We start from the raw sequence: 42,828 nt of genomic DNA, 5'->3' as shown, positions 1-42,828 counted from the left end.
CATCTGCGCTTCTTCGCGTCGGCACATGTAGTTGCGCGAGTCGCTGAAGATGACCATTTGTCCCGGTTTGACCTGTTCGCCGAGATGGCGGTTTAGGGAGCGGAATTCGCGGCGCAGGGCATCGCTGAGCGTGGTTTCGTAGAGCGCACGCTCGAGCGCTTCGCGGCTCATGGGTTTCTGGACGATGTGAAAACCCGACTCAGCCGGTTGCGGCAGGGTGTAGGTGTGCTCTTCCACCAGATGCTGGGCGGGTGGTGGTTCGGGTTTGAAGGCGTTCCAGGAGGCGCCGCCGCTATCGGCAACAACGCGTGGTTTCACCACGACCCAGTCGCCGTTGCGAATGGCTTCGACAAGTTTTCGCTGGTTGGCGCCTTGCAGGTAGTTGGATTGATTGAGGCCCATTGCATTGAGCATGTCATCGAAACCCGGCAGTTCATCCGGGCGGTTGAGTGCCTGTCGAAAGGTGTCCATGGCTTGGTGGGTGTCGAGTAGCTGTTGGCCGTGGAGTTCGCGTTGAGGGATGAGTCTGGTCACATCCGTGTCCCGTTCTGCAAAACGGGGGACTTTGGCGAGCGACCTCAAGCTTTGATGCCGGGTGATTCTCTTTTGCGTGTAGGGCGATTCCGATTTTGGCCAAAGCAATTTGCGCGCACCTGCACCCGGCTAGGTTTGGTGAGTGTTCTTATTACCTTAAACAGCAATGTTTAACAGACATGTCCAGACATGGACTCAGGCTACGCAATCTTGCGTCACGGCCTACAGTTTGCCGGGCACACCGCACCGCCCCCCCTGCTCGGTGAACCGACCGTCAATCGCGCGCGGGATAACCTCGATCCACCAGCCTGAACAGGATGAAACAGTGACGGGTCAGAGTTCACGCCACATGTGGATCTTGTCGAAATAGTCTTCACCGACCCGCACGGCCAGCGGCTCGAGGCCGAACTGGATAAAGCCGCAGCGTTGATACAGCTTGAACGCCGCATCGTTGCCGGCGGTGACGGTGAGCTGGATGAGTTTCAGCTCGGGATGGTTTTGGCCTTCGCTCAGCGCGGCTTGCACCAGTTCATAACCCAAGCCGTGCTGGCGAAAATCCGCCGACACGTACATGCCGAATAACGTGGCCTTGTGTCGGGCCTTCTCACGAGGCTCGAACGCCAGACCGACGATGCCCGCCAATACGCCGGCCTCGAACGCACCGAGCACCACATCGAGCTTGCTGGTCAGCCGCGTTTCCCACCAACTCAGCGGCATCACTGCCCGTTCGCGCACGCTGGAGGTGAAGGCGTGTGGATGGCGGTCGTAGGCCTGGAGCATCAACTCGCGATAGGCCAGGGCATGGCTGGCGTCCAGCCGTTCGATCCACATCTCAAGCCCCTCGCCGTTGTTCAATCATCAGCCGCACGGCCAGACCGCCGAGCACCAGGCCCATGAAATAACGCTGCACCGCCAGCCACGTCGGGTTACGCACGAACCATGATGCAATGCCCGCCGCGAACAGTGCGATCAACAGATTGACGGAAAAACTGACGCTGATCTGGGTCAGGCCAAGAATGATGCTCTGGGTGAACACCGAGCCATGTTCAGGCGTGATGAACTGCGGAAATACCGAGAGGTAGAACACCGCAATTTTCGGATTCAGGGCGCTGGTGAGAAAGCCCATGGTGATCAACTTTCGCGACGAATCCGCCGGCAACGGCTGCGTTTCGAACGGCGAGCGTGCGCCGGGTTTCACCGCTTGCCAGGCCAGCCACAGCAGATACAGCGCGCCAGCCCACTTCAACACCTCATAAGCCATCGGCACCGCGAGAAACACCGCGGTCAAACCGGCGGCCGCTGCAAACATGTGCACAAAAAAACCGGCCACCACGCCCAGCAACGAGGTCACACCGGCCTTGCGTCCCTGGCAGATCGAACGCGAGATCAGGTAGATCATGTTCGGCCCCGGCGTCAGTACCATCAGCAACGCGGCGGCGGCGAAAATCAGCAGGTCTTGAAGCGGGATCATGGCAAAGTCCTTTGCGTGGATGATCAGGCAATGGCGGTGAGCGAGGCTCGATAAAACGGCAGGATCAGGTCGCGTGTCAATGGCGCCAGTTCAACATCGCCGTCGGTGGCCGGGTCGATCCAGACCACCTCTTCGATTTCGGCGGCAGGGGTGACTTCGGTGTCGATGGTCAGTTGAAAGATTTCAGCCTGTACGACAAATCCTGGCTCATTGGCGGCGGGGGCGCAGAACTGGCCGAGGAATGTCGCCTGCGAAGGGTCAATACGCAATCCCAACTCTTCCTCCAGCTCACGGGCCAGTGCATGCAGGGGCCGTTCGTGGGGCTCGATCTTGCCGCCCGGTTGCATGAACGCCGTGGTACCACGCTTGCGTACCAGCAGGGTGCGACCGTCAGCGCCGAGCAGTAGCGCGGCGGCGATGCGAATGATGCGTGGGGAGACAACGGGTGCAGAGGTCATGGGGCAGCCACCGGCCTGAAAAAATCGCAAGGATCCCATGCCTGCCCAATGACGTCACCTTACAGATCGCTAACCCTGAGCCTTGAGTTGCTCGTCGACCTCCTCAGGCACCTTGACGAAAATCTTGTATTTGCCGCCTTCCATGGCTTCGAAAGCAATCAGCTTTTCCACCAACAGGCCGCTGAGGGTTTTGCCGGCATTGAGCAGCAACATGCCGTTATCAGCGTTGAGATTGCGCGCCAGAATCATTCCCGGCGCCAGATCCCGAGTGGTCAGTACCTTGACCGTCGGATCGGCCAGCGTGACATCGCTGAGGAAGGCCGCACACACGTGAATGAAATCTTCGACCAGTTCCGGATCGTACAGGCGTGCGGCGTACTGGCGCAGGTACAGCAACGCTTCGTCGCTGTTCATCTGCCGCTCAAGAATCAGGCCGCGTTGCAACTCGACGAAGTCCACCGCCAGTTTCAGTAACCGCGAGCCGAAGGGAATCGCCTCGCCCTTGAGGCGGTCGGGAAAACCGCTGCCGTCCCATCGCTCCTGGTGATGCAGGATCAGGCGTGCGGCATCTTTCATCGGGTCCAGCGTCATCAGCAAGGACTCGCTCTGCTTCGGATACCCGCGATAACGCTCTTGATCGGTATGACGCAGCAAATCCGAAGGCGTAATCATCATGCCGTCGGTCCAGCTCAGTTTGCCGACATTGTAGAGCGCCGCCGCCATGGTCAGGTCACGGCTGGTGGCTTCGTCCAGGTCATGGTGTTTGCAGTAGCTGCGCACCAGTTCGATGATTTGCCGGTTGGTCTGTTTGGCCGGGGGCAAGCGCAGATTGGCCAGCAACGAGAACACTTCGGTGCCGGTGACATAGCTGCGTTTGAGCTCTTCGTAAGCCAGATCAAGCATGTCGGCGGTCTGTTGCAGCTCGGCGGTGCGCGCCGCGACATGCTTTTCCAGGGTGCTGTTGAGCAGTTTGAGCTGATCGTTTTGCACCCGGGCCAACTGTTCCAGGCGCTGACGTTCTCGCTCGGAATGCTGATGCTCCAGGGACTGACGCAGGATCAGCAGCAACTCTTCGTCATTCCACGGTTTGCTGATGTAACGGTGAATCTGCCCGTCATTGATCGCCTTTATGATCGCGGACGGGTCGGCGTAGCCCGTGAGCATGATGCGCACGGTCGCCGGATGACGTTGGCGAACATGAGCCAGCAACGAGGCGCCGTCCATATTGGGCATACGCGCATCGCTCATGACCAGGTCAACCGTCTGCTGTTCGAGCATCTCCAGTGCCTGGGCGCCGCTCGTGGCCAGCAGGACATCGTAGGGTTGGCCCCGCAACAGGCGGCGCAAGCTGTTGAGGATCGACTCCTCGTCATCGACCAGCAGCACTGTGGGGCGGTGAGGCAGAGTCGGGGCGGATTGCTCTTCCATGGCGTGACCTCAAGCAAAACAGTGGACGAAAACGACGCGCCAGCCTACCGCCTCGCTTGCCTGCGCCTGACTGAAGGCTAGATGATTTTCTGCAGTGTTCACGCAAATCTTCAGCCCGAGTGCACAGGCAAATTGCCGAGGGCGCGACTATGCTCAACTCGCAGGCGGACTCCATCGGCCTTCGAACAGGCACGTAATGAGGGAAAGGATGCTCCCGATGACAACAGCATGTGACCCCGTGGACCGCGCGGTATGACGGCGCCCCCCGTATACATCAATCGCCGCGTGCTCATCGTCGACGACAGCCCGGCGATTCATGACGATTTCGCCAAGATTCTCTGCCCTGTCATCCCCCAGGACGACGGCCTCGGCGAGACCGAGAGTCTATTGTTCGGCACCCCGACTGCGACACAGACACTGCACTTCGAACTTGACTCGGCATTTCAGGGCAGGGAAGCACTCGATAAACTCGAAGCTGCGCTGGCCGATGAGCGCCCCTATGCCATGGCATTCATTGACATGCGCATGCCACCGGGATGGGACGGGCTGGAAACCATCGAACGGCTGTGGCAAGTCGACCCCAAGTTGCAGGTCGCCCTGTGCACGGCCTATTCCGATTATTCGTGGGAAGACATCGACCGGCGCCTGGCGCTGAACGACCGTTTGCTGATTCTGAAAAAGCCCTTCGACGCAATCGAGATCCGCCAGATGGCCAGCGCCCTTACGGTCAAATGGCAAATGACCGAAGACGCCGCGCTGAAGCTCAACGAGCTGGAACAAGCGGTTGAGGAACGCACCCGGGAATTGTCCGACGCCAATATCATCGTGCAGAACAGCCCGACCATCCTTTATCGGCTGCGCGGCGATCCCTCGTTTGCACTGATGTACATCTCCCACAACATCACTCGCTATGGTCATGTCGCCGCGGATCTGGTGCGCTCGCCGAACTGGGCTCAGGAGCTGATTCACCCGGACGATCAGGCGAACGTCGATGCGGCCATGGTCAGGGTGCTGGATCGGCATGCGTCGGGCGCTTCGATCGAATTTCGCCTGCGCACCGGCCAGGGCACTTGGCGCTGGGTGGAAAACCGCTATATACCAGTGCGCGATCATGACGGACGGCTGCAGGAAGTCGAAGGCATCATCCTGGACATCACCGAACGTCGTCTGGTCGAGGAGAAATTGGCGTTGATGGCCCGTTCCGACAGCCTGACGGGGCTGGCCAACCGCGCCACATTGATCGAGCGTCTGCACCAGGCGTTTGCGGCCGCGCGTCGTGGCGCCATGCCGTTCGCGGTGTTTTACCTCGACCTGGATCACTTCAAGCGAATCAATGACACCCTCGGGCATCCGGTCGGCGACCTGCTGTTACAGGAAGTCGCCCATCGCATCAAGGCCTGCGTGCGAGAAAACGATGTGGTGGCGCGCCTGGGCGGCGACGAGTTCGCGATCCTGCAACTGGACGTCAGCGACCCGACCCAATCGGCCGCGATGGCGTCTCATATCCGCGACGCACTGATGGCGCCCTACAACCTGTCCGGTAATGCGCTGCATATTTCGGTCAGTATCGGCATCAGCAGCTACAGCGCGACCAGTCTCGACGCCGACAGCCTGCTGGGGCAAGCCGACATGGCGCTGTACCGCGCCAAGGAAACGGGGCGCAACCAGTATCACTTCCACTCGGAGGAGATCTCTCGGGAAGTCGCCGAACGCATGACCCTCGTCAGCGAGTTGATGGCCGCGCTGGAGGGCGATGAGCTGAGACTGCATTACGCACCGGAGATGGATCTGCACAACGACCGGATTCTGGGCATGGAGGCGAAAATCCTCTGGCAGCACCCGCGGCGCGGTCTGCTGCCGGCATCCGCCTTCGTCCCGGCGGCGGAAAGAACCGGCGCGATCATTCCTCTGGGGCGCTGGGTGCTGGATCGCGCCTGCCGCCAGATGCAACTCTGGCGTGAGGAAGGCGTGGCACCGCCGTTGATGGCAATCAAGCTCTCTCTGGCGCAACTCAAGAGTGGCCCCGAACTGATCTACGACGTTCTGCGCACCACCGCACGCTGGCAGCTTGCGCCCTGGGATTTGCGTTTCGATGTCACCGAGGCGACGCTGGCCCAGACCAAGTGGACCCACAACGATGTATTGCCACGCCTGCGTGAACTGGGCGTGACCATCGCCATCGATGATTTCGGCACCGAGTATTCATCGTTCGATTACCTGAAAACCTACCGCGTCAATCATCTCAAGCTTGCTCAGAGCGTCATCGATAGCGCGACTCAAGATGCAGCCGGTGCCAGCGCACTGCGGGCGATCGTCAATTTCGCCCGGGATCTGGACATCGGCATCATTGCCGAAGGCCAGCCGACACCGGGACAGCATCCCGCGCCGCCCACCGCGGCCGCATTACCCAGTGCACAGGGGCTCTATTTCAGTGAGGCGGTCAGCGCCGAGCAGGCAGGCCAACTGCTGAGGGACGGACACAAGGTGGTCCAGTCCCGGGGGGAGGATGAGGAATGAAAACCCCATTCCCGCAATCCAACCGGCGCATCCTGATCATCGATGACACACCGGCGATTCACGACGACTTCCGCAAGATCCTTGCCCCGAAGGCGCCCGAAGAGGCTGACTTGAATCACCTCGAACAGACGCTGTTCGGTACCCGTCAGTCGCCACACCTGAACTTCCAGCTAGACTCCGCCTACCAGGGCCAGGAAGCCTTGGCTCTGGTCCTGCGCGCGCTGGCCGATGGCAACCCTTATGCCCTTGCCTTCATCGACATGCGCATGCCGCCGGGATGGGATGGTCTGGAAACCATCGAGCAACTGTGGCAGGCCGATCCGAACCTGCAAATTGCCTTGTGCACCGCCTATAGCGATTACAGCTGGGAGGCGATGGCCGAGCGGCTGGAGTTCGGCGACCAGTTACTGATTCTCAAAAAGCCGTTCGACAGCCTGGAAATCCGCCAGATGGCCAGTGCCCTGACCTGGAAATGGCAACTGGCCCAGGACGCGGCACTGAAGATGCTCAGCCTTGAGCGAACCATCGAGGCGCGGGTTCACGAACTGCTGAAGGTGTCGCGCCTGCTGCAATACGACACCCTCACCGGTTTACCCAACAGCACCCTGCTCGGTGATCGCCTGAGCCAGGCCCTGGCCGTCTGCCGGCGCCATGACAAGCAACTGGTGGTGATGTTCCTCGGTCTGGACCGGTTCAAGCGCATCAATAATGCGTTGGGCCATCCGGCGGGCGACGAAATGCTCAAGCGTGTCGGACAGCAACTGTTGCTGTGCATACGCGGATCAGACTCGGTCTTTCGCTACGGTTCAGACGAGTTCGTGGTGATCCTCACCGACATCAGCCATCCACAGCAGACCCACGCCATCGCCGAAAAAGTGCTCGCGGCCATTCGCCTGCCGCAGACGATTGCCGGCCATGACGTCAGCGTCACCGCCAGTCTGGGCATCAGCGTCTATCCCGAAGACGGACTGGATGCCATCGAGTTGATCAAGAAGGCCGAAACCGCGATGCGTAACGTCAAGGAAAACGGCCCCAACGACATCGGTTTCTTCATCGACGCGATGAACCAGCGCGCACGCGAACAGCAAAGCATCGAATCGGGCATTCGTCTGGCGCTGAAACGGCAAGAGTTCGTCCTGCACTACCAACCGAAAATCGACCTGCGCAGCGCCAGGGTGGTCGGTGCCGAGGCGCTGGTGCGCTGGCAGAAACCGGGGCACGGCACGGTCTATCCCTCGGACTTCATTCCGGTGGCCGAGGACAGCGGACTGATCGTGCCACTGACCCAATGGGTGCTGGCCGAGGCCTGTCGTCAGACTCGGGCCTGGCAAGTGGCGGGACTGCCGCCGATCCGCATGTCGGTGAACATCTCGCCCATCGATATTCGCCAGCGCGACTTCGTCGAAGGCGTCGAGCACGTGCTCAGGCAGTCGGGGCTGGACGCCGGCTGGCTGGAACTGGAAATCACTGAAGGCGTACTGATGCAAAACGTCGAAGCGACAATGACCGCACTCAATCGCCTGCAGGCACTGGGCACACGACTGTCCATCGACGACTTCGGCACCGGCTATTCAAGCCTGAGCTACCTGCGCCGGTTTCCCATTGATGTGCTGAAGATCGATCAATCGTTCATTCGCGGTCTGAGCCACGACAGCAATGATGCCGCCCTCGTCAGCGCCATCATCAGCCTGGGAAAAAGTCTGGGATTGAACGTCATCGCCGAAGGCATCGAAACCGCAGAACAACTGGCCTTTCTCAAGGCCCACCACTGCGAAGAAGGCCAAGGCTACTACTTCAGCAAAGCCCTGCCTGCCGACGCTTTTGCGCACTTGCTGGCCGCCACGTCCCCACCGCCCTGGACAGTTTGATGCACGCCCCGAAACCGGCCACGAGAGTCAAGGAGACGATTGCCGATGAGCCTTTACCCCCCTTTCATGGCGTTGCTGCTTTGTGGACTCTGTATCGGTGCCCACGCCGAGCCGCTGGACGAACCGCTCATCCCCCTGCCCGCCGCACCGGCGCAGGATGCCCGGCGCGTTGAACTCGGCCGCCGGTTATTCCACGAGCCAAGGTTATCGATCAACAACAGCCTGTCCTGCACCAGTTGCCACCAACTGGACAAGAACGGTGCCGACAGCCGAGCCTTGTCACTGGGGTTCGACGGCAAACCGGTGGCCGTCAACACACCGACGGTGTTCAACGCCAGCCTGAACTTCCGCCAGTTCTGGGACGGCCGCGTCGAGACACTGGAGCAGCAGAGCGACGTGGTCATTACCAGCCCCCATGAAATGGGCAACGACTGGAGCACCGTCGTCGAACGCATCGCCAACGACGCCGACTACCGCCGGGACTTCGCCGCCACCTACCCGGACGGTGTGACCAAGGCCAATATCCAGCAAGCACTGTCCACCTATGAACGCACCTTGCTAACCCACAATTCCCGTTTCGATCAATACCTGCTGGGCAACACGGACATCCTGACTCTCGAGGAGAAGTACGGCTACCAGCGCTTCAAGGAATACGGCTGCATTGCCTGCCACCAAGGGGTGAACATCGGCGGCAACATGTTCCAGAAATTCGGCGTGTTCGGCGACTACATTGCCGATCGCGGCAACCCGACAGTGGCCGACCAGGGACGTTTCAATGTCACCGGCGACGAAGCGGATCGTGCCGTGTTCAAAGTGCCGAGCCTGCGCAATGTCGCAATGACCGCGCCGTACTTTCACGACGGCTCGGCGCCCACCCTCGAACGGGCGGTGGACGTGATGTTCCAGTACCAGTTGGGGCGCATGCCGAGCGAAGAAGACAAGCACCTGATCATCCTGTTTCTCAAGACCCTGACCGGCCAATGGGAGGGCAAGCCATGAAGAACATCTCACGCCACACCAGCCTGCTGTTGCTCACGCTGGTCGCGGTGGTGCTGGCCTCGATCCTGCTGTTTCTCTATTTCAAGTCAAGCTCCGAACAAACCATGACGTACACCGAGTCAAGGGACCTGGTCCGGCAGATCAAACAGCAGAACGCTCTGTGGGAAAACGAGATTCTCAAAGCCAGGGTGGCGATCTCCCACAACTACGACCCCCTGGTATCGCCAATGAACGAGATGACCCGGCTCTGGGAGCGCTTCGACTCCCTGGAGTCCGGGCATGGTCGCAACGACTCCGTCCTATGGAACGACGCCCACGAGGGGTTCCTGCACGCGATGCAGGAAAAAACCCGTCTGGTCGAACAGTTCAAGTCGCACAACGCCCTGTTGCGTAACTCTCTGGCCTTTTTGCCAACCGCCGAAGACGACATCCAGGCGCAACTGGCCAATCTGCCTGATTTCGACAAGTTGCAGTTGCAGAACATCACCACCGATACCTACGACCTGCTACTCAGTGCCCTGGAGTTCGCCCAGGTCACCTCCGCCGACAAAGCTGCCGACATCGAGTTAGGGTTGAACAAACTGGCAGTGAATGCACAACGCCTGCCCGCGGAGTTTCAAAGCCCGATCAGGATCATGAGCAATCACATCGCCCTGATTGCGCGCGAGCAACCACGGGTCAATCAGTTGCTCGAAAACATCGAAGCCATTCCAGTGGCCGAACGTCTGGACAACATCACCACCATGCTTGACATGGATCAGCAACGCGTCGAAGTCATCGAAAGGAAATACCACTTCTACCTGCTGCTGTTTTCCGTGCTGTTGATGATGTCACTGATATGGCTGGCCGTTCGCCTGATCCGCAGTTTCGCCGAAATCAATCGGGTCAATAGCGCCTTGCAGACCGCCAACGATGCGCTGGAGCAACGGGTCGAGGAGCGCACCCGCGAGCTCAAGAACGCCCAGAGCGAATTGCTCGACGCCGCGCGCCAGGCCGGTATGGCGGAAATCGCGACCAACGTGCTGCACAACGTCGGCAATGTGCTCAACAGTGTGAACATCTCTTGCGACCTGATCGCACGAAAGCTGCGCGCCAGCAAATCACTGGGATTGGGCAAGGCCATGCAATTGATCAACGAACATCCGCACGACCTTGGCCATTTCCTCAGCGAGGACGCCAAGGGCAAATTGCTGCCCGGTTACCTCAATCAACTGGTCGGCGCGATCTCTCAGGAACAGCAGGAAATGGCCGACGAATTGAACCAGATGAACAAAAGCGTCGACCACATCAAGGACATCGTCGCCACCCAGCAGTCCTATGCCGGGGCCAACAGCATGACCGAGCCGCTGTTCATCAACGAACTGCTCGAAGACGCCCTGCGCATGAACGCCGGGGCCCTGACCCGGCATCACGTCACGGTGGTCAAGGAGTACGCCGATGTGCCGCAAGTGATGGGCGACAAACACCGCTTGCTACTGATCCTGATCAACCTCATCAGCAATGCCAAATACGCGATGTCGGACCTCAGCAACCGCCCACGCACCATGACTCTGGGGGTCAGAATCGCGGATGAAAACTTCCTCGAAATCAGCGTCCGGGACGATGGCGAGGGCATAGAGCCGCAGAACATGACGCGCATTTTTGCCCATGGTTTCACCACCCGCAAGGAAGGCCACGGGTTTGGCCTGCACAGCTGCGCCCTGGCGGCCATCGAGATGAACGGCCATCTCACCGCCCACAGCGACGGGCCGGGCAAGGGTGCGTTATTCACCCTGCAGATCCCCCTGATCAGCGTAACGGAGAACGCATGAGTGAGCTTTCGAATCGCCGCATTCTACTGATCGACGACATGCCGTCGATTCATGAAGACTTTCGCAAGATCCTCGCTCCGGCGGCACAGTCGGTGGAACTGGACGAAATGGAGGCAGCACTGTTCGGCACCCAGGCCCGAATCGAGCGTCCTCGGTTCGAGCTGGATTCGGCCTATGGCGGCGAGGAAGGTCTGGGCAAACTGGTTCAGGCCATGCAGGAGCAGCGCCCCTATGCGCTGGCTTTCGTCGATATGCGCATGCCCGATGGCTGGGACGGTGCGAAAACCATCGAACACCTGTGGAAAGAGGATCCGCAGTTGCAGGTAGTGGTGTGTACCGCGTACTCGGATTACTCCTGGGACGAACTGCTGGAACGCCTGCACGCTCATGATCGACTGCTGATCCTGAAAAAACCGTTCGACAACATCGAAGTGCAACAGATGGCCAACACACTGCTCACCAAATGGCAGATGACTGAACGGGCCTCCCTGCAAATGCACAATCTGGAACATCTGGTGGATCAGCGCACCGCCCAGTTCAAGCAGGCCAGCGAAGAACTGCAGAGAGAAGTCGACGAGCGCAAGCAATTGGAAGGACAACTGGTGCAATCGGAAAAACTCGCGTCACTGGGGCAACTGGCGGCGGGCGTGGCCCATGAAATCAATAACCCGATCGGCTTCATTTCCTCCAACCTCGGCACACTGGACGGCTACTTCAAACAACTGCTGACCATGCTCGACGCCTACCAGACGCTCGGGCACGCCCCGGACAGCGAATCGGCGTCACGGCTGGAGCAATTGCGCCAGGACGTCGAACTGGATTTTCTGCTCGAAGACATTCCCGTGCTGATCCGCGAATCCAAGGACGGCATCGGCCGGGTCGGGCAGATCGTCAAGGACCTGAAAGATTTTTCCCGGGTCGATTCCAACCAGCAATGGCAGTGGGCCAATCTGCAACAAGGCATCGAGTCGACCCTGAACATCGTCGCCAGCGAACTCAAATACAAGGCCGACGTGATCAAGGAGTATCAGCCGTTGCCGGACATCGAGTGCCTGCCGTCGCAAATCAATCAGGTCATCATGAACCTGGTGGTCAACGCGGCTCAGGCCATGGGGCAGGAACGCGGCATCATCACCCTGCGCACCGGGCAGCAGGCCGACATCGCCTGGGTTGAAGTGGCCGATACCGGATCAGGTATCGCACCGGACACCCTGCAAAAAATCTTCGACCCCTTCTTCACCACCAAACCGGTCGGCCAGGGGACTGGTCTCGGTTTGTCCCTGTCCTACGGCATTGTGAAAAAGCATGGTGGAGACATTTCGGTGAGCAGCGAGTTGGGCGTAGGCACGACCTTTCGCGTCGAACTGCCGATGCGCCAGACACCGTCAGCCGCTTGATCCCTGCGGGAAGGGGTCGAGGCGTGACACTCTCGTCTGACACCATCGCCTGGCACCGCGCCGTCAGGCGTTTGATGCTCAGCGGTTGCTCCAGCAAAGAATTCGCCCGTAAGCTGGAAATCGCCGTATAAACCGTTAATGCCCATAAGAAACACCGGTACAGCAAACCTGGGATCACCTCCCGGGCCGAGCTGTTTTCGATTGTTCTTCAGGCGCAGAACGCCTGATTGCAGCGTTTGCGCGAGCAAGCCCGCAGCCACAGAGAATCTGCGGCGGCCACACCCATTGAGTCCGAACCAAGGAAACCGTATGAGCCTGTCCCTCCTGAGCCGCTACGCCTTCTTTGCCGTCTGCGTGATATTCACCCTCGCCAGCCTGCCCTTTCTCGAACACGACTGGCTCTGGCCGATCACTGCCGTCACCGGTGTATTGAGCCTGGTCGGCCTGTTCGACTTGATGCAGAGCCCGCACGCGGTACGCCGCAATTACCCGATCCTGGGCAACATTCGATACCTGGTCGAAGGCATCCGCCCGGAAATCCGCCAATACCTGCTGGAGTCCGACAGCGACGCCCTGCCCTTCTCCCGCGCCCAGCGTTCGCTGGTGTACTCACGGGCGAAAAATGAAAGCGCCGACAAACCGTTCGGCACGCTGATCGATGTCTATCAATCGGGCTTCGAATTCATCGGTCATTCGATGCGCCCGGCGCCGTTGAGCGACCCCAGCAGTTTCCGCGTCACCGTCGGCGGCCCGCAGTGCACTCAACCGTACTCGGCGTCGGTGTTCAACATCTCGGCGATGAGCTTCGGTTCACTCAGCGCCAACGCGATTCGCGCGCTCAACCAGGGCGCCAAACTCGGTAACTTCGCCCACGACACCGGCGAAGGCAGCATCAGCCCGTATCACCGCGAAAACGGCGGCGACCTGACCTGGGAGCTGGGCAGCGGCTACTTCGGTTGCCGCACCAGCGACGGCCGTTTCGACCCGGAACGCTTCGCCACGCAAGCGCAAAACCCGCAAGTGCGGATGATCGAAATCAAGATGAGCCAAGGCGCCAAACCCGGCCACGGCGGGATTCTGCCGAAACACAAAGTCACCCGGGAAATCGCCGACACCCGCGGCATCATGATGGGCGAAGACTGCGTCTCGCCGTCACGCCACAGTGCGTTTTCCACGCCAATCGAAATGATGCATTTCATCCAGCAACTGCGTGAACTGTCCGGCGGCAAACCGGTGGGCTTCAAGTTCTGCCTCGGCCACCCGTGGGAATTCATGGGCATCGCCAAAGCCATGCTCGAAACCGGCATCCTCCCCGACTTCATCGTCGTCGACGGCAAGGAAGGCGGCACCGGCGCGGCCCCCGTGGAATTCACCGACCACATCGGCGTGCCGATGCGCGAAGGTCTACTGTTCGTGCACAACACCCTGGTCGGCCTGAACCTGCGCGACAAGATCAAACTCGGCGCCAGCGGCAAGATCGTCAGCGCCTTCGACATTGCCAGCGTGCTGGCCATCGGCGCTGACTGGGCCAACTCGGCACGCGGCTTCATGTTCGCCATCGGTTGCATCCAGTCGCAAAGCTGCCACACCAACAAATGCCCGACCGGCGTCGCCACTCAGGACGCCTTGCGCCAACGCGCACTGGTCGTGCCGGACAAGGCCCAGCGCGTGTTCAATTTCCATCGCAACACGTTGAAGGCTTTGGCGGAAATGCTCGCAGCGGCCGGACTGGAACATCCTTCGCAACTGTCGGCCAAGCACCTGGTTCGACGCATGTCGGCGACCGAGATCAAACTGTTCTCGCAACTGCATGTGTTTTTGAAGCCAGGGGAATTGCTCACCGGGGAAGTGAACGGCGAGTTTTACTCGCGGATGTGGCAGATGGCGCGGACAGACAGTTTTGAGCCGATGGAAGTGGCAGTGCCGTAATTGCAATTTGGCGTACCTACGCTATTGAGTAGGTACGCCCCTCTCCGAGCCTATGGCTTCAGTGAGCGAAACTCCAACAAGCGCACCTCATTCAGTTCTTCCTTGCTGATAAGTACAACCTTGAACTGCTTTAAAAAAACCTCATCCGACTCCAGGCTTGGAGTATATGTTGTTTCCAGAACATAAAATTTTTCCGGCGACCGCATAGCGTTCAGGTCGGACGCAAGTTTTTTGAAATTTTCAACATGCACAGGGGACCCTAGCAACTTGAAATACACTCCAAACTGAATATCATCAATCGAATAAACCGGAACACCATGACCTTTACTGATAGCCGATTCGACAATTTCACGCATCTGCATACTATTAAAAGCCGGGTTCTGCCCCTGCACAAATTTACTGCTGCCCTCAAACACCGGTGTTGCAGAAAAGCATAAAAACACCACAAGCACTAACATCCTGACTGCTTTATCTTTGACTCCCTCGATAGCAAAAGCAATCAACAACAATACAACCGGCAGTAAAACAATAAAATTTCGAACGGTTGTCACAGGCGTAAAATAAACAGAGCATACATACGGTACCACCACACCTAACATCAACCAGAACACCAGCAGCCGAAAAGATTCTTTTTTTCGATCACTTACTGTCAGCGACACGAATCCGGCAATGAACATTATTGCCGCCATGAATGCCAAAAACGCATTGCCAAAATATTCAGAAAAAACAACAAAGAAAAAATTTTCGCCCGGGGGGGGAATCCAGAAGTCTTGGCGACCGAAGGCCACTTTCGTATACGAAAGGCCCGGAAGGACGGTTAAAACGGTAAAAAAACCTGCGCCCAAAAACCTATAAAAAACATTGAGGGCAAGGTCTTTTTTCAGCAATATGTAGAGTGCAAGACACGCCTGAGAAATCACCGCCAGATAACCAAAATAATGGGTATTTATCAACATGGCAGAAACAACAAAATAACCCAAAAAATCAATAAATCCGGACTGCCTGACACAACGTATAAATAGCCAAAAGGACACAACCGTTAAAAACACCAAAAGCGCATAAGAGCGAGTTTCATTAGAGTATCGAATCAGGAAATAATTAACCGCCACAAGCCAGGCAAACAGAACACCTACCTGTTGATCAAACAGTTTGCGTCCCAAAAAAAACGCGCCCGGAATCAATAATACACCGAGGGCAGCTGACAGATATCGCCCTGTAAACTCCCCAAAGCCAAAGCAATGATAATAGACCCATAGCAAAATCTGATAAAACGGGGGATGAACGTCACTTAAAGTCGCGCGATAAACATCAACAAAATGATGAACAGGATCACTGACCGAAACGCTAAAGGCCTCATCAAGCCAGAGGCCTCTGGAATCGATATGACGCAATCGCAAATAAACACCCACCAACATGGCTGCTACCAGCGACACATAAACCGCTAGCGACCTGCTCTCAAGTTTAAACTTCATTTCTTAATTGCTCCTGATTAGTCACGCGACTTGATCATTCCCTATATCTCGACCTTGATTCTCGACAACGCCACAGCGCCTACCCCAACCGCCAGCCACAACGTCGCCAACCGCAACAACCCCGTTGCCGCAATCGCATCCGGCACCCCCACGCCGCCCGACACCAGTAACGTCACCATCACCGCTTCGGCACTGCCCAACCCGCCGGGCATAAAACTTAATGCCCCGGCCAACATGGAAACGGCATAAATGAACATCGCGAATGTCAGAGGTATACCCGCGCCCATGGCATTGAGAATCCAGTAAAACGCCAGCGCTTCCAGCCCCCAGGCCAGAAGACTCAACAACGTCGCGCCGATCTGGCGACGTGGGGTGTGGCAACTGTGGGACTGGTGCAACACTTGAACGACATGACGCAACAGGCGGGGAAACCAGCCGCGCCTTTGTTCGACCCGCCGATCAATGGCACTGACAAGTTCTGGCCGTGACACCAGCAAGACGCAGCACGCCAATAGCACCAGACAAACGCCGATCATCGACAACCATTCGGGGTGCGCGCTCAGGCCGAACAAGGCCAACACCACCATCGCCAGCAAATCCGAGAGGCGCTCACTGAACAGCGCGGCAAAACTGTGTGGATAAGGCACGTCCCAGCGCTTGAGCAAAACCCCGCGCAACGCCTCGCCAGCCTTGCCGGGGGTGGTGGTCAAGGCGAACCCTGCCAGATAGATTTTCAGACTCGGCCGCCAAGACAGCGGATGGCGCAGGGCATTGAGATAGATCTGCCACCGCAAAAATCGCAAACCGTAACCAAGCAGCACCAGTCCGACGATTTGCCCGCCCTGCCACCACCCCACTCGACTGACGGCCGCGCTCACGGCCGACCACCCACCCCACAGGGAAACGGCCAGGTACGCGAGGGCGGAGCAGACCACCGAACCGATCAGCACCCGATAGCGCCACCCGGAGAGCATCAGCGCCTGGTTCATAGGTTCAGCCTCTTGAAAACCGGTTGCGGTATGGCCCGAATCAACCACATGATCCACGCCCAGAATCCGGGTACGTAAAGCACCGTCCTCTTGCGTTCAATACCTGAAACGATTCGTCGGGCAACGGCATCCGGTTGCGCAATCAGCAGCGCCGGTATCGCCAGCCCTTGAGTCATCGGTGTATCGACAAAACCGGGTTTGATGGTGATTACATGCACACCCGACTTGTACAAGCGTGGGCGCAACCCTTCGCAAAACGCGGTAACCGCCGCTTTGGCTGCGCCATACACATAATTGGAAGGGCGTCCGCGATCGCCGGCAACGGAGGAAATGACGGCTAACGTGCCATGGTGCTGAACGGCCATGCCATTAGCCAACAGCGTCAGCAGGGTAATCACTGAAGTGGCGTTATTGGCAAATGCCTTCGCGGTCATCTCAACGGATTGTTCGCACTCACGTTGATTCGGCAAGGTGCCGTAGGCAATCAGGCAGATATCCACTGTCTGCAACGTCGTCAGGCAGCGCTCGAACATGACGGCGTGTTCGGCGGTATCGCTGACGTCCATCACATACGGTGTCACCGCTCGCGCACCTCGGGCCTGCAGATCGGCGCAGGTTTGCTGCAGCTTTTGCCCATCCCTGGCGACGAGAAAAAACTCGCTCCGTTCAGCCGCCCACCGTCGCGCGCAGGCGCTGGCAATGGCCGATGTGGCGCCCACTATCAATATTTTTTTCATCGCAGAACTCGCTGCCAGAAACGGGAAATCAGGGCCGGGTCGCGCATGGCTTCCACTTGCTCCCAGGCGGGATAGGCTTGGCGAAAATCACTGCCGCTCATGTGGGCGTCTTTCGCCGGGTACAAACGGCCCCCCGCTTCGCGGACGATGGCATCCAGACGCGGCAAGAGTTTTTTCGTCAGGGCATTGTTCTGCGCAAAATCCAATGCCAGTGAAGTGCCCGGCATTGGAAAGGACAGCAGCCCAGGGGAAGCCATATCGCCGCAGCGCTTGAGTACAGCGAGAAAGGAGCCGGAACCGCTGCGGGCGATGGAATTGAGTAGCTCGGACAAGGCTGCTTGCGCCACCTTGCTTGGCAAAACACACTGAAACTGCTGGAAGCCCTTGCGTCCGTAGATGCGGTTCCAGTGTTCGATGCCATCCAGTGGATAGAAAAACGGACTGTAGGCGACCGTCCGGCATTGTCTGCTGGCTGGTTGTCGCTGCCAGTAATGACGGTTGAACAGCTTCAAAGTGAGCGGATTGATCAGCGACACCGGTGGCCATATCGGCATGTGCAGCGAACGCTGTACTGCGGCCTCAAGCGCACCCGTTTCGCGATGATCGCCAGCGGTAAAAACACCGCGCCCTCGCGCATTGCCGCTGGCCAGACAGTCGATCCATGCAACGCTGTACTCGTGGCGGGCATCCATTTCGGCGGATAAGGCGAAGAAGTCATTCAGCCCTTCAAAACGAACCCGCGTGGTGTCGATCAGACTGGACTGGATCTTGCGCAGACGGATCTTCACCCACGTGATGACGCCCGTCAGGCCCAGGCCACCCAGGGTGGCGGCAAACCACTGGGGATTCTCTGTCGGGGAACAGACCATCGGCGGTTGCATGGATCGGTGTAAACCAAAACTCACCACCGAATGGGCAAACGTACCGCACCGGTGATGGTTCTTGCCGTGTACATCATTGGCCACGGCTCCGCCCAGCGTGACATGCCGCGTCCCGGGTGTGACCTGCAAAAACCAGCCATGGGGGATAGACAGCAGCAAAATCTCGCCCAAGGTCACTCCGGCCTCGGCGCAAATCTCACCGTTCTCCCAGTCAGCCTCGATGAAACGATTCAAGGGACGTAACTGCAACACATGATCACTGACGGCCAGACAGCTGTCGCCATAGCTGCGGCCATTGCCGAACGGCAACGTTGTGCCGTGGGTTTGGATCAACCGCTGCCACTGCGATCCGACGTCAGTTTGCCAGTGGCAGGGGTGGCCGGTTTGCGGGGTACGGGGATAGGCTCCCCATGAGGCCAGCAAAGACTTCATGCCGCCGCCCAGAAAATCAGGCAGAACACCGCCCCCATCGCCAGACTCAAGTGATCGCGCAGTGCGAACACTACCGGGTCGTCATTCATGCGACCGCGATGGGTCAGCAGCCAGATCCGGGTGATCCACAGCAGCAACACAGGGCAGGCAAGCCAGATCCATCGTGGATGCGCATAGAGCGCGATGGTCTCGCTGTCATGGATGTACAGCGCCAGCACCATGACGGTGAGATAACCGGACGCAGCGCCCAATGATGAAAGCATGGCCAGATCGGCGGGAAAGTAATCCCGGCCACCGGTTTTACCGGTGATGCCACTGTGCAGGGCGACCAACAGTTCGGCATAGCGCTTGACCAGCGCCAGACTCAAAAACATGAACATGGAGAAGGCGAGCATCCAGCCAGTCAATTCCAGTTCAAAAGCGGCGCCGCCGGCAATGATGCGCAGGGTGTACAGCAGCGCCAGGGTAATCACGTCGAGTGCCATCAGCCGCTTCAACACCAGTGAATAAATCAGTGTCAGCACGTAATAGCAGGCGAGCACCGCCACGAATGAGCGAGGCAGCCAAACCCAGGCGCCCGTGAAGGACACCAACAAGAGCAAAGGAAAAACCATCAACCCGGACTTGATCGACAAAGATCCACTGGCGAAGGGTCGATGGCGCTTGGTTGGATGCTTGCGATCATCGGCAAGATCGAGCAGGTCATTGAGGACGTAGACACCCGATGCACACAATCCGAAAAACACGAAAGCCAGCACACCGTGCCAAAGCGGCAGTGGATTGGCCAGTTGATGGGCGGCGAGCAGAGGAACAAAAATCAGCGCGTTCTTCACCCATTGATGAATGCGCAAGGCTTTATACCAACGCCTGAATGTCGTCGCGTCAGAGCGAATCACCTGAACAATCTTGCCCTGGTGCCGAATGGCACGCTCGACGCCCGGGAACGGATTGACGACATAGGCTTGCCTGGCCGAGCGCCATATCGGCAGATCGTCAAATGAATTACCGACGTAGTCGAACCCTTCCTCACCGTACAACGTCACCAGCACATCACGTTTATGCGCCCCTGACAGGTTGCGCTCAAGGGTCGTCCCCAACACCTCATCAAACACCTGAAGGTGCTCGGCAATGCGCACTGCCAATGAGTAGTGGCTGGCCGTGGCGAGGACTATTTTTCGGCCGCTGTTGCGTTGCGCCTCAATCATCCAGAGCACGTCGGGATCGTAGGGCAAGGTCGCGACATCGATGTCCGTTGATTGTGCCAACTGCTCTTTCAAATACGCTTTGCCATGCGTGAGCCAGGCCAACGGTTTCAGACATTGCAAAGGATTGCTGCGCACAAAGGCCATTGCGCATTCGAACAGCAAATCGGACTTGAGGAGAGTGCCGTCCAGGTCGACCACGAAAGGTTGTGAAGTCACACGATTCTCGGACGCTGGAGGGCAATCAGTCACCGATACGTTCATATCCGACGCTCCCGAAAGAGCACAAACCGGAAAAAGCAGTACCCCAATAAAATGTTGATCAGTGAAAAAGAAGCCACCGTCACCAGGCCGGGAAGATGACAGGCATCGGCAATCACGCCCACGCCGAAACTCACCGCGCCCATTGCGCCGACAAACATCAGGTAAGCGAACACCGAGGTTTCTCTCTCGAACGTGTAAAGCGCGTTCACGTAAAACGTGAACGCAGCGGCCACGCAAAACGCCGCAAAATTGCTCGATGCCTGATCGAGGCCGACCGCGGTGCAGAGCACGAAAAATATTTGCCAGTGGATCAGCGCATCTGCAAAGCCGATCACGCCGATTGCGGTGATTCCTTTCATGTCCGTTCCTTGCTGACTCCGACTTGTCGGGTCTTCAAGCTAGGCCATGGCGCAGGGGCGGTCTACTGTCAGAAATTACAGGTACGAGGGTTATTCCGACCAACGGTCATACGTATTTCATCCGTGCAGCGACCGCGCCGCCCTAATAAAAAAGCCCCGATCTCTCGACCGGGGCTTCGCCGTTTCAACGTCCTTCACTTACGAAGCCGAACGCACCGCGCCTTGCGACACCTGGGTCGGTTGCAGCTTGAACACGTAGAACAACACCGTCAGCACCACCAGGAATGCTGGGCCCACATAGAGCGCCACGCGGGTGTCGGGGAAGTACGCCATCAGGCCGACCACCAGCACCAGGAACGCCAACGCAAAGTACGAACTGACCGGGTACAGCCACATCTTGTATTTGAGGGCGGCACGTTCGCTGGCGCTCAGGCCTTTGCGGAATTTGAGCTGGGCCAGCAGGATCATCACCCAGGTCCAGATTGCGCCGAAAGTGGCAATCGACGTCACCCAGACGAAGACTTTTTCCGGCACCAGATAGTTGAGCAATACGCCCAGCAGCAGTGCGCCAATCGACAGCAGCAATGCGCGACGCGGCACGCCGTTACTGGACGTCTTGGCAAAACCGGCCGGGGCCTGCCCATTCTGCGCCAGGCTATAGAGCATGCGCCCGGTGCTGAAGATACCGCCGTTGCACGACGACAATGCCGCCGTGATCACCACGAAGTTGATGATGCCTGCTGCGGTCTTGATGCCCAGACGCTCGAACGTCATCACGAACGGACTGCCCTGAGTGCCGATTTCGTTCCATGGGTAAATCGACAGGATCACGAACAGCGCGCCGACGTAGAACAGCAGAATCCGCCAGAACACCGAGCCGATCGCATCGGGGATGGTCTTCTGCGGGTTCTTCGCTTCGCCTGCGGTCAGGCCGATCATCTCGACGCCGAGGTAGGCGAACATCACCATTTGCAGGGACATCAGCACACCCTGCACACCGTTTGGCATAAAGCCGCCATGGCTCCACAGGTTGGAAATCCCCAGCGCAACGCCGTCGTTGCCGAAACCGAAGGCGATAACGCCGATGCCGCCAATCACCATGGCGATGATGGTGACGATCTTGATCAGGGCGAACCAGAATTCGAACTCACCGAAGGCTTTGACCGCGATCAGGTTGACCGAGCCCATGCTGATCAGCGCTGCGAGGGCCCAGATCCAGCGCGGCACATCGGGGAACCAGATGCCCATGTACACGGCGACGGCAGTGATTTCCGCGACACACGTCACCAACCACAGAAACCAGTAGTTCCAGCCCGTGAGAAAGCCTGCCAACGGGCCGAGGTAGTCTTGCGCGTAGCGGCTGAACGAACCGGCCACCGGGTTATGCACGGCCATTTCGCCAAGGGCGCGCATGATCACCAGGATCGCCAGACCGCCAAGAATGTAGGAGAGCATGATCGCCGGGCCGGCCATTTCAATGGCCTTGGCCGAACCGAGAAACAGACCGACGCCGATACAGGCTCCGAGGGCCATCAGGCGAATATGCCGTTCGCCGAGTTCGCGTTTAAGCGGACCGCCCTGAGCGGTTTCGCCGTGAGGCAGGTGATTGCCAACTGGCATAGGGGTGCAACCTCGTCTTGTTATTGGATATGGCCACCGAGTGTTCAAGCGTCGGCCGATTAGCCTTGGCTCGTTGAAAACCGCGTCTGCTTCGTGGGCAAACGCGTCTTGCAGGACAGCCTGCAAGATCAGCGGGGCGTCAGTATAAAAACCTTGTCGCAGGTCTTTTCACTCTATAAACCACAAGATTCAGTGGGAGTTGTCGCAAGAATGCCAGTAGACCCGGCGGATCAACTGGCAAATGTAGGAAAACTCGCCACTGAAAACGGCGGCGAGTATTGCACAACCTTGGTGCATCGTCTTTTCGTCTGGCGTTTTTATCCAGCTCCGGGAACCTTGGCAAACGCTTTAATGGAGAGTCTGAACCGCGACCAGTTCTTCTGGATCAGGCAATTCAACAGACGAAAGATGCTCGACGCGGTGGCGGCTAATGTAACCGCCATCAATATCGGCGGGATCAAATTCACTGACGTTGAAGTCACGACCACCACGCCTTCTTCCATAGGTGTTTAACGTCGCGGCCAGCGCTCCGCTTTCCAGTACCTTATGCATGCCCTGTCTCATGGCGTCGGGGCTGGCAAACTTCGCAAATCCAGAGTTAGGCTCGTAAAAGAACCACTCTGGTCTACCGTTCCTGACTCTTATACCTGCAAGCATTGCATGATCTTTGGAGGCCAGCCTGAGTGTTTTCGAATCAGGAGAACTTTCCAGTGCATCGATAATTTCGTCGGCGTCCATTTTCGTCTTGGCTGCGCCCATATGAAAAGACTCCTTATTGTTCACCGTATTGTGAAACTCCGTCATGTCGGAGATAAATTTGGTGGATTCAGGCGCCTCTTTCGCCAGCGCAGCTCTGGGAATATTTTTAAGCAGTATGTCTTCGTTTCCGTGATGAATAGCGTAGGCCATGGCATTTGAGAGTCCTGCGCACTCACCTCTGGAGACCATATTGACGTGAGCCAGATACAGCCCCTGCGAAACAGGAACCACCTCGACAGCCAAACCTTTCAAATCCATGGCAAGAAGGTTTGAACTATAACGAGCGTCGCTGAGAATTTTTGTTTTTATTTCTTTTGTCAAAGCCCCTATTTCTTCAGGCTTGAGACCAGGCTCTGATACCAACTCAATCAATTCATCAAATTTCATTCCAGGAGTGTAGCCATCGATTGCGATTACATTCCCTTGCGTATAACCACGTTCAAAAGCTCGAAGATTATTCTTGTTCCGTGCAAATTCGACATTGTTATGAAAATTCAAATAGACACGGGATTTTGCCTCACTGCCCAAGGTTCCACCCCAGCAGAAACGTTGAGGCGTGAAATTGCCCGGCGGACCATAAAGCCTGCGGGTGTCCAGGTTGTACTGGTGCCAATTGTCATTTTTCAATACCCCCACGCCCTCGATACTTTGCTCACCCACTTTGAAGGTGCCCAGCACTGTCGGCCCGTGCGCCTTACTGACTCCGAGCAGCACGTCATACCCGCTCGCAGACGCCCGAAGTCTGTTCAATTGGTGCAGCCCTTTAACGCCCACGAACTTGATCCCCCGACCCAGTAGCTGCACACCTGCCGCTATGCCACTCACCGGATTAAGTTCGCTGATGACAACGGCCCCTATTATTTTCGCTATCCTGAGCGCTTTGCTGATTGCCGAAGCCGTCCTGCCCCCCACTTGTGCCAACTTGGCTGCGGCACCCAGGCCAGCAGTGACGAATCCCAATACGTCGAGGAACAGATCAATGGCTCCGTCTAGATGTTTGCCTTCTACAAAATGGGTAACGGCAGATTTGAAGGGAATCAGGTTGAGCAAAAACTCCACGCGGGATTTCATGGCCGCCCATTCCTTGTCATACGTCGTCTGACCTTCAGCAGCGTTCAGAATCTTCTCGCTGTCGTAATCAAGATGCTCAACGAAGGCATTGGCAATCGTCAGGGTTCTCTCGCTGGAGTAGCTTTTCGGAGGCAAGGCCTGCGTCGCGCTTACTTGCTTGAGCTTCGCAGCGACCGATTTGTCAGCGACATAAAAGGGTTCGGTGGTGTACACGGTGCTCGGAATATTCACGTTGGTTCGTTCTGCCACTTGAGCAGGGTCAGAACCACTTTTTGTGATCGAGTCGGCCCCTAAATCAATGTGATACACGCTTACTTTTTTTTCCGTTCCGCGCTCGACTCTCAATGTCAGTGTCGGACTGGTGTAGGTCAGGCTCCTGCCAAAAAAGCTCGTACTCAGCTTGTAGGTCTTGTGTTGATAGAAATCGATCTTTCCATATTCGAGGTTTTCTCGGTCATCCAGCGACAACTCGGATATCAGGTGTTTTACGGTTAACCGGGCGCCTTCCTTGAGGTTGCTCAGCGTCGTTGCAAACTGCTTCCTGAAAGTCTCCCGCACGCGAAGGTTCAGTTCGTTGATGTCGTGAATGACAGCGTTCAGAAGTTTGTCGCTGGATTTCCATCGATAATTGCCATCCATCATTGCAACGTCCAGCAACGAGTACTTGCCCTGCGGCCCTAGCACATCGCTCGGCACGGGCGCGAGATGACTTAACACTTTTACCGAGCTGTCCCATTCAAGCGCGGCTTTTTCAAACGGAAAGTCTTTGTTAAATTCCTTTTCCAGCCCGGCCAACGCAATGCTTTTGCGACTTTGAAACACGCTCTTCAATAACACCGGCGTATTGAGCCGGTCGATCATTTGAGCATTGAACTGTTCTTTTATTTCGCCAAGTTCTACTTCGGTGTAGCGTTCATCGTCTTTCTTTTCCAAGGCGACATGGACAACGCCCCAATCGATCAGAGCAATTGTCTGGGCATACCGGGTAACGGTCGGATCGGTCATGGCAGCATGTTCAGCACAGATCATGACCTGGGCAAAGGTCATATTGGCGAGCTTGCCCGGACATTGAGCTTGGATCGTCGCAGCGGCAACGGCCAGGTTGAACCACGCCGGACCGCCATACTTGACGCCGTCCGGGATGTCTTTGATCAGGAACAGAGGGGCATTCCTTGCCAACAAGGCGTACGCGCCTAACCCGGCCATTTCAGGGCTGCTGATGAGTTCTTTGATCAAGTGTTCACGTAGTTTGTTGAACACCGCCGAAACCGGTTTCCCCCAATGTTGACGACTGGCCAGATCGAACCCCGCGACGCTGTTGCGTTGAGTGTTTTCAATAGACAGCGGGTCAAGATTCAACTGAATGGCGGCCAGTGCGTATTCATTGATGCTGACGTCCGTGGAAATGCCTTTCAAACGGGTTTGTACCGCCAGCCCAAGCGCCTGGCCGCAAGCGCTGGCAATGAGTGTTTCCAGTGCCTTGGCAGGATTGCCTAATGTTTCACTGTCAAGCGGATGGTTCAGGTACAAATGCTCCAGCAGTTGCTGGCCTGGTTTCCATAGTTCATCAAGTCCTTCGATATAAAGCTGAACGGCATTCAGCACTTCGTGCTGCTGATCAGTACTCAATGGAATCGGCCAGGACAAGGCTCCGCCAAAGTCGCCAAGTGCGGACGGCGAGATATCTTCAGCTTCCTGCCTTGCAGACTCAAGTTCATATTCATAACTGTCAGACACCGGAACAGCATCCACGACGACATCATTTGCTTCGATCATACAATCTTCCTTGATAAATAAACGAAGCAAAAGTAAACAACAGGCACCTTTAAATAAAAAACCGAAAACCGTTACTAATCGTATGCATGACCAAACAAAAGAACCATCTACTTACACACTTCAGCTTACTTGAATAACCTTTTAACAATCAGCAACTTCCTCCTGCACTCACGCACCACAAAAAGTCGCAAGCGCCCGCCTGAAGTCCGGCACCTTCATCGAGCCTCTTGGTCCGTGTCGCTGCACAATTTCCCTCCTGTCGCCCACCACCGTCTAAGCTTCAGACAAGTCCGATCAATCTGCGTGAATGGATCAATCGACTATGGGCGCTTTGTGGCAAACCGATTCGAGTAAAGCCGTGGTTCCGACTGACCGTGTGGATGACGAAGCGCCTGTCCCTGAAAAAAACCGCCGCAACCGGCATGGGTGGAAGGCTTTCTGGCTGTTGCTGCTGATTATCCTGATCGTGGTCGGGCTGGCGGCGGCCAGGGAAATGCGCACCTCGCGTTTCCAGGCCCGTGAACTCAGCCGCTACGCAGCCTCACTGACCTACAAGCTTGAACCAGGCCCCAGCGAAGCGATTCGCTACCCCGGCAATGGGCCCTTCGATTTGCGTCTGGGTTACAGCTCGCTCGATGAACTCCTGCCGCGCCTGCTCAAACGCGATTACGTGATCACCGAGCAGACCCGTTTCTCGCCGGCGCTGCTCAGCTATACCGGCAAGGGCATGTTCGTGCCCTATGCGGAAAAGACTCAGGCCGGCCTCTCGATCACCGACTGCCGCGCCGCGCCGCTGTATCAGTACAACTATCCGCAGCAACTGTATTCGAGTTTCGCGGCGATTCCGCCGGCGGTGGTCAACAGCCTGCTGTTCATTGAAAACCGTTTTCTGCTTGACCCCAGGCAACCGATGACCAACCCGGCGGTGGACTGGCCCAGGTTCGGCATGGCCGCGTGGTCGCAAGTGGCGAAGTTGCTGCACTTGCCCGGGCAATCGGCGGGTGGCAGCACGCTGGCGACGCAACTTGAAAAATACCGGCACTCACCCGATGGCCTGACGGTGTCCGGCGCCGAGAAGATTCGCCAGATGATCTCCGCCAGCGTGCGCGCCTATCAGGACGGCCCGCAAACCTTGACCGCGCGGCAGAACATCGTTCGTGACTACCTCAACAGCGTGCCGCTGTCGGCTGTGCCGGGCCACGGTGAAGTGCATGGCATGGCCGAAGGGTTGCGGGTCTGGTACGGCAGCGACTTCAACAAGGCCAACGAACAGTTGAACAGCCCGGCGACCGACCCGAAAACCATGGCTGATAAAGGCCTGGCCTTGCGTGAAATGCTGTCATTGATGATCGCCCAGCGTCGTCCCACCCATTACCTGAACAAGGGCCACGAAGAACTCGCCGATCTCACCGACAGCCATTTGCGCCTGCTCAAGCAGAACGGCGTGATCGACAGCGCACTCGCCGATGCCGCACTGGCCAGCCAGGTCAGCTATCGTGACTGGCAGACCCAGCCGACTCTTCAGCCGATTGAAACCAACAAAGGTATCAACGCTGCTCGTAGCCGCCTGGCCGCGATGCTCAATCGTTCGCTGTACGACCTTGACCGCCTCGACCTCTCGGCCACCAGCACGCTGCAAGGCGACCTGCAAACCCAGGTCACCGCTTACCTGAAAAAACTCGCCGACCCGGCCTACGCCGCTGAAATCGGCCTGCTCGGTGAACGGCTGCTGACGCCTGTCAGCACTGCTCAGGTGCGCTACAGCTTCACCTTGCTCGAACTCACCCCCGACGGCTCGCGAGTGCGGGTGCAGACCGACAGCACCGACCAGCCCTTCGACATCAACGAAGGCAGCAAACTCGAATTGGGCTCGACGGCGAAGATGCGTGTGCTCACCACGTACCTGCAAATCATCGCCGAGTTGCACGACAAGTACGGTGCGCTGAGCGTGCCGGAACTGAAAAAGGTCGACGTCCCCGACCAGGATCGCCTCAGCCAATGGGCCATCGATTACCTGATCCAGAACAAGGACCACGACCTCTCGAAAATGCTTGGTGCAGCGCTGGATCGCAAATACTCGGCCAGCCCCGGCGAGGCGTTTTTCACCGGTGGCGGGTTGCACGTTTTTCATAACTTTCGCAAGGAAGACAACGGCCGCATGCCGACCCTGCGCGACGCCCTGCGCGAGTCGATCAACCTGCCGTTCATTCGTCTGATGCGCGATGTGGTGCGTTACACCACTTACTCCGGTCCCAACAGCAGCGCCGAACTGCTCAAGGACGACCGCGACCCAAGGCGTCAGGAATACCTGGCGAGCTTTGCCGACCGTGAAGGTACAACGTTCTTGCTCAAGTTCTGGAAGAGGTACAGAAACAAAGACACCCAGGCGCGGCTCGAAACCTTCCTCGACAGCATGCGCCCGACCCCGATCCGCATGGCCGCCGTACACCGTTACCTGTTGCCGAACGCGACTCAGGAAGACTTCAACCGCTTCGTGCGCTCGCACCTCAAGGACGCCAAGCTCACTGTAAAACTCACCGACGATCGCTTGATCCGGCTCTATGACGCTTATGGCCCGGGCCGCTACGACCTCCCGGACCAGGGCTTCATCGCCAAGGTTCACCCGTTGGATCTGTGGCTGATGGGTTACCTGCTGAACAACCCGGACGCGACGTTCAGTCAGATCGTCAAAGCCAGCCACTTCGAACGCCAGGAAGTCTATAGCTGGCTGTTCAAGAGCAAGCACAAGGGCGCGCGCGACAGCCGCATCCGCACCATGCTCGAGATCGAAGCCTTCCTGGAGATTCACCAGCGCTGGAAAAAAGTCGGCTATCCGTTCGATCATCTGGTGCCGTCGCTGGCCACCGCCATCGGCAGTTCAGGCGACCGTCCGGCAGCGCTCGCGGAGTTGATCGGCACCATTCTCAACGATGGCGTGCGCATGCCGACCCTGCGCATCGACAGCCTGCACTTTGCTGCCGACACGCCGTATGAAACGCGGCTGATCAATGACCCGCATGTCGGCAAACGGGTGATGCCGTCGCAAGTTGCCACCGCCATGCGCGAAGCGCTTTCACAGGTGGTCGACGCCGGTACGGCCAAACGTGTTGCCGGCAGTTTCAAACTGGCCGATGGCAGTCCGCTGGCCATGGGCGGCAAAACGGGTACAGGCGATAACCGCATCGAGGCCATCGGTTCGGGCGGACGCATCCTCAGTTCGAAGTCGATCAACCGCACGGCGACCTTCGTGTTCTACATCGGCGATCACCATTTCGGCACCCTCACCGCGTACGTTCCGGGGCCTTCGGCAGAAAACTTCAAATTCACTTCAGCCTTGCCAGTACAGGTACTCAAGGGCATGGCACCGTTCCTCACCCCGTATCTGCAACCGGGCAGCGACTTGCAATGCCACCCTGCACAGAGCACAAACGTTGCGATGATCAATCCGGAACGCCTGAAGACGAGGTAACAAATCGTGTCAGTCGTTTCCGATTCAGCGTGACGTTTTTTCTTCACGGCGGGTGGTACTTATGTATTTTTCGAATTCGAATTTTCGTCGGGTTGATGCCCCGTAGCGCCGTTTGCTTCCTGAACTTTGAACTTTTGTTTTGGCCTTGCGCCGGTAGGCTGATCACTCCTCAAACAATCAAGGATGATTGGCCATGTCTCCCATACCCGAGTCTGTCGAAAACGCAGAAAAAGGTCGGCACTACGAATTCATCAAGTCTGCCGTCAGCGACAGTTTCAAAGGCGCCACCGTCGCACGGGGCCAAGCGTTGGCAGCCGTGCCACTGAAGATCGAACCCTGGTACTTGACGGCGCCAGACACCTGGCTGGAAAAACTCGCTGCCGCCAATCTCAAGGCCTGGGCCTCGCAAAACCCGGTTGACCACCTGCTGGCGAAAACCGATCTGCACGCCTTCGCCGAACCGTTGCTCAAGGCCGCAATCAAACGGCGCCATGGCCTGAATCTCGATGTCAAGAAAACCTACCTGCGCCTGTACATGCCCAAAGACCAGCCCTGGTACACGATCAAGCTCTCGGGTGCAGTGACCAGTCGAACGGTTTCCCTGCTGGAAGCCGCGCTACACAACTTCGCCAAAAGTGAAACGGTTGATCGCGGCTCGGAGTACATCAGCAAACCCGATGAACGCGGTTTGTTCGACGTCTTGCCCATCAGACACAGCATGTCCATCGCCCAGTTTCAGACCCTATGCCGGGATCTGGACATCGGCGCCCGTTATAAAAAGCATTTGCACAGGTATCTGTTGCCCGGCGAGCCGGTGGCAGAAGCCGTTCTGAAAACCAGGGTGATACAAAGCCAGCAAGACGCCCTCGCCGCCGCGGCTTACTTGGCCTTGATCAAGAACGACATCCAGGTCGACACCTGCACAATGCTGTTGAACCTGGCCGAAGACAAACCGCAACTGCTGCTCAATGGCCGCGCCATGTTGTGCTGCGACCTGTCGATTCTCGGCACCCGGCTGACCGGCATTCTGCTGCTCATCCATGCGGTGCGCGACAACCGCGGGATTCGACGCGTGATCGTTTATGTCCCCCATGATCCGGATCATCCGCTCAAGGAGTACGACTCGCTCAAGGCGTTCAAGGAAGAATTGACCCGCCAGTTGCGCGAAGACAAATACATCGAGTCAACCAAGCAAACGTATCGCCAGTTCTTCAGCGATTTCGTCGATCAGCAGCAGCGTGGGCACTTCTTTGCCGAACTGGAGCAACGGCTGTTCATTTATCGGTATCACCCGCGCCAGGATCCGACCGACCAACAACCGCCATGGCGACAGGACCCGGTGGACAACCCGAACCTGCAATTTGATCGTGTGCAGTTGCAAGGCAACTACTGGCGGCACCTCTATCAACAAAAGTTCAACAAGATCCTGAATGATGCCCGGGAGTTAGCCGTCTCCACCGCCGACACCGACAGCAAGGCGCGCTGGGCCTGGTGGGAAAATTTTCAGAAAATGCTCTCGGACATTCTCAACGTCGCGCTGTTGGTCGTCACACCGTTTGTACCGGTGCTGGGCCAGTTGATGCTGGCTTACACCGTTTACCAACTGGCCACCGACGTTATCGAGGGGATTGTCGATCTGGCCCAAGGGCAGTCGCTGGAAGCCGGCGAGCATCTGATCAGTGTGGTGACAGACATCATTCAACTGGCAGCCTTTGCCTCGGGCGCAAAAATCGGCGAGGTCGTTCGCGTCAAGCTGTCATCGCTGGTGGACGAGATGAAACCGGTGAAACTGCCCAATGGCAAACCCAGCCTCTGGCATCCCGACATCAAGCCTTACGAGCGCAACGACATCAGCCTGGCACCCGACGCGAAACCCGACAAGCATGGCCTGCATTTGTACGGCGATGAAAGGATCTTGCTGTTGGAACGTAAACTCTACGCGGTCGAAAAAGCATCGAGCGAACCGACGTCCAAGACCCATCGCATCAAGCACCCGACACGCCCAAACGCTTATAAACCGTTCATCGAACACAACGGTCACGGTGCCTGGGTGCAGGAAATAGAAAACCCGCGCGACTGGGACTTTGCGACGTTGATGCGTCGTGTCGGACACAGCGTGGAAGGCTTTTCGCCGGTGCAACGCGAACAGATCCGTGTGATCAGCGGCACGCACGAAAACCAACTGCGCCAAATGCACATCGATAACACGGCACCGCCGCCGCTGCTAACCGACACCATCAAGCGTTTCAGTGCCTACGACGATGCCCAAGTCGCCAGTGCGAATATCCGCAATGGCCGCCCCATCGACCCGCAGGCCGTCTGGTTCGAACCGCTGCTGACGAGCCAGCCAGGCTGGCCACGCACCAAGGCGCTGAAGGTGTATGAAAGCGCCGACCTGCAGGGTTACGTGCGTACGTACGGCGATGCCAATGCGGCGGATGCCGATACCCTGAGCATCAGCCTTGCGGATCTCACCTGGGGCAAACTGCCGGAACGGTTGGCACGTTTTCTCGACGATAACGAGTTCAAACAACTGCTCGGTCGTGACGTCCCTCTCAGCGATCGGGCAACAGCGGTGCGTAACCTGCTCGCCGATGCCGTCGACACGCGTCACAAAGATGTCTCCAACTACCTGTATCAGGTGGGTGAAAAATCAAACAAGGCCGATATCCGCGCCGTACAAAAAACATTCCCGCAACTCCCGTTGCCATTGGCCGAGAAGGTCGTGGCCCTGGCGAACCCGGCCGAGTTGCAACGTATCGCCGACGAAAACCATTTGCCACTGCGCCTCAAGGCGCAAGCGCGGGAGCTGGATTTCGAAGCATCCACCGCCCGCGCCTATAACGGTTTTTTCCGAGAGCAATGGATGCTCCCGGAGACCGAGCGACTGGCGCTCAACACCCTCAAGTTCCACACCGACGCTTTTGCCGATGTGCGTTTAGACGTGCACGACGGCAGCTACGACGGCCCGTTGCGCTGCAGCGTCGGCGCGGATGATGCAACCACCGTCAGACGTCTGGTTCGTGACGAACATGGCCGCTATGAAGTGCTCGACGCCAACAATCGCACGCTGCATGAAGCCGACGACTTCTACGAGTCGATCCTGCATGCCCTGCCTGACGAAAAACTGCAGGCAGCGGGATACCGGCGAGGTCAGGGTCAACGGCTCAAACAGTGGCTGATGGAAACATCCGCCGAGCCGGCCGAGCGCCGCAGCGTGATGGCCGAACCACCGATTCGTCGGGTGGCCAGTGTTGAAACCGAAACGCTGACTGGTCGCTGGCCATGGCCCTGGGCGCAAAACACACCGGAACAGAAAGTCCGAAAGTTGTACCCGAAAATGTCTGAGCATCAGGCGAAGATGTTCATCGAAAAGCTGCGCAAGAATGGCGATCCCGCTGACACGATCAAACACCTGGAAAGCGAACGCGAGCAATTGCGCACAGAGATGCAGAATTGGCGGGAAAGCTACCCGCCCGACGTGGATGGGTCGGGAGAAGCGATCCCCGGAGTATCGACGCAGTACATGCAGGAGGGCGGACGGCATATCGAGGAACGGCTGCTTGAGTGCTTCGAGCGTCAAAACGACTCTTTTGCCGAGCACAGCCCCCCTCAAGAGCAAGGCTATTCGCTGGACCTGTCCAGCTCGCTTTCGCGGCCCAACCTTGATCGTTGGTGGAGCGATCTGCGCAGGCGGCCCGGGATGAAGAAACACCTTGACCAGATCACTTCGCTGAAACTCGATAAAACGCGTTTCTCGACATCGTCCGATGGCGTGCTCGGCAGCTTCCCCAGGCTACGTGAATTGAGCGCGCGTCAGTGTGACCTGACGCAGATCCCCCCCACCATCGGAGAAATGCGTCACCTCCAGAGTCTGGACCTGACCGACAACCGCATCAGGTTGACCGTGCGTTCAAATGAACAGCTCGCCGGCCTGGTTCGCCTGCGATCACTGACCCTGAACGGTAACCCGTTGCGCCAACCACCCGATGTCGGGCGGATGTATCGATTGAATGACCTCAGTCTGGCCAATACCGATATCCAGTCCTGGCCCGAAGGCCTGTTCAAGGTCGGCTCGGTGGACAAGCATCGTCCCCGCGGTTTCATGCTGGATATGCGTCATACGCCGATCAATACCCTGCCCGAAGTCACACCGGGTTCCGATCAGGCCTTTATCCTCAGTCGCGCGCGTTTCAACACGGCCAGGCTTTCCAATGAGGAGCGGGTACGCTATGGCACTTATCGTCAATCCACAGGGCTGGCCTTTGTGCAGACCGATTTTCCGGCGGCCACAAACGAGCTAAGCCACTGGAAATCGTTTCCCGGTGAACCGGACGCGTTTGGTCCCTCCTCGTCTTTGAGCAAGTACCGCGAAGAGTCCTGGCACGATCTGATGGCCGAGCCTGACGCCGAAGATTTTTTTGCCGTCATTGCCCGACAGAGGCGAACCGCCGATTACCAAAACGCGCAATCACGTCAGCAACTGACCCGGCGTGTCTGGGAAATGATCGATGCCGCCGCGCTGGATTCCAACCTGCGTGAAGAACTGTTCAAACAAGCCCGAGAGCCCGATAGCTGCCGCGACGGCGGTGCCTATCTGTTCAACTCCATGGGCATCAAAGTGCTGGTCTCGAAGGCCTATGCCGAGCCGGCCTCGGCCCTTGTGCTTGACCAAAAACTGGCGAGACTGGCCCGCAGCCGCGCACGCCTGAACATCGTCGGCGATATCGCTCGAGAAGAAATCGGCCGTCAAGCGCAACAGCATCTAATCGATCCGTCGAACAATCGCGCGCCGGATGATCTTGAAATCCATATGGCCTATGAAACCGGCTTGGCGGAACGGCTGGAGCTGCCTTGGCAATCAAAAGGCATGCTTTACCAGCAGCGATCAGGCGTTACCCAGGCGAAGATCGACGCGGCCTATGACTCGTTCAAGCTGCGCGAAAGCGGCAACGGACTGGTCGACGGCATGATTGACCCCAACGGGGATGATTTCTGGGAACGCCATTTGCGCAAAACCCATCCGACACAATATGAGCGCAATGATCTGCGGTTCGAGGAAAAACCGGGCCTGCTGGATGAGTTGCGCCTGGCACAGGCGGAGTACGCCAATGCCAACGCCCAGACGCAGATGAACCCGTTGATACGAAAGATGGAAACCCTGGCCGATCAACTGAACATTCCTCACGCGGATATTTTCAGCGGCGAGGCCATGAGTCAGGCGCGGTACGACCGACTGCTGAACAATATCGGTTATTCGCGTAACGAACTGTCCAGACAATTGACCCGCGAAGCGTTGATCAGCATCGGCCATTGACCCTCGCAAGGCGCCAGCCCTGAACCCGGGGCTGGCCAACTGATGCGCACTAACCCACCTCCGAATCCCAGATCACCGTGATATTGCCCCTGTAAATTCGGCCTTGGGCGTTGTCGATCATCCAGTGGGTTTGCTGTTCATCCACTTCGAAATGCAGGGTTCCCGGCTTGCGATCGATATAGAAGCCGGGTTGAAACGGTGCTGTCGCCTCGATCCCCAAGCGCTTGCGCGTGACCGCTTGCCCGGCGCTGTCGGTCAAGCCGTTGGGCAAACTGACACTGACGTCCACCCCGCCTGCGAACCCCTGCCCGTCTGCAATGGCGCAACCCGAGCCCACGCCCAGACTGTGCTCGCATTCAAGCTTCATGGTGAATTTCGACGACGCCGAGATTTGGAATATCTGATCGCGGTAAAGGCGCGAAGGCTTGCGTCCACTGTCCAGCCAGCGTTGCCAGCCGCCTTGCGGTTCCAGTACGACTTTGTCGCCCCCGGGTGGAATATCCACTTTCAGGGTGTGCTGCACGTCCAGCACAAAATCGAGGGTGAGGCTGCTGTCGTCCGGCTCAAACAGTTTGCCCATATCGAAATCCCCTCCAGGTCCCAGGCTGTAAGTCAACGAACCGGTATAACGGCCGGTAGACATGGTTAACGGGTTGGGGGTGCGCAGCTCGTAGGCGAAGTCCAGCTTGTCGAAATACATCGACGGAATGTGGTACGCCGGCACTTTAAAACAGTGGGCCTCTTGCGTGGTTTTCCAGAAAAACCGCCAGCTGTCCTCCTCGTAGGCGCCTTCGCCGCTGTACCAGCAAGGGGCAGGTATTGCTTGTACCCAATTACCCGTGGTCCATAACCTGCTATGGCCTTCAAGTGCATTGCTGCCGCCGGCCAGTCGCACAGCCGGATGGCTCAAAACATACCTGGAGCCCATGCCGGTAATGCGTATTTCCACAGATTGCGTTTCCTGTGTCTGGCTGTTTGTCACGGTCAGCCGCCGCAAATTGGCGGGGGCCTTTACTGCCGCCCAGTCAAAGATGCCTACGTAGCGGGTAGAACTGAAACGTATGGGTAATTCGATGCTGAACATGCCGTTATTTTCACATTGGCCCGGATAGGTGGCGCAATAACCGCTGTTCGGCGTTTTGTTGACGAACGTCATCTTGTCTGGTCTGGAAGAATCCGGTTGAAACAACGCACGGATCTCCTGATTGATCGCCTGCGCCTGAGGTATGCTCAACGCCGCCATCCATATCACCCCACAGAACCTCTTCATGCGTCTCCCCGCCTCTGCTGAACTCTTTTTATTGGTCTGCCTGCGCACCCGGCGCGCGGGCATTGAACAGCAACAACACGTTGCCGCTGTAATCCCCGGCCCGATAGCCACCGGCCGGTTCAACCGGGTCGATCACCAGCGCCACGCGCTTGCCCGCGGCCGCTTCTTCCTGAGAAAGGACCTGCTGCGGCGTCACCTGCGCACTCAATTCAACGCCATTGAAGGTGACCCGCAGACCGATCTCCTCACCCGGTCGGCCATTGGACAGGTAGGGAATAGCCTCCAGGCGCGCTTCAATCGCGCTGTTGTCGTGCCGCACATCGAAATTCTTTTGCAGGCTGCCCAGGGTCGAACTCGGATAATCCCATGCGAGCCGTTGCGGGCGGTGGATCCAGTCCGGCTCTGCAGGAATGATGTAAAACGCCCGACTGGGGATGGTCAGGGACACTTCAAAGGTGCGTATTTCCCGAGCCGCCCAGGCCGTGGAGTCGGCCAGAGCCACCGTGGCCATCAGCGCGGCGGCGGTATATTGCTTGATCATGTCGGTTACCCGTTGCGTCAATGAAAAGCAGGCCTAGCGGCTCACAACTTTCAGGGCTTTCCTGTCGGCGCCCTCGATCAGAAAGAAGCGATACTCACGCCCCTTCTCCTTGTCGAAGGCGAAGCTATTGCCCGCCAGCACATGGTGTTTGGTCGTCGCGCCGCAGTCGGTTTCCTTGGTCAGTGAACAGTTTTTGAACTCGTCGACGATCAACACCGTATTGCCGTCGTTGCGCAATTCGTAGCGACTGTCGGTTTCGTTGATGGCAGTGGCGAACCGCGCATCTTTGGGCCGCACGAAAAAAACCGTACCGAATCCGGTCATCACATTGACCCCGGCCTTGAGGGCTTTTTTGTAGTCTTCGCGCTCTTCGCCGGTGACGGTGAACTCGTCTTCCTTTTCCGGCACCACTGGCACAAAACGCACTCGGAAGTACCGCTCGCGATCACGCTCGCCCATATACAGCAAGCGGGTGCCCTGCATGCCCTGGGCCGGCACGATCAACCGCGCGGGGCTTGCCATCAAGCCATTGCGCGAGGCACCGTCGGCGGCGTTCGCCACAGGAATTTCCTGTGGCTTGCCCTCGGCGTCGTAGACGATTTCCAGCACGTTGATCTTGACGAACGCCGTGGCGTCGCCGCTGTTGAACACGCGTTTGAGGTAGGTGCTTTTATCAGCATCGAGATAGTCGTACACAGTGCCGACATTGATCTGCGGGCCCGCCTGCGCCGTCAGGCAAAACAGGCTGAGCACGCCCAGCAAAAAACCACGGTTCATCGTTTTCAGCTCCATGAAAAATGAAAATCGCCTGCCGGAGGTGCTCACACTTCCGAGTCCCAGATGATGGTGATGTTGCCGGTGAAGGTGTCATTCACACCGGGTCGCAAGACAAAGTCGATGGCGTCCTTGGGCATTGCAAAACGCAAAGAACCGGCCTTGCGCTCAAGGTAGATCTGCGGCTGGAAGGGACCGATCCATGTGTTGTAAAGCAACATGACCCGATTGACGTCTCCGCCTCCGGGACCACTGACCCCGGGGGGCAACGTGAGGAACGTTTCGACTTCGGTGGTATTGGTATTCGGGCTGCGCAGGATGCACCGTGAACCACCGTAGGAGTTGCACAGCATCATGACTTTGAACCGGGACGAGGCAGAGATGTAGAACAGTTGATCGCGGAAAATACTGGATGGCTTGCGCCCGCTGTTGATCCAGCGCGTCCACCCTCCCTCGGGTTCCAGCACCACTTTATCGCCACCCGGTGGCAGATCGACTTTCAGGGTGTGCTGCACGTCCAGCACGAAGTCCAGGGTCAGGCTGGAGTCGTCCGGTTGAAAACCGCCCCCTATATCGAAATCGCCGCCATTGCCCAGGCTGTAGGTCAGTGAGCCGGTATACAGACCCGATGACATGCCCAACGGATTGGGTGTGCGCAGTTCATAAGCGAAGTCGAGGGTATCGAAGTACATGGATGGAATGGTCGCCAGCGACTTCTTGGTGCAGTATCCCTCGACGGGAGTTTTCCAGAAAAACCGGTAGGTGGCAGCAGTGTAAGCGCCGACACCGCTGTACTGGCAGGGCGGGGACGCATGTACCCAACTGCTGCTTTCCCAGAGCAGTTGATGGCCCAGCACTACGTCGCTCACGCCGACCAGTTCGTGGGCCGGCTGGCTCAGGACATAGTTGGAGCCGACACCGATGATACGCACTTCAACGATTTCCGTTTCCATCGTCTCGCTATTGGTCACCGTCAATGGGCGCCAGTTGGCAGGCGCCTTTATTCCAATCCCCCAATTCGGTGGGAGGGTGAAAGGGGCATTGAACCGGACCGGTAACCGAATGCTGAACATCGAGTTTTCCTCACATTGATCCGGGTAGTCGGCGCAGTACCCACTGTTGGCGGTCTTGTTGAGGAACACGTTCTTGCGCGGCTGCGACGGGTCAGGCTGGAACAACGCCCGAATCTCCTGACTGGCCGCCTCGACCACCGGCAGGGCCAGCGCCACGCACAACCCCAAGAGGCATGTGGATTTTCTCATTGGGATCAACCCGCTTTCTGTTCGGTGGAGTTCACATCGGCCAGGGTGTCCGGTGTGCAGCGCAAATCGCCGATCATCAGCACATTGTTTTCGCGGCGATGCTGGTTTTCTTCCAGCCGGAACTGGCAGAGCAATTGGTTATCACGACGCACTTGCAGCGTCGGCGAGCCGGCGTTCATTTCCATCGAGAAAAACCCGTCCACCTCCGTCACCCCGCGACTGGCGTGGTTGATCACATGGTGACCCTTGAGCGGCCGCCCTTGCCCGTCGACCAGACGGCCGAGCACGGTCAGGGTTTTCATCACGCGGATCTTGCTGTAACCCACCCCACCCTTGTTCAGGTGATAACGGGTGCGCGCCGGCTCGATGGTGGCTGCCGGGACGTGATTGCCTTCGAAATCGAAACCCACAGAGCTGTTTTGATAGGCCGTGATCGGAATGAAGTTGCGCCCCGGTTTCAATACCGCGCTGCCGCCGACGTAATCGTCGGCGCGCAAGATGACGTCATCGATGTCCGACTCAACATCGACGATCATCCCCGCCCCGCGCATTTCGCTCTGGCTGGTCATGAGCATCTGCTGGCCGCCGACCACCAGCGTGCTATCGACGTTGAGGCCACCGGTAAAATTACCGCTATAGGACGAACGCTGAATGAAACCGTCGCCGCTGACCGCGTCGGTACGAAAGTTCGCCAGGCTGGACATCCCTACGCCATAGGTGTCGGTCAATGCCGTCACCGACACGCTTTGCAGCACATGGTCTTTCAGGTCCTTTCGCCAACCGATCGAGCCATTGTTGTCGCGGCTGCCGTCACGGGCCGTGCGAGAACCGATGCTGCCGGTAATCTGCTGACCGGGGGCACCGAGCGCCAGATTGACACTCAGATCGACCCCGCGATTGCGCGCATCGCCGCTGCTGTAACTGCCCGGGCGATCAAACAGCGACAAGCGCCAACTGGCGTCGCTGCCAAACAGTTCGGTGCGTTGCGTCCAGCCCATATCCAGTCCGATGCCCTCAACGTTCCCCTCACTGTGGGAGACCCTGGCGTTGAGCGAACTCTTGCTGCTGACCCGATGGTTGACTGCCAGTGACGAGTTGCTGGTCTGGCCGATAAACACGTTGCGTGGGCGAACCCGCGTGCCGTCCGGCAGCGTGTCGTAGGTGTTGGTGGTGTCGAGCCAACTGCGGCTGTGGCTGGCCACCACACTGCCGGCCCCGTAGCTGTATAGACTTTGCAGATCCAGGCCCGTGCCGTAGTCCTCGGTCTTGTAAACGTTGGCGTACACGCTGATGTGATTGGCCAGCGTCCAGTCGATGGACGTGCCGTACTGCAGTTTTTCGCGGATCTGGCGCGCCGACAGCCCGAGAATCACCCGCGGGTGCATCAGGTAGTTGACCGCCGCGCCTGCCGTGGGGCTGCCGCTGGACTGGGTGTCCCAGTTGCTCAGCAGCTTGCTTTCCTCACCGGCAAACACGTTATAGCGCCAGCGCTCATCGAGGTTGCGCCAGTTGTTGGGCTTGTACACCAGCTCCTGAGTGGTGGAGGTGATCTGGCCGTCTTCGATCAGCCGCACTTCCACTTCATAGATGCCGCCGGGCAAGGGCCGGGTGTCGAGTGTTTGCAAACCGGCGGGCACCGATTGCGTGTTGATCAGCAAGCCATCGCGATAGATCTCCACCGAACCCTGGCGGTTGGCGGTGACGTAGATCGGATAGACGCTGGGCATCGGGCTGTTGATCGCCAGACTGTCGGAGCTGCCGTACATCAGGCCGACGGCCGTGTCTGGGCTGTTGCCGAACGTACGCGGCTGGCGGGTCAACCCTTCGGAATTGGGGGTGAAATAGCCCAGTCGAAAAAAACTGCCTTGCAATTCGCGCTGTGTGTGGAATTCGTGTAGAGCGTGGTAAAGCTTGTCGTCCGGCCCGCCGAGGCGCGCCAGTTGCAGGTTCAGCGTCTGGCTCCAGTTGCCCAGACTGCTGCTGGCCTCAAGACCGAAACGTCCGCCCAGATCCTGACCCTGACCCTGACCGCCATTGAGGTTGAGCTGATTGCGCACCATCAAACCGTTACTGCCGTCTTTGGGCTGTTCGTAATAACGCTTGGCTTCAACGTCGCGCTCGGCATTTTCGGTGAGGATCGAGACCAACGAATTTTCCAGGTTGTAATGCACGGCCAGCACCTGATCCGGACAGGAACCGACGCAGTTGCCCAGAGGCACGCCGGGCTTGAGAAAACTCGCCCATTTTTCCCGCTCGGCAGGGCCGAAACGGTTCTCGCTGGTGTCGGTGAATTCAAGCAAGGTAATGCGGTCGTCGCGGGACAACACCACCATGGCTTCGCCCAACGGCTGGCGATCGAGTTCAACCCGAACAGCCAGAGGCACATCAAAGAAATGCTCCTCGAAATCCGCCGGCAGGCCTTTGGCCTGGGCCAACAGACTTCGCGGCGTCGTGCCGGCGGAGTTGGAAGCCACGGCTACGCTGGCACAAAACAACAGCGCAAGCGCAGCCGCGATGGGTGTCATCGGGAACATGAACTCTTACTCTGATTACGAATGATGAAGTCCGACGGGACAACCCCAGTGGCTTGCCCCGTCGGTCAGCACTGTGGAGAACTCAGCGCCGGTTGCCGGATCGCTCGATCAAGGCGTACCGACCGGTGGCACGGCATCAAAGGTCATTGCCACAACACCGGTGTAGTCGCCAGGGTTGAAAGCTGTACCGATGGCACTGATTTTGATCGGCGCACGATAGTTCACGTCCGACTCTGCCTCACCGACAACTTCCTGAGGGGTGGTGGTCAGGGTCTTGTTATTGACTTCGACTTTAAGCGCGATCTCATTGGAGCCCGAGATCAGTTTTGGCACGCTGTCTACACTCGCGTGAACCGAACCGTTGTTGTTGCGCACATCGAAGAAACCGTTGACTTCGCCCATCTTGCCGGTAGTTGGCTGATAGCTCATGTCCTGATCCTTGTTGACCAGATCAGGATTGGTCGGCACGACATAGAAGCCGTTGGTCGGCACGTGAGCGACGATGCTGATGGAGTGAGCAGCTTCACCGGCGGCGAACGCTCCCGATGAACCGAGTGCCAGAAGAGCCAAAGGAGCGGCGATTGCGATTTTCTTGAACATCGTTCAGTACCTTGTTTTCTTTATTGAGAAGGAGTGGATTGAAAGTTCAAATCAAACGTCACGGGAGTTGAGCCAGATCAACTTGAACTTTCAATGCCGGGGCATCATCGACTGTTCCCTCTGCAAAGTAAGCAAGTAACTTCCTATAAGTTCGTAGTTCAACAACCCCATGACCCGCCAGAAAAAAGAACAAAAAAACGATATTCAAAACAGTGACTGTAAGTTACGACCTACACACAGATAACGTTAAAAAACCATACAGCAATATCGCCCAGATATAGCGGGGCTCAGTTAGAACTTTAGAATAGTTACTCGATTAAATAGAGTCTTAACTTTAACTTCAAAGTTATTGATCGCCGGGCAAGCATCAACATTCGACCTGTTGCATTCCCGGATGAGAGCCGCTCGTCAGACACACCTGTCACCTTGGGAAAAACGCCTTGCACGATCATTAAGATATATCTTAAGTTGTATCTAAACATGACGAGAGAAGACAGCAATGAGAGACCCTCATTCCCACCACGGCGACGGCCGCGACGGTTTCGAGAAGCGCCCCGGTCGTGAGCGCGGCGGCCGTGGCCCACGGGTGTTCGCCCCCGGCGATCTGAAATTGCTGCTGCTGGCGCTGATCGCCGAACAGCCGTGCCACGGCTACGACCTGATTCGCCAGATCGAGGGCATGTTCGACGGCGCCTACAGCCCGAGCCCCGGTGTGATCTATCCGACCCTGACCTTTCTGGAAGAAAGCGACCTGATTGCGGGAGACGCCGAAGCCGGAAAAAAACGTTACAGCGTGACCGACGCCGGTCGTTTGTCTTTAAGTGAGCAAGCCGTTGCACTCGATGGCGTGCGCATGCGCATCGACGTCAGCAAGCGCTCGTTGCGCGGGCATGACCGCCCGCCGGAAATCCACGAGGCGGTGCACAACTTGCGCCACGCCCTGCAACTGCACCACGGACGCTGGAGCCCGGAAGAAATCCTGCGCGTGCGCGACCTGCTCAACGACACCGCCAAAGCCATCGTCGACGGCCCTGCCGTTCAACTTGCCCCGGAGAAAGCCGAATGACCGCAGTCGATACGCAAACCA

The 42,828-nt window shown here is 57.7% G+C and carries 28 protein-coding genes and 2 pseudogenes (1 of these 30 cut by a window edge); 11 read left to right on the top strand and 19 right to left on the bottom strand.

Going from position 1 to position 42,828, the window contains the following annotated elements; translation table 11 throughout:
* From AACY02_RS16635 to AACY02_RS16615, 5 genes and pseudogenes are all read right to left on the bottom strand, one after another.
* A pseudogene (locus tag AACY02_RS16635) lies at nucleotides 1-534 on the bottom strand (hypothetical protein); the annotation flags it as partial.
* A gap of 333 nt (nucleotides 535-867) precedes the next feature.
* Nucleotides 868-1,365: a GNAT family N-acetyltransferase gene (locus AACY02_RS16630; protein WP_339432887.1), complete on the bottom strand. Its 498-nt coding sequence runs from the start codon at nucleotides 1,363-1,365 to the stop codon at nucleotides 868-870.
* A gap of 1 nt (nucleotide 1,366) precedes the next feature.
* Nucleotides 1,367-2,005: a LysE family translocator gene (locus tag AACY02_RS16625; protein WP_339432886.1), complete on the bottom strand. Its 639-nt coding sequence runs from the start codon at nucleotides 2,003-2,005 to the stop codon at nucleotides 1,367-1,369.
* 23 nt (nucleotides 2,006-2,028) lie between these two features.
* Nucleotides 2,029-2,463, bottom strand: a complete 435-nt coding sequence (locus AACY02_RS16620; RefSeq protein WP_339432885.1) for an NUDIX hydrolase — start codon at nucleotides 2,461-2,463, stop codon at nucleotides 2,029-2,031.
* Nucleotides 2,464-2,532: 69 nt separating this feature from the next.
* Entirely contained in the window at nucleotides 2,533-3,891 is a 1,359-nt protein-coding gene (locus AACY02_RS16615) for an HD domain-containing phosphohydrolase (RefSeq protein WP_339432884.1), read from the bottom strand.
* Between the two features lie 252 nt (nucleotides 3,892-4,143).
* Between AACY02_RS16615 and AACY02_RS16610 the strand changes: the two genes are divergently transcribed.
* From AACY02_RS16610 to AACY02_RS16580, 7 genes and pseudogenes are all read left to right on the top strand, one after another.
* Nucleotides 4,144-6,408: a GGDEF/EAL domain-containing response regulator gene (locus AACY02_RS16610; protein ID WP_339432883.1), complete on the top strand. Its 2,265-nt coding sequence runs from the start codon at nucleotides 4,144-4,146 to the stop codon at nucleotides 6,406-6,408.
* A complete protein-coding gene (locus AACY02_RS16605) occupies nucleotides 6,405-8,276 on the top strand; it encodes a two-component system response regulator (RefSeq protein ID WP_339432882.1) in 1,872 nt (623 codons plus the stop codon). The genes AACY02_RS16610 and AACY02_RS16605 overlap by 4 nt, the downstream gene beginning before the upstream one ends.
* A gap of 45 nt (nucleotides 8,277-8,321) precedes the next feature.
* Nucleotides 8,322-9,275: a cytochrome-c peroxidase gene (locus AACY02_RS16600; protein WP_339432881.1), complete on the top strand. Its 954-nt coding sequence runs from the start codon at nucleotides 8,322-8,324 to the stop codon at nucleotides 9,273-9,275.
* Complete coding sequence (locus tag AACY02_RS16595) at nucleotides 9,272-11,086, top strand: DAHL domain-containing protein (RefSeq protein WP_339432880.1); 1,815 nt, start codon at nucleotides 9,272-9,274, stop codon at nucleotides 11,084-11,086. Before AACY02_RS16600 ends, AACY02_RS16595 begins: the two co-directional genes overlap by 4 nt.
* The gene (locus AACY02_RS16590) at nucleotides 11,083-12,483 is read left to right on the top strand and encodes an ATP-binding protein (protein ID WP_339432879.1); all 1,401 of its coding nucleotides are present in this window, start codon (nucleotides 11,083-11,085) and stop codon (nucleotides 12,481-12,483) included. The genes AACY02_RS16595 and AACY02_RS16590 overlap by 4 nt, the downstream gene beginning before the upstream one ends.
* A 62-nt stretch (nucleotides 12,484-12,545) precedes the next feature.
* Nucleotides 12,546-12,710 (top strand): annotated as a pseudogene (locus tag AACY02_RS16585) (LuxR C-terminal-related transcriptional regulator); the annotation flags it as partial.
* Nucleotides 12,711-12,792: 82 nt separating this feature from the next.
* The gene (locus AACY02_RS16580) at nucleotides 12,793-14,412 is read left to right on the top strand and encodes an FMN-binding glutamate synthase family protein (RefSeq protein WP_339432878.1); all 1,620 of its coding nucleotides are present in this window, start codon (nucleotides 12,793-12,795) and stop codon (nucleotides 14,410-14,412) included.
* Nucleotides 14,413-14,462: 50 nt separating this feature from the next.
* Here AACY02_RS16580 and AACY02_RS16575 read toward each other — a convergent pair whose 3' ends face one another.
* The 8 genes from AACY02_RS16575 to AACY02_RS16540 form a co-directional block, all read right to left on the bottom strand.
* Entirely contained in the window at nucleotides 14,463-15,884 is a 1,422-nt protein-coding gene (locus tag AACY02_RS16575) for a glycosyltransferase family 39 protein (RefSeq protein ID WP_339432877.1), read from the bottom strand.
* Between the two features lie 41 nt (nucleotides 15,885-15,925).
* Entirely contained in the window at nucleotides 15,926-16,873 is a 948-nt protein-coding gene (locus tag AACY02_RS16570; RefSeq protein ID WP_339432876.1) for a lysylphosphatidylglycerol synthase transmembrane domain-containing protein, read from the bottom strand.
* Nucleotides 16,870-17,610: an SDR family oxidoreductase gene (locus AACY02_RS16565; protein WP_339432875.1), complete on the bottom strand. Its 741-nt coding sequence runs from the start codon at nucleotides 17,608-17,610 to the stop codon at nucleotides 16,870-16,872. The genes AACY02_RS16570 and AACY02_RS16565 overlap by 4 nt, the downstream gene beginning before the upstream one ends.
* Nucleotides 17,607-18,923, bottom strand: a complete 1,317-nt coding sequence (locus AACY02_RS16560; protein ID WP_339432874.1) for an FAD-binding oxidoreductase — start codon at nucleotides 18,921-18,923, stop codon at nucleotides 17,607-17,609. Before AACY02_RS16560 ends, AACY02_RS16565 begins: the two co-directional genes overlap by 4 nt.
* Nucleotides 18,920-20,389: a UbiA family prenyltransferase gene (locus AACY02_RS16555; protein WP_339432873.1), complete on the bottom strand. Its 1,470-nt coding sequence runs from the start codon at nucleotides 20,387-20,389 to the stop codon at nucleotides 18,920-18,922. Before AACY02_RS16555 ends, AACY02_RS16560 begins: the two co-directional genes overlap by 4 nt.
* Nucleotides 20,386-20,748, bottom strand: coding sequence for a GtrA family protein (locus AACY02_RS16550; protein ID WP_339432872.1), 363 nt, complete (start codon nucleotides 20,746-20,748; stop codon nucleotides 20,386-20,388). Before AACY02_RS16550 ends, AACY02_RS16555 begins: the two co-directional genes overlap by 4 nt.
* Nucleotides 20,749-20,946: 198 nt before the next feature.
* Nucleotides 20,947-22,368 (bottom strand): amino acid permease, encoded by a 1,422-nt coding sequence (locus AACY02_RS16545; protein WP_339432871.1) that lies wholly within the window; start codon nucleotides 22,366-22,368, stop codon nucleotides 20,947-20,949.
* 348 nt (nucleotides 22,369-22,716) lie between these two features.
* On the bottom strand, nucleotides 22,717-25,974 hold the full coding sequence (locus tag AACY02_RS16540) for a hypothetical protein (protein WP_339432870.1): 3,258 nt from the start codon (nucleotides 25,972-25,974) through the stop codon (nucleotides 22,717-22,719).
* A 322-nt stretch (nucleotides 25,975-26,296) separates the two neighbouring features.
* Between AACY02_RS16540 and AACY02_RS16535 the strand changes: the two genes are divergently transcribed.
* Nucleotides 26,297-29,443, top strand: coding sequence for a transglycosylase domain-containing protein (locus AACY02_RS16535; RefSeq protein WP_339432869.1), 3,147 nt, complete (start codon nucleotides 26,297-26,299; stop codon nucleotides 29,441-29,443).
* 193 nt (nucleotides 29,444-29,636) lie between these two features.
* Nucleotides 29,637-34,760 carry a dermonecrotic toxin domain-containing protein gene (locus tag AACY02_RS16530; protein WP_339432868.1) on the top strand — a complete coding sequence of 1,708 codons (5,124 nt, stop codon included), beginning with the start codon at nucleotides 29,637-29,639 and terminating at the stop codon, nucleotides 34,758-34,760.
* 49 nt (nucleotides 34,761-34,809) lie between these two features.
* Here AACY02_RS16530 and AACY02_RS16525 read toward each other — a convergent pair whose 3' ends face one another.
* The 6 genes from AACY02_RS16525 to AACY02_RS16500 all read right to left on the bottom strand — a co-directional run bounded on the left by AACY02_RS16525 (nucleotide 34,810) and on the right by AACY02_RS16500 (nucleotide 41,741).
* Complete coding sequence (locus tag AACY02_RS16525) at nucleotides 34,810-36,030, bottom strand: hypothetical protein (protein WP_445262001.1); 1,221 nt, start codon at nucleotides 36,028-36,030, stop codon at nucleotides 34,810-34,812.
* Nucleotides 36,031-36,058: 28 nt separating this feature from the next.
* Nucleotides 36,059-36,571 (bottom strand): CS1 type fimbrial major subunit, encoded by a 513-nt coding sequence (locus tag AACY02_RS16520; protein ID WP_339432866.1) that lies wholly within the window; start codon nucleotides 36,569-36,571, stop codon nucleotides 36,059-36,061.
* Nucleotides 36,572-36,604: 33 nt separating this feature from the next.
* Entirely contained in the window at nucleotides 36,605-37,348 is a 744-nt protein-coding gene (locus AACY02_RS16515) for a molecular chaperone (RefSeq protein WP_339432865.1), read from the bottom strand.
* Nucleotides 37,349-37,392: 44 nt separating this feature from the next.
* Nucleotides 37,393-38,607 carry a hypothetical protein gene (locus AACY02_RS16510; protein ID WP_339432864.1) on the bottom strand — a complete coding sequence of 405 codons (1,215 nt, stop codon included), beginning with the start codon at nucleotides 38,605-38,607 and terminating at the stop codon, nucleotides 37,393-37,395.
* 5 nt (nucleotides 38,608-38,612) lie between these two features.
* Complete coding sequence (locus tag AACY02_RS16505) at nucleotides 38,613-41,141, bottom strand: TcfC E-set like domain-containing protein (RefSeq protein ID WP_339432863.1); 2,529 nt, start codon at nucleotides 41,139-41,141, stop codon at nucleotides 38,613-38,615.
* A gap of 108 nt (nucleotides 41,142-41,249) precedes the next feature.
* Entirely contained in the window at nucleotides 41,250-41,741 is a 492-nt protein-coding gene (locus AACY02_RS16500) for a CS1 type fimbrial major subunit (RefSeq protein WP_339432862.1), read from the bottom strand.
* A gap of 499 nt (nucleotides 41,742-42,240) precedes the next feature.
* Here AACY02_RS16500 and AACY02_RS16495 point away from each other — a divergent pair, with 499 nt between their 5' ends.
* Both AACY02_RS16495 and AACY02_RS16490 read left to right on the top strand, forming a co-directional pair.
* Nucleotides 42,241-42,807 (top strand): PadR family transcriptional regulator, encoded by a 567-nt coding sequence (locus tag AACY02_RS16495; protein ID WP_221732146.1) that lies wholly within the window; start codon nucleotides 42,241-42,243, stop codon nucleotides 42,805-42,807.
* Nucleotides 42,804-42,828 carry the start of a siderophore-interacting protein gene (locus AACY02_RS16490; protein ID WP_339432861.1) on the top strand. Its footprint extends 761 nt past the window's final position, so only the first 25 of its 786 coding nucleotides appear in the window; its start codon is at nucleotides 42,804-42,806; its stop codon lies beyond the right edge, outside the window. The genes AACY02_RS16495 and AACY02_RS16490 overlap by 4 nt, the downstream gene beginning before the upstream one ends.

This window comes from Pseudomonas sp. EA_65y_Pfl2_P78, assembly GCF_963970495.1.
GTDB classification, from domain to species: domain Bacteria; phylum Pseudomonadota; class Gammaproteobacteria; order Pseudomonadales; family Pseudomonadaceae; genus Aquipseudomonas; species Aquipseudomonas baetica_A.
Note: the sequence above shows the minus strand (reverse complement) of the source record. Positions and strands in the feature narration are given on the sequence as shown.

Coding starts and splice junctions, on each gene's coding strand:
- AACY02_RS16630 (WP_339432887.1), bottom strand. CDS start 1,365: ATGTGGATCGAACGGCTGGACGCCAGCCATGCCCTGGCCTATCGCGAG.
- AACY02_RS16625 (WP_339432886.1), bottom strand. CDS start 2,005: ATGATCCCGCTTCAAGACCTGCTGATTTTCGCCGCCGCCGCGTTGCTG.
- AACY02_RS16620 (WP_339432885.1), bottom strand. CDS start 2,463: ATGACCTCTGCACCCGTTGTCTCCCCACGCATCATTCGCATCGCCGCC.
- AACY02_RS16615 (WP_339432884.1), bottom strand. CDS start 3,891: ATGGAAGAGCAATCCGCCCCGACTCTGCCTCACCGCCCCACAGTGCTG.
- AACY02_RS16610 (WP_339432883.1), top strand. CDS start 4,144: ATGACGGCGCCCCCCGTATACATCAATCGCCGCGTGCTCATCGTCGAC.
- AACY02_RS16605 (WP_339432882.1), top strand. CDS start 6,405: ATGAAAACCCCATTCCCGCAATCCAACCGGCGCATCCTGATCATCGAT.
- AACY02_RS16600 (WP_339432881.1), top strand. CDS start 8,322: ATGAGCCTTTACCCCCCTTTCATGGCGTTGCTGCTTTGTGGACTCTGT.
- AACY02_RS16595 (WP_339432880.1), top strand. CDS start 9,272: ATGAAGAACATCTCACGCCACACCAGCCTGCTGTTGCTCACGCTGGTC.
- AACY02_RS16590 (WP_339432879.1), top strand. CDS start 11,083: ATGAGTGAGCTTTCGAATCGCCGCATTCTACTGATCGACGACATGCCG.
- AACY02_RS16580 (WP_339432878.1), top strand. CDS start 12,793: ATGAGCCTGTCCCTCCTGAGCCGCTACGCCTTCTTTGCCGTCTGCGTG.
- AACY02_RS16575 (WP_339432877.1), bottom strand. CDS start 15,884: ATGAAGTTTAAACTTGAGAGCAGGTCGCTAGCGGTTTATGTGTCGCTG.
- AACY02_RS16570 (WP_339432876.1), bottom strand. CDS start 16,873: ATGAACCAGGCGCTGATGCTCTCCGGGTGGCGCTATCGGGTGCTGATC.
- AACY02_RS16565 (WP_339432875.1), bottom strand. CDS start 17,610: ATGAAAAAAATATTGATAGTGGGCGCCACATCGGCCATTGCCAGCGCC.
- AACY02_RS16560 (WP_339432874.1), bottom strand. CDS start 18,923: ATGAAGTCTTTGCTGGCCTCATGGGGAGCCTATCCCCGTACCCCGCAA.
- AACY02_RS16555 (WP_339432873.1), bottom strand. CDS start 20,389: ATGAACGTATCGGTGACTGATTGCCCTCCAGCGTCCGAGAATCGTGTG.
- AACY02_RS16550 (WP_339432872.1), bottom strand. CDS start 20,748: ATGAAAGGAATCACCGCAATCGGCGTGATCGGCTTTGCAGATGCGCTG.
- AACY02_RS16545 (WP_339432871.1), bottom strand. CDS start 22,368: ATGCCAGTTGGCAATCACCTGCCTCACGGCGAAACCGCTCAGGGCGGT.
- AACY02_RS16540 (WP_339432870.1), bottom strand. CDS start 25,974: ATGATCGAAGCAAATGATGTCGTCGTGGATGCTGTTCCGGTGTCTGAC.
- AACY02_RS16535 (WP_339432869.1), top strand. CDS start 26,297: ATGGGCGCTTTGTGGCAAACCGATTCGAGTAAAGCCGTGGTTCCGACT.
- AACY02_RS16530 (WP_339432868.1), top strand. CDS start 29,637: ATGTCTCCCATACCCGAGTCTGTCGAAAACGCAGAAAAAGGTCGGCAC.
- AACY02_RS16525 (WP_445262001.1), bottom strand. CDS start 36,030: ATGAAGAGGTTCTGTGGGGTGATATGGATGGCGGCGTTGAGCATACCT.
- AACY02_RS16520 (WP_339432866.1), bottom strand. CDS start 36,571: ATGATCAAGCAATATACCGCCGCCGCGCTGATGGCCACGGTGGCTCTG.
- AACY02_RS16515 (WP_339432865.1), bottom strand. CDS start 37,348: ATGAACCGTGGTTTTTTGCTGGGCGTGCTCAGCCTGTTTTGCCTGACG.
- AACY02_RS16510 (WP_339432864.1), bottom strand. CDS start 38,607: ATGAGAAAATCCACATGCCTCTTGGGGTTGTGCGTGGCGCTGGCCCTG.
- AACY02_RS16505 (WP_339432863.1), bottom strand. CDS start 41,141: ATGTTCCCGATGACACCCATCGCGGCTGCGCTTGCGCTGTTGTTTTGT.
- AACY02_RS16500 (WP_339432862.1), bottom strand. CDS start 41,741: ATGTTCAAGAAAATCGCAATCGCCGCTCCTTTGGCTCTTCTGGCACTC.
- AACY02_RS16495 (WP_221732146.1), top strand. CDS start 42,241: ATGAGAGACCCTCATTCCCACCACGGCGACGGCCGCGACGGTTTCGAG.